A 56534-nucleotide genomic window follows, 5' to 3' on the forward strand; every position below is an offset into this window, starting at 1 on the left:
TGTTTGTGACCGGCTGCCCTGCGGCGGCGTGATAGCAATGAAAGTGATGCCTATTTTCTCCCCCTCCCGGTCCGTCCAATGAGTCAATTCCTCGCCAAAGTCCCACGCGGCTGGCTGATCCTCGCGTGCATTGGGCTCATTGCCCTGAACATGCGCGGGCCTTTCGTTGCCGTGGCGCCAGTGGTGGATTCGCTGCGGCGGGACCTCGGATTCTCGCCGGTGGAACTCGGGCTGCTGACCGGCATTCCCGTGCTCTGCTTCTCCTTGGCGTCCCCTTTGGCCTCGTTGGCCGGGCGGCGCCTCGGAGCCGAGTTCGCGGTGATGCTCACCCTGCTTGGGGTATTGGCTGGTGTGGTGATCCGCTCCAGCGGCGGTGGTGCCCTGGTCATGGCCGGCACGGTCATCATTGGCGTGGCCATCACCATCGGCAACATCGCGGTGCCGCTCATCATCCGACGCGACTTCGCGCCCCGGCGCCAAGCCACCGCCATGGGCGTCTACACGGCAGCTTTGAATGTGGGCTCGTTCCTGACCTCCGTGGCCACAGCACCTCTGGCGGAGTTGATGGGTTGGCGGCTTGCCCTGGCCGCCAGTGCACTGCTGGCGTTGGCCGCGATTGTGTTCTGGGTGCCCACAGTTGGTGCACGGCGAGCTTTTGTTCCCGCAGCTGTTCCCATCCCTGCCGCAACGGGGGCCGGCCAGGTGGCCGGCGTCGGCTGGCTGACGGTCGGCCTGACAGTGGGCTTCGCTGGCCAGGCCTTCTCCTACTACGGCGTCACCGCCTGGCTGCCCAGTTTCCTCGCTGATGAGCTCGCCATGGGCACAGCCGAAGCCGGTGCCGGTTCCTCGCTCTTCCAGATCTTCGCGATTGTTGGCGGCCTGGGCGTACCGCTCCTGGCCCGCTTGGCCAGTACGACGACGGTGGCGGTCACCTTGAGTGCGTTGTGGCTGACCGTTCCCGTGGGCCTGTTGCTGGCTCCCGGGTTCTGGTGGCTGTGGTCCTCCATGGGAGGCATTGCGCAAGGCGGCGGCATCACGGTGATCTTCATTGCCATCATCAAGTTCGCGCACTCCCAGGCAGCCGCCGGGAAGATGTCCGCCGTCGTGCAGGGTGTTGGCTACTGCTTCGCGGCATTGGCGCCCACCATCGTTGGTTTCGTGCACAGTGTTTCCGGCGGCTGGACCGTCCCGCTTTTCGTGATCCTCGGCTCCGTGCTCGCGTTCTGTATATGCACCACCTTGTCCGTGCGCTGGGTGGCCCGGCAACGCTAGCTCTGGCGTGCCCGTTTCGATGGGTTGCTGCGGATTAGACGGTAGGAAGCGTCTTGCGTGCAGCGAGTCGTCGAATTGGGGTGCGCTCCGGACATGGAGAAGCCCCGTTGCTGGGCTGCCTCCCCGACCATCGGGGTCACTTGTTGCGAAGAGTGCAGGCAGCCCAGCGTCGGGGCGTGGTGTCCGCGGCGTGTGTCGCGGGGCTTGTGGTGCCTCCTTAGGCGGCGACGAGCTCCTCTTCCGTGGCCTCTTCCTTGGCCTCGGTGAGGAATCGGGCGTAGGCGGGGATGGTCAGGAAGGTGGGGAACTCCTCTGCCAGGGTGACTTCCTCGAAGATGGCGCGGGCGTCAGCGAAGCGGTCTCCGTCGAAGCGTTCCAGGCGGGCGAATTCCTCGTCCAGCATGTCCTCGACCCATTCGCGGGTGATGATGTCGCCGTGGTCGGTGATCGCGTGGGAGTGGATCCACTGCCACAGCTGGGAGCGCGAGATCTCCGCGGTGGCGGCGTCCTCCATGAGGTTGTGGATAGCCACGGCCCCGTTACCGCGCAGCCAGGACTCGATGTAGCGGATACCTACCTCGATGTTCAGGCGCACGCCGCCCTCGGTGATGGTGCCTTCCGTGCTGGCGATGTCGATCAGTGCACGGTCATCGGGGGTGACGTCCTCGCGGGAACGGTCCAGCTGGTTTGGACGATCACCGAGAACTGAGTCGAACACTTCGCGGCAGACCGGCACCAGGTCCGGGTGGGCAACCCAGGATCCGTCGAAACCGTCGTTGGCCTCGCGGGTCTTGTCGGCACGAACCTTTTCAAACGATGCCTGGTTGGCTGCCTCGTCCTTGCGGTTAGGGACAGCGGCTGCCATGCCCCCAATTGCCATGGCACCTCGCCGGTGGCAAGCGCGGACCAGTTGCTCGGTGTAGGCCCGCATGAACGGCTGGGTCATGGTGACCTGGCCGCGGTCCGGGAGCACGAAGCGCGGCCCGCGGGTACGGAAGTTCTTGATCAGCGAGAAAATGTAGTCCCACCGGCCGGCGTTCAAACCACTCGCGTGGTCGCGCAGTTCGTACAGGATCTCCTCCATTTCGAACGCGGCCGTGATGGTTTCGATCAGCACCGTGGCGCGGATGGTGCCCTGCGGGATGCCGAGAAGGTCCTGTGCCAGCACAAAGATGTCGTTCCAGAGCCGGGCTTCGAGGTGGTTCTCGATCTTCGGCAGGTAGAAGTACGGTCCCTTGCCCTGGGCCAGGAGCCGCCGGGCGTTGTGGAAGAAATACAGGCCGAAGTCAACGATCCCGCCGGCAATCGGCTTGCCGTCGATCAGCATGTGCTTCTCCGGCAGGTGCCAGCCGCGGGGACGGACCACAATGGTGGGCAGGTCCTCGGCAGACTTGAGCTTGTATTCCTTGCCCTCGGGGGACGTGAAATCGATCCGGCGCTCCAGCGCGTCGGTCAGGTTCAGCTGGCCCTGGATGACGTTGCGCCACGTCGGCGTCGACGAGTCTTCCATGTCCGCCAGCCACACCTTTGCCCCCGAGTTCAGGGCGTTGATGGTCATCTTCTTATCCACCGGACCGGTGATCTCCACGCGGCGGTCCTCCAAACCAGGTGCAGGGGGAGCCACCCGCCACGACGGGTCATTGCGGATGCCCTCGGTCTCCGGCAGGAAACGCGGATCCTGGCCACTCGAGATCTGGTTACGACGTGCGTGCCGAGCCTGCATCAGCTCTTGACGACGATCAGCCGTAGCCCGGTGCAGCTTGCCGACGAACTCAAGCGCATCCGGCGTCAAAACCTCGTTCTGCCGGCAAATGGGCTGCGCGGTCAACGTAATGCCATTAATAGTGAAGTTGTCGGTGAAGCTGTTCATTTCAATCTCTCCTATGAGAAGCAAATGTTCGACGGCGGTACTCGCCTGAGTCGGTTGTGCATGGAGGGGAAACCCTCCGCGTGCTATTCCCCATCCCGGCCGCTTGGCCTCGCAGGGCTCGGCCGGCGTCCGGGACAGGGCCCCTTTTACGCACGCTTCCGGGTTCCCCCTCCAAGCTGCTGCGTCACCCGGGGGAGTGCCGCCGTCGTGCCTTCCGGTGAGCGGAAACTCACCTTGGGCGAAGTGGTTAGTGGAACTGGCCCTCTTCGGTGGATCCCACCAAGGCCAAAGTGGATGCGTTCGGGTTGAGCGCAGTGGCGATGTCGTCGAAGTAGCCGGTTCCGACTTCGCGCTGGTGCTTGGTGGCGGTGTAGCCGCGGGATTCAGAGGCGAATTCCTTTTCCTGGAGTTCGACGTAGGCGCTCATGCCTTCACGGGCGTAGCCGTGGGCGAGGTCGAACATCGAGTAGTTCAGGGCGTGGAAGCCGGCCAGAGTGATGAACTGGAACGTGAAGCCCATGGCACCAAGTTCGCGCTGGAACTTGGCGATGGTGGTGTCGTCCAGGTGCTTGCGCCAGTTGAAGGACGGGGAGCAGTTGTAGGAGAGCATCTGGTCCGGGAACTCAGCCTTGACCGACTCGGCGAACTTGCGTGCCAGTTCCAGGTCCGGGGTGCCCGTCTCCATCCAGATAAGGTCGGAGTACGGTGCGTAGGCCTTGGCACGGGCGATGCAGGGTTCGATGCCGTTGCGGACCTTGTAGAAGCCCTCGGCGGTGCGTTCGCCCGTGATGAATTCCTGGTCGCGCTCGTCAACGTCTGAGGTGATCAGGGTTGCTGCTTCGGCGTCGGTGCGGGCGATGACCACCGTCGGGGTTCCGGCGACGTCGGCTGCCAGTCGGGCTGCGTTCAGGGTCCGGATGTGCTGCTGCGTGGGGATCAGGACCTTGCCGCCGAGGTGGCCACACTTCTTCTCCGATGCCAGCTGGTCTTCCCAGTGAACGCCCGAGGCGCCGGCGGTGATCATGGATTTCATGAGTTCGTAGGCGTTGAGCGGGCCACCGAAGCCGGCTTCGGCGTCGGCGACGATCGGGACGAGCCAGTCCTCGACGGTCTTGACGCCCTCGGCGTATTCGATCTGGTCTGCGCGGAGCAGGGCGTTGTTGATGCGGCGGACAACCTGGGGCACCGAGTTGGCCGGGTACAGGGACTGGTCCGGGTAGGTCTGGCCGGAGAGGTTGGCGTCCGCGGCCACCTGCCAACCGGAGAGGTAGATGGCCCGGAGGCCGGCCTTGACCTGCTGGACAGCCTGGTTGCCGGTCAGTGCGCCCAAAGCGTTGGTGTATCCGCCCGTGGGAGCTTCCTCGGTGAGCTGCTTCCAGAGCTTCTCCGAGCCGCGGCGGGCCAGGGTGTGCTCTTCGGAGACCCGGCCGCGGAGGCGAACGACATCTGATGCCGAGTAATCACGGGTGACGCCTTCCCACCGCGGGTTGGCGGACCATTCAAGTTCCAGCGCTGCGGCCTGCTGCTCTGCACTCTGCTCTGCTGGTTCAAATGAAGCGGTCATTATCTGTCTCCTAGGTGGTGCCCGGCCCGGCCTCTGCTGCTTCGTTGCGGCATCGGCCGGGTAGCCCGGGGTCTGTATTTCCTTTTCGTAGGACCTACTTTTCTGCACTTTCAAGAGGCTTTCTAGAGGAAAACTATGGAAAGAAATGCACTTCTTCGCGTATTCTCAAAAAATGTCGCCTGTGAGCTGGAATCGCGAAGTAGTGTCGCCGTCGTCGTCCCCTGCGTCCCCGGAACTGGACGTCATCAGCCTTGGCCGCCGCGTGCGGCACCTGCGCAAGCAGGCCGGGCTGACGCTGGACGGCTTGAGTGCCGCCGTCGGGACCGCTCCAAGCCAGTTGAGCCTCATCGAAAACGGCAAGCGCGAGCCCAAACTGGGGCTGCTGCAGCAGCTGGCCGCCGCACTCAACGTCAGCATCGATCAGCTGCTCGGGGCCGAGCCGCCCAACCGCCGCGCCGCCCTCGAAATCGAGCTCGAAAGGTATCAGCGCGGACCCCTGTACGAGTCGCTCAACCTGCCCAAAATCCGCATCAGTTCGCGGCTTCCACTGGAAGTCCTGGAGTCCCAGGTGGGGCTGCTTCAGGAGCTTGAACGCAAGCTCAATGAGCAAGCCGCGACGCCGGAGGAAGCTCGCCGCGCAAATGGCGAGTTGCGTGCCATGATGCGCGAGCGCGGCAACTATTTCCCTGAGTATGAGGCCGAAGCGCAGAAGGTCCTCAAAGGGGTCGGCTACACCACCGGTCCGCTGAGCCAGCACGTCATTGCGGACATCGCCGAGAACCTCGGTTTCACGCTGCACCACGTAGGGGATTTGCCGCATTCCACCCGTTCGGTGACGGATTTGAAGAACCGCAGAATTTATCTCACGCAGAACCAGCGGCAGGATCACGATCCCAGGTCTGTTTTGCTGCAGGCCTTGGGCCACTACGTACTGGGCCATGAAACTCCGCGGAACTACGGCGATTTCCTGGCTCAGCGGGTGGCTACCAACTATTTCGCCGCTGCGCTCCTGCTGCCGGAGCATGCCACCGTGGAGTTCCTGCAGAAGGCCAAAGCCGCCAAGGAAATTGCCGTGGAAGACATCCGCGATGCCTTCGCCGTGTCCTATGAAACGGCCGCCCACCGCTTCACCAACCTGGCCACCCAACACCTGGGCATCACTACGCATTTCCAGAAGACCCACCAGTCCGGCATCATCTACAAGGCGTACGAAAACGACGGCGTGAACTTCCCGCAGGACCACACGGGGGCCATCGAAGGGCAGCCGTCGTGCAAGGCATGGACCTCCCGGGCGGTGTTCGACGTGCCGGACAAGTTCAGTGCCTACAGCCAGTACACGGACACTCCATCGGGCACTTACTGGTGCACTGCACGGACTGAACGGTCCGCGGCCGGCGAGTTTTCATTGAGCATCGGGGTCCCGTACCAGCACGTCAAGTGGTTCCGGGGCCGGGAGACGACTGCCCGTGCCACGTCCAACTGCCCGGACCCAAACTGCTGCAAGAGGCCACCTGCCTCGCTGGCGAACGAGTGGGCCGGCAACGCGTGGCCCTCCGCCCGTGCACACTCCCACCTGCTCGCGGCCATGCCTCCCGGAGCGTTCCCCGGCGTGGACGAGACCGAGGTCTACTCCTTCCTGGCGGCGCACTCCGAACGCTGACCCCCAACGCCAACCCCCAACGTTCCTTCACATCCCACCCGCTTGGGGTGGACGCTCGCTCACGTTCCGCCCGCTTGGGGTGGACGCTCGCTCACGTCCCGTCGGTTTGGATCGGACGCTCGCTCACGTTCCCCCTCGTGAAGCAATGTCCCAAACTTAAGGGGATCCAGTATCCCCGGAACGGCGGGGACTTCCTTACACGGTAGATTCGGCTCTGCGCGGGACCAGTTAGTCTGCGCGACCGGTTTCGGTCCACGGCACACTGCGTGAAGGAAGCTCTACGAACGCGTCGGCTTGAGCGCGCTGGGTGCGTGACGCTTGAGGATTCAGGTCGGAGCACCATGCGGGATAGACGCGGAAGCCGCGCTTGCCTGGATGGAATTCGGAAGTGACGTATCCAAGCGAGATCAGGTGCGAGGGGGAGAATCGGAAGACCCCGAACCGGCCCCGCTCTTCTACAAAGACCATCAGTCCCGACATCAACTCGTCAGCCATAAACGGTCTGGTCGATCCGCCTCCGTCACGCTTCCAGACCGCGACAAAGGCGCCCGGCTTCGTCGGCGTGATCCGGGCCGTGCGGATTCGCCACCACTCTTTCCCAAATAGTACGACTCCAGATTCATAGTCGCCGTTCTGCTCTTCTGCCTTGATGATGGGCTGCGGATCATCCGAAGCCTGGACGCAGTCGGCGAAGTATTTGAGTGCACTGAAACTCACTCCCGAATTTTACTCGTTGAAGAATAGAGACTGCTCCGAGCTATTGCCATTGATTACTGTGCCAGGGTCGACCGCTGGTCACTGCTTGCTACCGGAATTTACCCTCGGGATCCGGCGCGCATCGAGTGTTGCCGCCGAGGGTGGTTCCGAAGCTGCTCGTTCCAAGCTGCATGGAGAACTTGCCATCTCCAAAGCCTGTGGTCGTCTGGTCTCGGTTCGCCCCCGAAGGCTGTGTTTGTACAACGCTCAGGCCGTTGCTTTCAAAAACTTCCTTTACCGACTTATGTATCGCTTCAGCCTGATCTTCTGAGATCGCTCCCTGCGTACTGTCGTAATTGAACCGAGTACCCCCGGTCCCGTCCGGCAGGGGGCAGGCCATGCCGGGTTTATCTGGTGTAATTTTCGTCCAGTCGCCAGGGGCGAGCCCCTGAATTTGTGTGAAGATGTCGAGGTATTCCGTGCGGGCTTGTTCTGGTCCCATAGTCTGCTCCGCGGTGTTGGTGGGTGGGGTGGTGCTCGGCGTTGCTCCACACCCCGTGAGGGCAGCGAGGATGGCAACGGCAAGGCCTTGGATGAGAAATCTTCGCGAAGACATGGTGGTCATCGTTTCACGATCGTAAGTTGGTCAGCCATCAATCAGTGAAGTCCTTGAGTTAGCGGGCGCTCGGAGAGTACCCGCTTGTACGCCAGAAAGTCCTCGTCACCGACGACGAGCCCAAGCAGAAAGCCTTTTACGAAGCGCTCGGCTACACCCAGGCCGACGAATTCCAAGGAGGGTCGGTCAGGGCCTTCGTCAGATTCGACTAACGGCCTGCCTCCGCTCAAGGGTCCCTTGCTGGACGCCACGCCCGGGTAAGTATCCGCGCAGTAGGTGTCGAGCTCGTTTAGCTTGGATGGGTACTCGGATCGGATCGTCCCTTAGAAAAGGAGAGCTAAGCCTGTCGCCGACACTTGGAAAAAGCTCCGAACGACCACGGCCTACACGGGGTTCGTGACGATCAACCGTGCAACCTATGAAGAGCCAAGTGGGGCCATAACCAACTGGGATGTAATTGCAGGCCGTGACTCTGCAGCAACCCATTGATGCAGCTCTTCGAGAGTTACGGGAAGAAACCGGCTACTGCTCAGAATCAGCCTTCTATGCTGGCTCGGAGTGGTGGGCTGCGAACTCGTCACGACGTAAGCATCTTGTCATCGCAGCCAACGCGTCGGAGAGATTTGAAGCAGCCTGGGACGACTCGGAATCCGGTCATGTCCGACTTCTTCCCATCTCGGAACTCATGGATTTTCTCGTCAGCGGAGAACTCACCGACGCTGGCCTTGCCTGCCGCGGCTTGGCAGCTCTTGCACGCAGCGATCCCGAGACCGAGGTTCTTGAAGGCCTGCGAGATTCCGTCCGCAAAATCTTTATGAGCCGTTAGCAACGGCGCTCACAGTCGTCCTAGCCGACCAGTCGCTGGACCAGCACTGCCGCAGCTTCAACCACGGCGTCGGCCTCACGCTTGGTGGCGCTCAGGGCAACCTCCTGCCCCGACACCGTCACGATGTCCGTGATCACCGCGACTGTGAGCCTGCCGAGCGTGTCATCGCTGGTGCCGAGGAGCACCGAGTTCTGCCGGACCCATTCCCGTCCACGTTCCCGCCGGAGCACTTCGAAGCCCGGGGGAGTGTCGCCCTCGATGAACACACGTTCCAGTTCCCGGTGCTTCCACGTGTAGTCGAAGTAGCTGCGGCTTCCCACGTTGAACAGTGTCAGGGGATCGTCCTCGCCGGCCTTCCTTGCTTTCGCTACGGCGGCTGCGACGAGTCTTTCGTGTTCGTTCTGGTAGTCGTTCCAGAGGGCGAGGAATAGCTCGGTCTTTCCGCCGAAGTGGTGGTACAGGCTGCCCACACTTGATCCGGCGCGGGCCACGATGTCAGTAATGCCAGCGTCGGTGAAGCCGTGTTCGATGAAGACCCCGGCCGCCGCATCCAACAAGTTGCGCTGGGTGGCCGCCGTGCGGGTCCATTGCCACGAGCCCGCGTTACTGGCAACGTCGGACGTCTTGCGAACCATACAGGGCTCCTTCCGGGCAGGACGGACACCGGAGTGTCGAGCAGCTTTTTTTTGGAATCCTATCGCCGAAAGAATCTACATAGCCAGCAGCCAGCCTTGACTGGCCCTAAAACACGGGAAATAATTCTGGAAGTCTGTTCTAGAAATACACGTTGCGGCATGTATCCGAATGCTGCGATTTTTGACGTCGGACGCCCCGAAACCCGGGTGCCGTTTTCACCGTCGGGCTGCAACTGGTTGAATCGCTATATAGCGCCAACTGGTCGCAGCCAAACAAGCCAGAGAGGAACGCGGCCTGATGTCCGTTTCAAGCAAGTCGTCCGGGATCACGTCGAACAGGTGGTTCAAACCCGTCGCCGTCACCGCAGGAGCTTTGGTGGTGGCACTGATCCTGGTCCTGGTGGCACAGTGGCTCCGGACCCTTCAGCCGGTCCAGCAATTCCTGACGGACTACCCCGGGCATTCAGCGATCCCTGAAGGTACTCCTACTGGATTCCCTGCCTGGCTTAACTGGACGCACTTCCTGAACATGTTCTTCATTGTCCTGATCATCCGTTCGGGGTGGCAGGTGCGCACCACCACGCGGCCGGCAGCCAACTGGACCAGGAACAACAAGGGCTTCATCAAGACCAAGAACCCGCCTACCAAGATCAGCCTGGACCTCTGGTTCCACCTGACGCTGGATGCGCTCTGGGTCTTGAACGGCATTATTTTCATCGTGTTGCTCTTCGCCACCGGCCAATGGTTGCGGATCGTCCCCACCAACTGGGACGTTTTCCCGAACGCCGTCTCCGCCGGCCTGCAGTACGCCTCGCTGAACTGGCCCGTTGAAAATGGCTGGAACAACTACAACAGCCTCCAGCTCCTGACCTACTTCGTCACGGTGTTCATTGCGGCGCCGCTCGCCATCATCACAGGCATCCGGATGTCAGGCGCATGGCCCAAGAAAGCTGCGATCAACAAGTTCTACCCGATTGAGCTGGCCCGCAAGATCCACTTCCCGGTGATGATCTACTTCGTGGCCTTCGTGATCGTCCACGTAACCCTGGTGCTGGCCACTGGCGCGCTGAACAACCTGAACCACATGTACGCGTCCAACAACGATTACAGCTGGTGGGGCTTCGGGATCTTCGCGGCTTCCATCGTCTTCACGGCGGCGGCATGGTTCCTGGCCCGCCCACTGTTCCTGCGTCCCATCGCCTCGCTCATGGGCAAGGTCTCACGCTAAAGCTCACGCAAAGAAAAGCAGCCGTCTCGGAACACTCCGCGGCGGCTGCTTTCGTACGAATGCTAGGACAGTGCGCCACCCTGCCACAGGGCATCAAAAGGAGCGCCCGAGGATACTCGGTTCTTGATACCTTCGGTGACGAAGGCCTTGGCAGTGCGTGCGGCTTCCAGCGGTGTAGCACCCTTTGCCAGCTCGGCAGTCACGGCCGCGGCCAACGAGCAGCCCGCACCTGAGACAGCAACATCGCCAACCTTCGGAGCGCGCAGGACTTCCAGCGTCTCGCCGTCGTAATAGACGTCGACGGCGTCCGGGCCTTCCAGCCGCACCCCGCCTTTGGCGAGGACTGCTGCGCCGCTGATCTCGTGGATGCGGATCGCAGCGGCCTTGAGGGACTCTTCATCGGTAATCGTGAGCCCGGACAAGGACTCGGCTTCGAAGTGGTTCGGCGTGACGAAAGTAGCCAGCGGCAGGATCTGGGCCTTCAGCGCCTGGTCGGTGTCCAGGGCGTGCCCCGGCTCCTGGCCTTTGCAGATCAAAACAGGATCCAAAACCACATTCGCGAAAGCGCCGTCCGTCAGCGCCTTTTCCACCGTGCTGATGGTCGCCGGGCTGCCGAGCATGCCGATCTTCACGGTGTCCAAAACGGAAGGCGCGCCGGAAGCGGCACCATAGGCCGCCGTCGTGGCTTCAAGTTGATCCGCGATGACCTGCTGGTCCACCGGCACAAAGCGGTGGTTCCAGTTGTCCTGCGGGTTGAAGGAAACGATGCACGTGAGGTTCGCGATGCCGAACACTCCGAGTTCCTGGAAGGTCTTGAGGTCCGCTTGCGCGCCGGCGCCACCGGTCGCTTCGGAACCGGCGATGGTCAGGGCAATGGCAGGGGCAACGGCTGAAGTCATGGTTTCCATTTTGGCAGTTGCTCCGGTCCCGCTCCTAAACGGCCTAGCCGTGCAGCGTCCGGTACGCCGCCTCCGCGGCAGGGTGCAAGGGCACGCCTGCGGTGTTGATCAGGGTTTCCGGGCTGAGGAATTGCACACCGGTGCTCGACTTCGGAACCAAATCCTGGGCTTGTTCCACCAGCAGTTCCACGGTCTGACGAACTACGTGGTCGGCAAGGTCCCTACGGCAGAGGAGGAGGTTGGCGACGCCGACCGTCCACACAGCGGGCGCGTCACCGTAACTGTTGGCGGGAATGAGGACGCGGTCGTAGAACGGTCCAAACTGCGAGCGCGTTGCGTTGATGAGGTCCGATAGGTCCACCAAGCGGAGGCCAACGTCCTTGGCAGTGGACGCGATGGCTGCGGTGGGGACGCCTCCGGACCAGAACAGAGCGTCGATGGTCCGGTTCTGCAGCGCCGCGAGCCCTTGGTTCAGCCCCAGGTTCACTTGGGTGAGCGCGGGACTGGTTTTTGCGGATGACAGGCTGGAGGCCTCGATGATCCTGGGAGCAGTGAGGGATGTCCCCGACCCCACTTCGCCCACGCCCGCGGTCTTGCCCGCGAGGTCGGCAAAGTTCCGGATGCCACTGTCCTTCCGTACGATGCAGTGGACGTAGTTCTGGTAGACCTTGCCGAGAGCCACGAGGTCTGCAGGCTGGGCCGGCCGATCGCCGGGGCTTGACTGCTGGGCTGCCGCATCTGCAAGCGCGACGGCGAACGTCGCCTCGCCGTCCACCACCCGCCTGATGTTCTCCAAGCTTCCGCCGGTAACCAAAGGTTCAGCCGTTTCGGCTACGCCTTCTCTCTGCAGCAAGGCTGCGAGCAACGTGGCGAATTCCAGGTAGAAGCCGCCAGGTTCGCCACCGGCCACCGTAAGTTTCCGCGGGCGTTCGCCCGGGGTGCAAGCTGCTGTTGCGGGAAGGAAAAGACCAGCCACACCCACGGCCAGCACGGCCCTAAGTGCAGACCGCCGGGGCATCACCTTCGACTCAGGCATCCTGCGCGTCCTCTGGTTTCGCAAACTCGAGCCGTGCCGTCAGCCCATGAGGCTCGCGCGGCTCAATGACGAGCCGGCCGCCGTTTGCTTGGGCCAGCCGATCCACGATGGTCATGCCCAGACCGTTGCCAGGGATTTTGCTGTGCTGCGGGGCCCGCCAGAACCTGGTGGTGGAAGCGGCACGCTGCTCGGCTGGGAGGCCGGGACCGTCGTCGGAAATTACGACGGCGGTCCCGCCTGCCGTCTGCTGCGTGGCCACGGTGATGGTAGCTCCGGGGGCGTACTTGATGGCGTTGGCAATGAGTTCTCCCACCATGTGGGCAAGTTCGTCGGGGTCGCAGTTGATCTGGTTTTCGTGTGCGGGGCCCTCTAGCGTCAGCCGGGATCCCGCCCGTTGAGCGGCAGGTACGGCCCGTTCTACTTCGCCCTGCAGGATGGGGAGGGGGTCGATGACGGCTTGCCGCTGGTGCTCTGCGGCTTGGTCCGGGCGGGTAGACCCCTCGAAGGCGCGGTGTTCCGCCGTCGCCAGCTTCAGCACGCCGTCGAGCATTTCCTCAACCCGCTCAAGTTCCGCCACGACGCCGGCTGCCGCAGCCTTTTCTGGTTGCCCTTTGAGTTCCAGCTGCAGCAAATCGATCCGCAGCCGAAGCGCCCCAACAGGGTTTCTAAGTTGATGCGATGTGTCAGCGATCAGCCGGCGCTGGGACTCCATGCTCGCCGTGACGGTGTCCGCCATGGCGGTGAAGGAGCGGCTGAGTTCGCGCAGTTCGGGCGGTCCGGCGTCGGGTAGTTGGCTTGTTTTACCCGTGGTTTCGAGCTCGTGAACTGCCCTGCTGAGCCGGTTGACCGGGCGCAGGACCCACCCGGTGATTCGCGCTGCGGCGAGCAGGAGCAAAGCCGCCAACGCCAGCGCCGCGAATCCGACCACCAGCCATCGCTCCCGCAGCTTTTGCCGGGCGGCATCGAGGTTGACTTCCACAACAGCCTCGCCGAGGACTTGGCTGGCCGTGCCGAAGGACCTGGAAATGATGTCGTTGCCGGTCCCGAAAGCACTGATGGGGTTCAGGGTGGTGTCGCTGAGGTTGAGGCTCGCCCGATTCAGTGCATCCTGGACGTCGGGCCGCTCTTCGCTGAGTCCGCCGGAACGGACGGTTCCCTCCTGTGTGCGGATCAGGATTCCCTCGCCGTAAAGCTCGGAGTAGCGGTCCATTTCGCGCTGCAACTGACTGGTGTCTTTGTCTTGGGCGGCGTCGCTGGCCAGTTGCGCGAAGCGGTTGAGGGCGGCGACGCGGTTGATCTGAAGTTCCTGGGTGAGCTCCCGGCTGGCCGAGGTCAGGATCACGCTGGAGACCGTCACCACGATGATCACCACCAGCAAGCTCAGGATGCTGAGAACACGGACTTTCACGGCTGCTCTACCCGGTAGCCAACGCCCCGGACGTTGATGATGAACCCGGGCAGCTGCAGCTTGGACCGCAGGCCTGTGAGGTGCACGTCCAAGGACCTGGAATGCGTCACGAACGCGTCGCCCCAGAGTGCGTCCAGGATCTGCTCGCGGGTCACCACCGAGCCCGCGTTCCTGACGAGGAGGCTGAGGAGGTCGAACTCGGTTGCTGTCAGGGCGAGTTTCCGTTGGCCGACGGCGACCAGGCGGCGGTCGAGGTCGACCTCGAGTTCGCCCAGGACGATGGCGTGCGGAGCTTCCTGGCCGCCGCGGTTGGTGCGCCGGGTGACGGCTTCGATCCTGGCAAGCAATTCCACGAGCTTCACGGGCTTGACCAGGTAGTCGTCTGCTCCGGACCTGAGACCCAGGACCACGCTCCGCTCGTCATCCCTGGCCGTCAGGATGAGGATGGGGATGTTGGTTACTTGGCGCAGCTTGCGCAGCACATCCAAGCCATCCAAATCCGGAAGGCCAAGGTCCAGCAGGATCACCTGGTGCTCCCGGTGGGCCAGCAGCGCATCCTCGCCACGGGACACGCGGGTGTGTGTATGTCCAGCCGAAGCGACGGCAGCGCTCAAGGCCGACGCCATGGCGTCGTCATCCTCGACGATGAGCACGTGCACTGTCATGGTCCTTTGGATTGGGGCTGGTTCGCTACTAGAGCTTAACGTTGTGAGGCCCGCTCTGCGCCCTTCGGAGTACCCAAAGTGCGCAGAGCGGGCCTAACAAGGCAGGAAGGTCAGGCGTCGACGCGATCCTTCGTGCCGTCGTCGTCCTTCGTTGTTGCCGTCGCAGCGCCCTTCGCCACGAACGCGTGGCCTTGCTCCGCATCCAAGTGCGTGGACGTCTTGTTCTTCAGCGCGAAGATGTACACCAGAAGCGAGATGAAAATCGCAGCCGTGACGTACGTGAAGAACAGATCCACCTGATTGGATTTCTGCAACGCAGCGCCGATCAGTGGGACGGTGCCGCCGAATAGCGAGTTGGCGATTGCGTAACCGAGTCCTACTCCCAAGGCGCGGATCGAGGCCGGGAACAGTTCGGCCTTCACCAGTGCGTTGATGGACGTGTAGCCGCCAACCATGAGCAGGCCGCCCAGCATCAGCAGGAATGCGATGAACGGATCCTTGGTGCCGGAAAGAGTGGAGAGCAGCGGCCAGGTGAACAGGACGCCGGTCACGCCGAACCAGATCAGCAGCGGCTTGCGGCCCACCTTGTCCGAAATCAGGCCGTAGACAGGCTGCAGCAGCATGAAGATGAACAGCGCCCAGAAGTTGATCACGGAGGTATCCGTCTTGGCGATGCCGGACGTATCGTTCATGAACTTCAGGATGAAGTTGGTGTACGTATAGAACGCAACCGTACCGCCGAGGGTGATGCCGATGCAGATGAGCAGCGGCGTCCAGTGCTTAGTGAGCAGGAGCTTCATAGTGCCAGGCTGGGCCTCGCCCTCCACTTTCACATGTGCGGCACGGAGCTGATCGGACGAGAGGGTCTCCTCCATCGAACGGCGGAGCCAGAGAACAACCAGCGCAGCCACGCCACCTACGGCGAACGGGATACGCCATCCCCACGCCGTCAGGTCTTCCTTGCTCATGGTGTTCTGCAGAATCACGAGCACCAAAAGTGCCAGCATCTGGCCGCCGATCAGCGTGACGTACTGGAAGCTGGAGAAGAAGCCGCGGCGCTTTGCCGTTGCCGCCTCGGACATGTACGTGGCGCTGGTGCCGTATTCACCGCCTACTGAGAAGCCCTGCACGACGCGGATAAAAACCAGCAGGATCAGGGCCCAAAGTCCGATCACATCCTGTGTCGGCAGGATCGCGATCGCGAAGGACCCGGCCGACATCATGGTCACACTGAGCGTCAGCGCGGCCTTGCGGCCCTTGCGGTCTGCGTAGCGGCCGAAGAACCAACTTCCGATCGGACGCATAAGGAACGACGTCGAAAAGACCGCCATCGCCTCAAGGCCAGCCTGAAGGTCGTCCGAGGAATTAAAGAAGTGCGACTGAAAATATGCCGCGAAAACCGTATAGACGTAGAGGTCGAACCACTCCACGAGGTTGCCCGCGGAGCCCTTGAGGATATTGCTCACGGCTTTGCGTGTCTGAGCGGCTTCGCTCAGAGGTGCAGCTTGCTGGGTGCTCATCAATGAACCTTCCTGGACGGCAGCGTTTTGCGGCGGCCGTGTCTTGCCTGAGTTCGTTCTGTCCATGAAGCTCGTGCTCATGGCGTCCTTGCGCATGGCTCTTCGTCGACTAAGAAAGGTCCTCCAAGGTGAAGAGGACGTATTCCAAACTATGGGTGATGCACGGCACAGCCATAGCCCGCGGGGCATTTCCTAACACTTCCTTAGGATTCGGGTTGCGAGGCTTGGTTGGGGACGACAGCCCGACGGCGGCTGCTCACCTATCGACGCTCCCTCACGTTCCTCCCGGTTGAGGCGGACGCTCTCTCACATCCCTCCCGGTAGGGGCGGACGCTCTCTCACAGCCCTCCCGGTTGTGGCGCCGGGGGTGGGGTGTGAGTGAGGGTTGGTGGGAAGGGGGTGGGGTGTGAGTGAGGGTTGGCGGGAAGGGGGTGGGGTGTGAGTGAGGGTTGACCGGAAGGGGGTGGGGTGTGAGTGAGGGGTGGTGGGAAGGGGGTGGGATGTGAGAGAGGATCGGTGGTGGGACAATGGAACCGGTGCCGGGCCAGATGCCCCACCACCACAGTGCTAATACAGCGGGGCAGCCAGCATGCGGCGGCCTGCGCGAACCACTACGAAATGGATGACCCATGCCCTCGCCCTCCGGCTCCAGCACGCTGAGCAAGCCTGCACCCCGCTTCGCCTCGATCGGTTCCCCGTACTTCGGCATCATGTTGGCCGTCATGGCCGTGGTGCTGATCCTGTCCAACATCGGCGCTTCCAAGGGTGTGGAGCTCGGGCCGATCATCACTGATGGAGGGTTCTTCCTCTTCCCGTTGGCCTACATCCTGGGCGACGTCATGAGCGAGGTCTACGGCTTCAAAGTGGCCCGCAAAGCCATCGTCACCTCGTTTGCCCTGAGTGTGTTCGCCTCTCTTTGCTACTGGGTGATCATCATCCTGCCCGGTTTCAACGATGACTACGGAACCGCCAAGCAGGCCGCCATCGAGGGCGCCCTGGGTCCGGTTCCGCAGATCGTCCTTGCCTCCCTGCTCGCCTTCCTGGCAGGACAGACCATCAACTCCTGGATCCTGGTGAAGATGAAGCAGCGCACGGGCGAGAAGTCCCTATGGGCACGCCTCATGGGTTCTTCCGTGGTGGGGGAATTCGTGGACACCCTGATCTTCTGCAGCATCGCGGCATCCGTCATCGGGATCTCGGACGCTGGCTCGTTCGTCAACTACGTCCTGGTGGGCTTCGTGTACAAGACCGCCGTCGAGTTCCTGTTCGTTCCGATCACGGTGCTGGTTGTCGGCTGGATCAAGAAGCGCGAGCCCAGCTACGGCGCAGTCGCAGCCTAGGACCAGGGCCTGGAACCAGGGCCTAGGAGTAGTACCGGCCCAGCGTCTCCGCCTTGAACTCAAAGAAGTCCCCGGATTCGATGGCCAAACGGGCATCGTCCACCATCTTCACCACGAAGCGTTCGTTGTGGATGGAGATCAGCGTTGCGGAGAGCATCTCCTTGGCCTTGAACAGGTGGTGGATGTACGCCCGCGAGTAGTTCTGGCACGTGTAGCAGTCGCAGCCGTCCTGCAAGGGCCCGAAATCGGCTTTGTATTTAGCCCCCGACAAGTTGAACCGGCCAAAGGGTGTGTAGAACGCTGAGTTCCTGGCAACGCGCGTGGGGGAGACACAGTCGAACGTGTCGGCTCCGTTCTCGATGGCCGTGAAGATGTCGTCGGGTTCGGAGATGCCGAGCAGGTGCCGGGGCTTGTCCTCGGGCAGTTCCTCGTTGCACCAGCGCACAATGGTGCCCAGGTTTTCCTTCTCCAACGCTCCGCCGATCCCGTATCCGTCAAAGGGCATGGCACCGAGATCCTGGCAGGCTTTGCGGCGCAGGTCCTCGTACTGGGCTCCCTGAATCACCCCGAACAAGGCCTGGTACGGTTTGCCCACGCGGGAAGAAGTCAACGAGGCGTGTTCCTCGAGGCACCGCAGCGCCCACAAACGGGTGCGCTCCAGGGACTCCTCCTGGTAGGCCCGGGAATTCTGCAGCGTCGTGAGCTCGTCGAAGGCGAACATGATGTCCGCGCCGATCTTGTGTTGGACCTGCATGGAGATCTCGGGGGAGAAGCGGTGCCGGTCACCGTTCAGGTGCGATTTGAACCAGACGCCGTCATCGTCGATGTGCGCCAGCCGTTCCTTGCCCGGTGCTACGGCGTCATCAGGGCCGGACGAATCGACGTTCTTCATGTCGATGACCTTCTTGAACCCCGAGCCCAGGCTCATTACCTGGAACCCTCCGGAGTCGGTGAAGGTGGGCCCTGACCAGTTCATGAACGTACCCAGCCCACCGGCGGCGTCGAGGATTTCGGGCCCTGGCTGCAGGTACAGGTGGTAGGCGTTGGCCAGGACCGCCTGCGCGCCAAACCCGGCGATCGACTCCGGCAGCACGGCCTTGACGGTCGCTTTGGTTCCGACGGCGATGAACGCGGGCGTCTGGATGGTTCCGTGCGGCGTGGTGATGGTTCCTGTCCGGCCAAGGAAAGCGCCGCCGTTGGCGTCCACTTGGGCGTCCGACGGCGAGCATGTTTCAGTCAGGCGGGTGCCCACCGTGAACGAGAACTCGGATTGTCTCGCGGACAACCCCGGCAGGTCAGGCAGGGAAGTAGCCGGGGAGGAAACTGACGCGGTAACGGGAACAGAAGCTGGCACCTACCTAGTGTGCCAGCTTTACCGGCGGTAACCAGCGGTAACCAGCGGAGGAAGCCTTACGACGCGTAGTTCTCCGCCTTCCAGTTGTCCCATGAGGACCGGATGTCAGCCAACGTGTGGGCCCCCAAATCGTAGGTGGAGGCAATTACCATGGACCCGCCGTCGGGCCTTTTCTCCGGGATCGGCAACTGCTCGGCGACGATCAGCAGCCCGTCCCCGTGTTCGGCGTAGCTGTGGACGGTGAGGCCAACCTGGTGCCGGCTCTTGAACCAGACTTTGCCGGAGATCTTCTCGCCGGTAGCAAGGGTGAGCGAGTACTCCTCCCCAACGGGCGGCAGATCCCCCAGCCCCAACTTCTCGATCGCCGGACCGCCCTTGCCGGGGAGGGAGACAAAATGTGTCCGCCGGTGTCCGTGCGGATGGCGCTCAAGGGCAAAACGCAGTTGGTGCAGGAAGGTGAGCCAGCCTTGGGTGATGTCTTCGTCCCAGTCGGCCCACTCGGAATCGTGGTCCAGGGCAACCCTGGTGATCCGCACTTCGGTGCCGCCGGAGACAGGGTGGAGTTCAAAGATGTCGCCGCCGTTGACGGTCAGGCTGGTGTGATCGGGCCCTTCCACGACATCGGTATTGAAGTAGATCTGTTTGATTTCATCGTTAAGGTCGTCGGCCTCCCAGCCGTGCCATTGGGCGACCAACGACGGTTCACGCAGCATGGTCCAAACCTGCTGCGCATCGGCATTAACCACAACGCTCAGATTGTTCGTCATGGCCCCGAATCTACCGCCGTTCGCCCCGGCATAACAGGCCCCGGGACCTGTTAGGCCCGCACCGATTCCAGTTCGTTGCCGATCCGCCGGGCCAGTTCGTCCTCGCCAATGGTCTTGGAACCGCCGTGGGCACGCAGGAACATGAGGGCTTCCAAGCGCAGGAAACGCCATTCGCGCTCGGCCTCGTGGTTGCCGTTGTCGATCGCGCGGAAGATTTCCTTGTCGTAGAGGTTGGGTTCGTTGAGCGAACGCTGGCGGACCCTGGCATTGATCCGGGCCTTGAAGGGGTCTTCCTCCTGGGATTCGGGCGCGCGGAGCAGTTTTTCGTAGACGGCTGCCCGTTCGGACTGGCCGGCCTCGCGGCAGATGAAACTGGACAGCGCCAAAGCACGTTCGATCGACGCCCACCGGTCCAGGTTCCCGTCGAAAGGCAGGACGTTCAGCAGGTCCGCGACCGCCAGCGCATGGTCCGGATCGCGGAGCACGATGCACAGATCGAAGGCGAGGTCGCTCAGGTCCCGGAGGCAGCTTCCGGACTTGGTGTTGATGCCCTTCGCCAGCCGCTCCGCCAGCACCTGGACACCGTTCTTGCCCTTGTGCTGGGCGGCCGCGGCCCGCACCACCGCTTCGGGAGTGCCGTCCGGTTCGGGGATCAGTGCGAGTTCTTCGGCGCTGGGCCCGGTGTACGCGGGCGGGGTTTCGGGGCGGGGAGGAACGACGACGGCGGGCCCAGCGGGCGCGTCGGCCTCGGCTTCGGCGGGGCTGCTGATGTCCGGTTCGGCTTCGGCGGGTGCGTCCACTGGCGCTTCGGCACCGGGGCCGGCAGGAACTCCGTCACCCACAGGGACACTGGACCCGAAAGCGATCCTGATGGTGCCGCCGTCGACCGCTGTTACCAGCAGCAGCGCGGGCACGCCGTAATCGTCTTTCTGCACCTCGATGGCGCGGATTTCCTCGGCCGGCCCGTCGCCGGGCGGGAACACAAAATCTCCGGGCTGCAGGTCCCCAGCCTGCTTTTCTTTGTACTGCTGTGTGGCTGGGCTGTGAGTCATCGGAAGTCCTTTGGTTCTCTTGGGGTCCGCCGTCCAGTCTACAAAGACCGGCCGCCGCAGGGGCCGGGACCCGCTAGAGGACGATGCCCGAGAAAGCCAGCGCCTGCCGGACGAGGTTGCCTCGACCGCCGTCGAATTCCTGCTGGACGTTCTCGCTCAGCACCTCTTGCGGCGTCATCCACGTCAGCTCCAGTGCGTCCTGGCGCGGTTCGCATTCGCCGGTCACCGGGATGACGTAGGCCAGGGATACAGCGTGCTGGCGGTCGTCCGTGAAACCCGTTTGCGAGGGGGCGGGGAAGTATTCAGCCACGGTGAAGGGGACGGGGCTGATGGGGAGTTGCGGGAATGCCAGGGGACCGAGGTCCTTTTCCATGTGCCGCAGGAGGGCTGCCCGGATGGTCTCGCGGTAGAGGACGCGGCCCGAAACGAGGTACCGGACCATGTTGCCATCGGCGTCGCCTTGGAGGAGCGTGCCGACTTCGTTCACATACCCGAGCGGATCCAACCTGACCGGAACGGCCTCCACGTAAACCATGGGGAGGCGGCCGCGGGCTTCGAAGAGGTCTTCATCTGAAAGCCAGCCTGGATACGGGTCGGGTGTACGTACGCTCATGGTTAAGTTCTACCCCATCACCGGTGCAAGTTCCGTGGAGGCCCTGCCGGGCACGGGGCCGTTACGCTCTCGGCTGTATTCGGGACGGGGGATTGACTCCTGCATTTGCTGGCCCGATTCGCTGTGGATTGCCGTTTTCGAAAAATTGTTTGTCCCCTGTGTAACCGGCAGACCAGACCCGGAAACAACATGTTCGAGCAAGCAAATCTGCTCATGACTCCGTGGGGGAAGGAACCCAGAAATGAACTACCGACGAACCGGACACGCCAAGTACGCCACCCTTGTATCGCTGGCTTTGGCGTTGACGCTTACTGCCTGCACCCCGTCGTCGCCCGAACCGGACGGCGCGCCAACGGAGCGTCCTGCCGCGTCCGCGCAGGAAGTGCTCGCGTCCCCGCAGCAGGTGCTCGCTGCGCCGGTGGCCGAGATCGATGCCCCGGTGGCGGACCCCGACCCCGTCGCTCCCATCCCAGTCGTCGAGCCTGCCCCGTTGGTGGTTCCAGCGCCCGTGGAGGTTCCTGTTGTCGCCCAGCCTGTGACAGAGGCACCCGCCCCGGCGCCCACGGAAATCGTTAAGCCCGCACCCGCGGTGACGGTTCCGGCCCCGGAACCTGTGGTGACCCCGATTACCCCTCCTGAGCCCTCAACGCCGCACGTATCTCCGAACTACCCGGAAATCGGGACCTACACCTTCCCTGACGGGCACATCTCCTTCGAGGTACCGTCCGGTTGGGGAATGCAAGCCGAAGTTCCGGTTGTTGCGCCCGGGGACGACTACCCTTACGACGACCACTTCGCCATTGCCCACATCTTCGATGAAAACGGGCACAACGTGGTGGACATAACCAGCGGAGGTGTCGGGGGAGTGGTGGCCGGGCCCGTCAAGCGCACCATTCTGGACTCGCAGAAGCTCACCTCTTTTGACGATCGGGACGGGGCATCCTACTTTGCGGTCTTCCGGGACGTTTATCCCTTCGACACCGCGGAAACCAGGTTCTTCGTGGGCATCGTCCCGGAAATGCTGATGACCGAAGGTCCCGACCGCACCTCTGCTGCAAGCTTCCTGATCATGGGCAACGGCGCTGCCACCGCCCAGGTGAATATCGACCCGAACATGACGCAGGAGGCCGCGGAGGCCTGGATGCAGTCAGGGCAGTACGGCAAGCTCAAGGCACTGCTGACCAGCCTCCGGTACGCACAGTAAGCCCCATGCGGGTGCCCGTTCCCTTCAGGCGGGCACCCGTTCCACCACTATCGACGCCGGTGCCGCCCCGCCAGCGGCATCGGGGTTGGCGACGTACAGGATGCCCTCGCTGATCCGGGCCTCAACCCCCGCTTGGGTGAGCTGTGCAAGCAAAGGGTCCAGCCCGGCGTCGTACTCGAACGCGAGCACACCGCTGGTTCCGTCCGCCCCGTGGATGATCTGGAGGATGCCGCCGTTCTTCGTGGTGAAGATGGCTGATTCGTCATCCGCGCTGCGGGGCTTTGCCCCGATGCCGCGGAGTACGTTGGCGGACATTTCCACCAAGGGGCTAACCCAGGTGGCCACCACGGCCAGGGCGGGGTCGGCGTCGGGGGACGTCGCCCAACTGCCATCGGCCGCCCGTGTCGCGGGGAATGCGAAGAACTCGAAACCGTCGTCTGCGCTAATGCGGGCGGTGGTGGCTTCCGGGGTTTCGTGAACCTCGGCCTGGGTGCCGGCTTCCTCGGTGCGGCGCACGAACTCGTCCACGTCCCCCACTTCGACGCTGAAGAGCGTGGAGCCATCCAAGGGGTGGCCATGCTCCACATGCCCCAGCGCCAGGCGACCCGAACCGGCGTCGAACTCCTGCCACTCGCCGTCGTCGACGGTCTTTACCAAACCCAGCGCTTCCAGGATGGTGGTCCAGTCTTTCGGGCGGGAGGTGTAGTGGATGGGGCGGGCTCGCAACATGGGGTCTCCTGGTGGGTTTCGGGATCCTTCTCCAAGCCTATGCTGGGGCCATGCCCATTGAATTGGAAGAACTACTGGTCAAAGACGCCGACGCGTGGCGTGCGTGGTTAACCGACCACGCCGAGGAAAGCCCCGGCGTGTGGCTGATTCTGCATAAGAAGGGCGGCAACGTCACCGAACTGGACTACGACGCGGCGCTGGACGAAGCCTTGTGCTTTGGCTGGATCGATGGCCAGTCCAGGAGCCGCGACGCCGAAAGCTACTTCCAGCGCATGACGCCCCGGGGTCGCCGCAGCATCTGGTCCGCGCGGAACGTGGGGCACATTGCCCGGCTCGAATCGGAAGGCAAGATGACCGACGCCGGCCGTTCCGCCGTCGAGGCCGCAAAGGCGGACGGCCGTTGGGCGGCAGCGTACGCGGGCCCCGCCGATTCGGTGGTGCCCGCTGATTTGGCGGCGGCGATCGCAGCCGTGCCGGAGGCGCAGGCCATGTTCGACGTCCTGACATCGCAGAACCGGTTCGCCCTCATCCACCGCACCAACCTGGTCAAAAGGGCGGACACACGGGAGCGGAAGATCGCCGGCTTCGTGGAGATGCTGGCCCGCCACGAGGCGCCGTACCCGCAGAAGAAACGGCCCTCTTAAGTTCCGGAGCGGGTCAGGATTCGAAGGGGAAAGCCACACCCTCGCCAACCACGCGCAGGCACAGTTCGGTGCCTGGCTTGGTGATGGAGGCGTTCCAGTGGCGGATGGTAATGATTTCGCCACCCCCGGGGTAACGGTAGCTGTTGCCCGAAGCGCTGCCGTCCGGTGCCCTGTATTCGCCGAGCTTGATACGGACAGTGGTCTCCGGGCCGAAATAGTCCGTGTCCACCACTACGCCGCGGATCGGGCCGTCGGACGCGATCCGGATCTGCTCCGGGCGCAGCATGAGCTGGACTTTGCCTTGTGCCGGTGGCCGCCGGACGGGGATCCCGCCCAGCGAACAGGTCGCCAACGAGCCTTCCATCCATGCATCCAGGATGACGGCGTCGCCCAGGAACTCGGCGGTGGCACGGTCAGCCGGGCGGGTGTAGACGACGAACGGGTTACCGATCTGGGCCAGTTTCCCGCCGCGCATGATGGCCACCTGGTCGGCGAAGGACAACGCCTCCGCTTGGTCGTGGGTCACCAGGATGGTGGTTACTCCCGCAGCATTGAGCACCTTGGCCACGGCCCTTCGGGTGGCGACGCGCAGGCCGGCGTCCAGGGCTGAGAACGGCTCGTCCAGCAGCATCAGCTCAGGTTCCCGCGCCAACGCACGGGCAAGGGCGACGCGTTGTTGCTGCCCGCCGGACAGCTGATGCGGACGCCGCTTGGCCATGGACGCGTCAAGGGACACCATCTCCAGCAACTCCTGGACACGCGCGCGCACTCCGCGGCGGCCGCCGTCGAGCTTTCCCGCATCCAGTCCGAAGGCCACGTTCTGCCCCACCGTCAGGTGCGGAAAAAGAGCTCCGTCCTGGGCCACGTAGCCCACCTGCCGCTTGTGTGCCGGCACCCAGAGGCCCTGGCCCGCCACTGGTGAGCCGTTGAGGCTGATGGTCCCGGTATCGGGATGTTCGAAACCGGCTATCAGGCGCAGCAGGGTGGTCTTGCCCGACCCTGAAGGTCCCACGATAGCGGTGGTGCCGCCCTTGGCCACCGACAAGTTGACGCCCTTCAGGACAGCCTGGGAACCAAAGTTCTTGGTCACTTCGGCGATGTCCAGGTGGGCGTTCGTGGTGGGGGCCACGGACGGTGCTACCCGGGGTGCAGGAAGCCTGGAGGGGGATTGTTCGGTCACTGTCCGGCTACTTTCTTGGACTGTTGGAAAAGCAAGTACGTCATGGGGGCCGAGAGCAGGATCATCAGGAGGGCGTAGGGGGCGGCGCCTGCGTAGTCGATCTCGCTGCTCTTGCTCCAGAACTCCGTGGCCAGCGTCCGGGTGCCGTTCGGCGAGAGCAGCAGCGTGGCGGTAAGTTCGTTGACGATGGCAAGGAATACCAGCGCCGCACCACCTGCCGCGGCCGGAGCTGTCAGCCGCAACGTGACCCGGAAGAAGGAGGTCAATGGGGCCTTGCCGAGCGATTGGGCGGCCTCGTCGAGTTCCTTGGGCGCCTGGGCCAGGCCAGAGCGGATGTTGACCAACGCCCGCGGGAGGAAGAGCAGGACATAGGCTGCGATCAGCACACCGGCCGTCTGGTAAACACCGGGGACCACCCGAATGCTGACGGTAACGAAGGCCAGCCCCACCACGATGCCGGGGAGCGAACTGGTGACGTAGTTGGAGAGTTCCAACATCTTGCTGAACCAGCTGGGTCGCCGCACCGCGAGGTATGCCATGGGGAACGCCACCACAGTGGTGACCACAGCGCCTGCCGCCCCGTACAGGAGGGTCTGGACCAGTGCCGGCATGAACTCCTCAGCTGCCCACACCTGCGTGCCGCCGGCAAACAGCCACTTCAGCACGAACCACAGGGGCAGTCCGAACGCCAAGGCTGTCAGGGCCAGGAGTGCCAGCTGGGCAGGGAGCTGGGAAACGCCAAGGGGCAGCCTGGTGGCTTTGGCTTGTGCACCGGATCCGATGCGCGCGTAACGGGCGGTGCCGCGGCTCCTGACTTCGGCCAGCAACAGGATCAGGCAAAGGAATACGAGGACACTGGCCAGCATGTTTCCCGCAGTCCCGTTGAACGTTGACTGGAACTGGACCATGATGGCGGTGGTAAAGGTGTCGAAGCGGATCATGGCAAAGGCGCCGTATTCAGCCAGCAAATGCAAGGAAACCAGCAAAGCGCCGCCGGTCATGGCGATACGCAGTTGCGGCAGCACCACCCGGAAAAAGACTGCCCACGAGCCCAGCCCCAACGAGGCCGCGGATTGTTCAATGGCCGGATCCAAGCGGCCCAATGTGGCTGCTGCGGGGATGTAGACCAACGGGAAATAGGAGAGCGTGGCAATCAGGACACCCGACCCGAGGCCCCCCATCGACGGAACAGCGGACACCCAGGAGTAGCTGTTCACGAACGCCGGAATGGCCAAGGGTGCCGCCAATGCAACCGCCCACCAACGGTGTCCGCGCAGCTGGGTCCGTTCCACCAACCAGGCCCCGCCCACGCCAAGCACCAAGCACAGCGGCACCGTGAACACCGTCAGCAGGACAGTGTTCAGCAGCAGCTCACCCACCCTCGGACGCACGATGAGGCTGACCGCCGTCTCCCATCCGGTGGTGGCCGTCATGTACACCACATAGCCCAGCGGAATCAGGGAAAACAGGGCGATGAGCACGGCCAACAGGGACACTGTTGAAACGCCGAAAGGCGGGCGGGGGCGCTTGCCCCTGCCCGCCGTCGTCGTGCTTCCCTGGGAACGTGGAACGTCGGGAGCCGATAGATCAGTGGTCACAGAACTAGAGGAGTCCTGCCTTGGTCATCAGGTCGGTGACCTTGGTGGAGTTCAGCTTGGCCGGGTCCACGGTCGGAGCCTGCAGTTCCTTGATGGGAACCAGCTTGGCGTTGGAATCAACCTGCGAAGCAACGGCGTATTCGAAGGACGTGCCATCCTTGAGGATTTCCTGGCCCTTCTTGCCGGTGATGAACTTCAGGAATGCCTGTGCGTCGGCGGCCTTCTTGGAGGACTTGAGGACGCCGCCGCCGGACACGGAAACGAACGCGCCCGGGTCCTGGTTCTTGAAGTAGAACGGCGTGACATTCTTGGAGTTCTCGCCGGTCTTGGCCTGGTCACCGTAGTAGTAGTAGTGGTAGATCAGCGCAGCATCCACTTCGCCGGCGTTGACGGCCTTCATGGCGGTGCTGTTGCCCTTGTAAGCCTTGAAGTTCTCCTTCATGCCCTTGAGCCATTCCTCAGTGGCGGCCTCGCCCTTGAGTTCCAGCAGTGCGGAGACGATCGCCTGGAAGTCGGCACCGGAAGGCGATGCGGCCCACTTGCCCTTCCACTCAGGCTTGGCCAGGTCCAGCATGGACTTGGGCAGCTTGTCTTCGCTGATCTTGTTCTTGTCGTACACCAGCACGGTGGAACGGGCGGCGATGCCTGTCCACTTGCCCGTGGAGGGGCGGAATTCTGCGGGAACCTGGTCCAGGGTGGCCTTGTCTACGTCGGCGAACAGGCCCGCGTTCTCAACCTGCGCCATTGCAGGGGAGTTTTCGGTGAGGAACACGTCGGCCGGTGAGGCTGCGCCTTCCTGGACAATCTGGTTGGACATTTCGGTGTCGTCGCCCTGGCGGACGGTGACCTTGATGCCGGTTTCCTTGGTGAAAGCGTCAATCCATTCCTTGGTGAGGCTTTCGTGCTGGGCGTTGTAGACCGTGATCCCGTCGCCAGCAGCGGCTGGTTCGGAGGAGTTCGGAGCTGTGCTGGCGTTGGAGCCGCAGGCGCTGAGGCCAAGTGCGGCCGATGCGAGGAGCGCGATTCCCGCCAGGGCTTTCTTGGGAAAGTTCATGAGGGCTTCTTTCTGGGAACACGTCACGGAGTCAATGGAGTTGGGTTTGGCCCGTGCTGGCAGGACGGTTGGGGTTCCTGCTCTAAAAAGGGTAGGTTAGCCAACCCTTCTTAACACCATCCAGAGCAGTAAATGTGACAGGGGTCACCACAATTACGGAAGTATTGCGTGCCGTAATTGTTGGGGAAGCGTGGCGGCGGCCTCAAAAGCCTTCCACGCCTGCAGCTGCGTGGAAAGCTCGACGGCGGTACCTGGGGGATATGTCTCACCTGCCGGCCGCAGGGGATCGAAGGAGAAGAGCGGGGATGGAGGGTGTTCCCGCCCCTCGGTCCGGCCTGTCCAGAACGCCTCTGCCGTATCCCGGACCAGGGAGGCCGCGGCCATCCTGGTAGGTTCCGGCAGCCGTTCATCGCGGGCAGCCAAGGCGAGATAACGCAGCAGGATGCCGGTGAACAAACCGCCGTCGCCGGTTCCGTCGCCGCGGACCACGCTGGTGCCTGGCAGGGTCAGTTCGCGGGCGACGGCGGCCACCAGTGCGGTGGCCCTGCCGAGATTGTGCTCGCCGCCGAGCTCCAGCAAAGCGCCCAGCACCGGGCCCTGGTTGTAGGTGTACACGGCGTCATCGATCTGAATCCCGCCGTTCGCAGGCCGCAGGCCATCCAGGAAGATGCCGCGTTCGGGATGGAGCAGTTTGCCGTCAAGCCAGTCCACCAGGGATTGCGCTTTGCTGCGGTGGCCGGTCCGGGAGTAGTAAAGGGCAACCGGCGCCGTGGCAGGGGTGTTCTTGAAGTCCCGTTTGGTGCTCCAGAAGGTGCCGCCCCCAAAGTCGTCGGTTGATGCGGAATCGAACTGCGGGGTGAGCCGCTTGCGGACTACGGCGTTGCGGCGCCGCCCCGAATTTGCTGACTCTTCCGCGAGCTTGTCGAGTCGGAGGGTGGCAAGTGCCAGCCACGCCATGTCGTCGTAGTAGTGGTTCTCGAAACGCAGCAGGTTCCTCAAGCGGATGGTGGTGACCAGCCGCGAAGCCAACCTTCCGGCGCTCGGGCGTGACGCGCCGTCGAACTTCACCTTGGTGGCCAACTCGCGGCGACCGGCATCCACCAGGCAGTCGACATAGTGTGCCTGCCACCAGTAATGCCATGGTCCCAGGCGGCTCTTGAGGCCAGTGATGGGGAGGCTCACCGCAGCGATGTGGGTGCCGGGCAGGAAGAGCAGCCGACGGCCGAAACCGTGAGTGACCGATCGTGCCGCCTGGTCTGCGCGAGCAGCCCATTCCGTTGCATCCGCGGTGGAAGCGGCAGGGCTGTCCGGGGTGTGGTGCGTTGGCATGCCACCAGCCTAGCGGGACGGCCCAAGGTGCGCTGGATCACAATTCCAGTTAACATGCATTAACGGATTCAGGTTCTGCATCAAGGAGGATGGATGGACATCAAGGGCACGGTCGCGCTGGTCACCGGCGGCGCATCAGGGCTGGGGGCCGCCACTGCGAAGCGCTTGTTCGACGCCGGAGCGTCGGTAGTGCTGGTGGACCTGCCACAGTCGGCCGGCGAGGACTATGCGGCGCAACTCAATGCCGGTGGAACAGGGGCCAGGGCCGGCTTCGCTCCCGCTGACGTCACCAACGAATCCCAGGTTCAAGCCGCCGTCGATGCTGCGATGTCCCTGGGACCACTGCGCATCGTCGTCAATTGCGCGGGCATAGCCACGCCCGGGAAAGTCCTCGGCCGCGATGGCGTGCTGCCCCTGGAGACCTTCAACAAAGTCATCCAGATCAACCTGATCGGCACCTTCAACGTGATCCGGCTGGCAGCCGCAGCCATGGTGGAAACCGAGCCAGTTTCCACCGAACTCGGAGGACCGGAACGCGGGGTCATCATCAACACCGCCTCCGTTGCCGCCTTCGAAGGCCAGATCGGACAGCCGGCCTACGCAGCCTCCAAAGGCGCCGTAGCAGCCATGACCTTGCCACTGGCCCGCGAGTTCGCCCGCTCCCTGATCAGGGTAGCGACCATCGCGCCCGGCATTTTTGAAACACCCATGATGGCCGGACTGCCCCAGTCGGCGCAGGACTCCCTGGGACAGCAGGTTCCGCACCCGGCCCGCCTGGGCCGCGCAGCAGAATACGCCAACCTGGCCGCCCACATCGTGGAGAATGCGATGCTCAACGGCGAAACCATCCGGTTGGACGGCGCCATCCGCATGGGACTCAAGTGATGGGCGACTACAGTGCTGCCCCTGCGACCTCCGCGGGCAGCCTTCCTGCGTCCGTAGCCGACCTGCCCACCGCCGACTTTTTCGACTTCGAATCGCTGTTGAGCGTCCAGGAACAGCGGAAACTCAACGAACTGCGGGCCTTCCTCGAGTCCGAAATAGCGCCCTACGCCGGGCAATGGTGGGAAAGAGCCGAATTCCCGGAACAGATCCTGCCCAAACTCGCTGCACTACGCCTGAGCGCACCCGCGCAGCGCGGCTACACGCACCTCTTCGCGGGCCTGGTGATCGCCGAGATGACACGGGTGGACACGTCCATCGCGACCTTCTTCATGGTCCACCACGATCTGTTCGTCGAATCGCTGTACGACTTCGGCAGCGACGCACAACAAGACCGCTACCTTGACGATGCGTCCAACCTCCGGACCACAGGCGCCTTCGCCCTCACCGAACCAGACCACGGCTCCGACGTCGCCGGCGGCATGCAGACAACTGCGCGGAAAGTCCAGCGTCCAGAGTCCGACGGCGGCACCTACTGGGTGATCAACGGCGCCAAGCGCTGGATCGGGAACGGGACGTTCTGCGATTACATGCTGGTGTGGGCCAAAGACGAAGCCGACGGCTCTGTGCTCGCCTTCATTGTGGATGCCTCATTGCCGGGTATCACCCGCAGTCGCATCGAAAACAAGATCGCCCTGCGAACAGTCCAGAACGCGGACATCGTGCTCCGGGACGTCCACGTGGCGGAGGCGGACAGGTTTGCCGGGATCAGCAGTTTCGCGGACACCAACCACTTGCTCCGTGGCTCCCGCATCATGGTCGCCTGGCAGGCAGTAGGCCAGCAACTGGCGGCGTTCGACGTCGCCCGGCAGTACGCCGTCGAGCGCCTCCAGTTCGGCAAGCCCCTGGCAAAGTTCCAGCTGATCCAACAGCACCTGGTGGACATGCTCGGAAACGCGGTGGCCAGCATGGGAATGATGGTCCGCATAGCCCAGCTGCAGGAGGGCATCTCCACGGATGCGCACGGAATTCGCCACGGAGGCGCGGACATGGCCCAGGTAGCACTCGCGAAGGCCTACTGCAGTGCCCGAATGCGCGAAACGGTAGCCTTGGGGCGGTCCATCCTTGGCGGGAACGGCATCGTCACTGACTATCGGATGGCAAAGATCTTTGCGGATGCCGAAGCCATCTACACCTACGAGGGATCGTACGAAATCAACTCCCTCATCGTGGGCCGTGCTGTGACGGGGGTGTCCGCTATCGCCTAGGCGCCACACCTGGTCATTGCTGCTGCGTGTTCATTCCTGGGGAAGTTTTTCGCCTGCCTCCACGCGGACATCGATCGAATTACCGCGGACGGGCATGGGGCAAGTGCCATAGGGCGAAAAGGCGCTGGGGTAGTTGATGGTGCGGTTGAAATCGATGACAACCGACCCGTCCGGGCGGGGACGCGGAATGAAGACCTTCCGCCACTCATCCGTGGAGTCCCCGTTGGTCTCATCATGGAAGGTCACGTTCAGGGCGCCAAGCTTCTCTTCCTCGGCATGAAGGCGGATCTCGTGGGGGACGCCCGGCACCCGGAAGACCACCTCGCCCACGGAGCGGTGGACACCGTCAACCAACGGGTTGGCAGTGCCGATGGGGACATCCACGGGCTCCGGGTAGGCCTCGAACCTGCCCTCAATAACCCAATCCGGGTTGTAGCTGAAAGTAGGAACACCCCTGAACTCCGTCAGCACCGGCGAACTGTTGTCCCGTGTTCGGATCGCGTACTTGTCCGCACGCATGGCAAGTTCCACCACCACCTGGCGGCCATCCACCCCGCCCCATTGAACCCACATCAGTGATTCTTCATCCTGCAATACCGCGCTGACAGTGCCATCAACAGGATCACCGGTTTCGACGAACGTGAGGCCGTCGGCCGCGCTCGCCGTAAGGAATGCTGTGGTGCCGTCCGTGGACCAAAGACCTGGAACCAGTTCGAGTTCGGACGGCTCTGGCTGGAGCCATTGGAATGACGTCAGCGTCAGCCAGCCATGGTCTGTTGCCAGCGCCGCATTTCGGCCCGAACGAAACCGCTCCCAACGGGCAAGTTGGGCATCGGTGGCGGTGGTGGGCGAGCTCATTGTTCTCCTCGGCTGGATTCGCATCGGTTGCACTTCCATCAACTATGCGCTGAGCGTCGGCATTCCCGGAATGGACCGCCACTGGAACGGCTCGCGCTGGCCCCCAACCCATGCCAGCGCGAGCCGCGAATAAAGGACCACGCAGGCGGGCCGCACCGTGTGCCAGCCCACCGACGTGGTCTCGCCCCGAAGGGCATTGCGAACCGTCAATTAGTTGGTCCGCCGCCCCTTCCATCGGGCACTGGCGAAGGCCAGCAAGGATCCCACGGCCAGCAAGGCTGCGGCGACGAAGACGAACGCTGATCCCTGGGCGCCCGTGCTGGCCAGCTGCTCCGAACCATCACTCGCGGCGGTCTTCGATGGCTGCTCCGTTGGCACTACGAGTACTGGACTGGACGTAGTGACAGCGGGTTCCGAAGTCACCGTGGGCGTTGCGGTTGGCGTGGCTGTGGTCGCCGTGGGTGTGGGCGTGGCGCTCGGTGTTGCCGTTGCGCTTGGGGTTGCGCTCGGCGTGGCCGTCGGCGTAGCGCTCGGTGTCGGCGTTGCGCTGGGGGTGGGTGTTGCCGTTGTCGCGGTGGGAGTAGGCGTCGGTACCTCGGTTCCGTCGCCCGTCCCGCTGGCCTCTGTCCGCCGAAGCTGTGCGACCACCGGGCTTTCCGTGCCGGCAATGGTCACTGTGCCCGTGTTCTCGTAGACAGCCAGGGACGGATCAGTCACCCGGGTCACAACGAAGAGCTCAACGTGCTCGCCCTTGGGAAGTCCGTTCCACGTAACTGTGACTTTCCCGGGGGTGCAGTCGATGGTTGCCGGGTACTGGTCGTCATCGTAGGGTTCCACGATGGAGCCGTTGCTTCCCACCACTTGACCGATGCGGGGCGTGACCCGGGCGCAGTCGATATCCATTCCGGCCACGGGGGTATCGGTGACAACAACATCATTGCTGTCAGCAGCCATGGCAGGCATCGTGAAAACAGACCTGAGTTCAGTTTGGGCTGGATCGACCCAGCTCATGGATTTACCTGCGGCTGTAGGCGCTTGCGGACCACAGTCTTTCTGGCACGGTTCAACGGCTATCGGCACCCGGACGACGCTGGATCCAACAGTGAACGTCAGTTCTTTCGTTTCGCCACCCGTGGGTACCAAGGCATACTGCGTGCTGAACGAACAGGTTCCGCCCACGTTGAGGGGATGGGCCTTTACAAAATCGCTGAGTGTGAAGACCACCAATCCGGCATCATTTGCGACCGCCGTGGCCACGGTGTCCCCGTTTGCGTTATTCAGGTCAAAAGAGGCCTTGCCAAACCAACGGAGCTGGGATGGCAGTTGGACACTGAAGGTATCGCCGGGCTGAGAGTGGTCCGGGACGGACCACTCACAGCTCAGGTCCACCTGGTCCCATTGGCTGGACACAACTGATTTGGTTGTGAGGTTGATGTGCGCGTCCGGCAGGCTTGCGGCGTTGGCTGGCAATGCCGTCAACCCCAGTCCCAGGACAGTCGTGGCGATGGCCAGCAAAGCGGCCACCATCGACACGGTTCTTAGATGGAGCTGGTTATTCATGTGCTGGATGGTCCTTAAATCCGTGGTGAAAATGTTCCGTCAGACAATGAGTGTTGGTGTCAGGTGGTTCGTGACGCCTTCGGTCCGGTGCCCGGCATGCCGTGTTTGTCTGACGGCTTGTAAGGGGTCATTAGTGTGGATGCGGCGGTTGCTGCCAGCGCTGAGGACAGCGGGTACAACTTCATGCGTGCTGGGCTCAGGGCGCCGTCTTCCAGGGCTTCAATCGCCGTTTTGCATTCAGCCAGCCTGGATAAGTTGCCCTCGCTGAGTGGAAAAAGCACATGGACGGCGCAGTCCTGGTACATGGCCACAGCCCCTGTTCCACGGAGCTGCCCTTTGACGGCTTCACCCAGCCTGGCCAGGAGGGTCCAGCAATGTGTCCGGCTTTGGCTGGGTCCGGGCAGCAAAATTCTTGCGACGGCGTTCTGCCGCGAGCTCTCGTCTCCGAATGTTGATACCTCATGCAAACGGCGCTGGAAGTGCGCCTGAGTGGCCAAGCCGGTATAGACATCCGTGCACGAGAGGGCCGGGGCCAGCTCCGCGACCTCGGCCCACCCTTCCGCCAATGACTGAAGCGCGTCGACGTCGAGGGATTGTTCCGCAGCTTCAAAAAGGGCGCGGAAATCGGTCATGGTCTCGCTGATGCCGACACCGTTCATGGCGCGCGCCGCACCCAACGACTTGGCTGCCGGTGCCGGGACGATGGAGCTTGTGGCGAGGCATCTGACAACTGTTCGGACTTCGGGCAGGAACCAGTCTGCGTGGAAGCGCCAACCTGTCCGGTAACTGGTCGTCTGCCATCTACGCAGCAAAAGGTGGCGCGAAAACGCGCATTCTGCGAATGATTTTGTCCGAAACGATGTCATAACCGGATAGTGCGGCGGGACGGTCGTTCATGACGAAGCGATAGCCGATTCTCTTAAGCTAAAGACTTTGGACAAATTGCGTCATGAGTCGGACGGTGCCAGCACTTCTTAAATATGGGCACGATTTATGACATTGTCAGGGGGCAGTAAGTGGCCGCCAAGACAAGCATGGACAGTATTTCGCAGGATGGGATCGATAGCGACGGTCACCTGATCGAATTGGTTCGCAGTGGAGACATGGCTGCGTTTGACGCTTTGTACGAGCGGCATATTTCCATCGCATCGACCGTTGCCAAGCGCAACGTGGACAACCCGAGCGATGTCGAGGATGTCGTGGCGGAGGCCTTCCAATCGGTCCTGCAGAGCTTGGTGGCGGGGAAGGGACCGGATACCTTCTTTCGGGCATATCTCCTTTCCACTGTGACGCGGCTGTCCCACCAGCGGAATCGGAAGAACGGCAAGGTCCTCCCCAGCGGAGACGACGCCGTTCTGGACCAGACGATGGGTGACGCCGACTCCGCCATCAGTGCTTTCGAATCCCACACAGTGTCCAAAGCCTTCCGCGCCCTTCCGGAGCGTTGGCAGGCTGTGCTCTGGTATTTGGACGTGGAACGAATGAAACCGGCAGCTGTCGCGCCAATCCTCGGGCTGTCTCCCAATGCTGTTTCCGCGCTCGCCCTGCGTGCGCGTGAGGGACTGAGGCGGCACTACCTCCAGTTCCATATAGCCGAAGAGCCTGACAGCAGGTGTGCAGAGTTTGCCTCCAAACTCGGCAGTTACGTCCGGGGTGGACTTTCCACCGCGGCCGAAAGGAAGGTCCGGGAGCACTTGCGTGGTTGCGCCAAATGCACCGCTGCCTTGGCAGAACTGAAGGACGTCCAAGGGAGCATGAGGGCCGTTCTCCTGCCCTTGGTGACCGGAGTTCCCCTGGCGATGTGGGCCGGAAAGGGGGCCGGACTGGGAGTTTTGGGTGGCATGCTGCCGGCAAAAGCGGCTCTCGCCGTCCCTACACTTGCCCAGCCGGCTGTGATGGCCGTTATCGCAGCGGCCGGGGTGGGACTCGTCCTGGGCGCGGTGGGCATTGTCGACCACCTGACCCCGGACGCCTACATGGAGCAGCGGGCCGTTGAAACCAGGGGCCTTCCATCGGAAGCGCAACCCCTCGTGACCACCCCCGCGGCATCGGCTCCAAGTTCCCCGGCAGCCGCCATCCCGCCGGCCGTTGTTGCAGCACCGCCGGCGTCGGCTCCCGTTGCACCCGAGCCGGCAGCCTCACCGGAACCTACGCAAGAGCCCACGGAGCCCGTCGTTCCGGTACCCCCACCGGTTGTCACGCCTGCGCCTTCACCCGCGCCGGTTCCTTCCGACGCACCGCCCGTGAAGGTCAAAGGGTCCGCGGACCGCAGCAGGGACCGTGGGCCCAACAGCACAGCGTTGCAGGTCGACTTCGAGGCTTCCGGGTCCGACCCCTTGGGCAGCGGAAAGGCAGTCTTTTCCGTGGGGCAGAATGCCTGGATAGAGGCAGGTACGGTCCGTGCGCCGGAAGGGTGGACGTGCGCCCTGGAGAGCAGGAGCGTCGTTACTTGCTCCACTCAGTCAATACGGCGCGATCGGCTCCAATTTGATCTTCAGGCCGTCTCCAAGCGGGGATGGGCAGACCATGTCCTGACGTACTCGCTCAGTGGGACCGGGATCGCCCCTAACCAGTTTTCCTACAGCTACTGAGGCCGTTTCTTTAGGGGACGTCCGGACGTCGCCGCATGTAAAACCATAATCTGAGACACATTCCGTCAGGGAAGTTTGGTGCGGGTAAGATCCCTAGGAAACACCAGTAATCCGGCTCACAGTATCCAGCGCAGTGTACGGGCCTCAATAGATCCCGAAGGTATGTATCTATGGTTCACACTGCCCATCTAGACACTGATCTCGCCGCTGAACTGCGGGCCGACGTTCGCCGGGTTTCCACCCTGCTGGGCGAGTCCTTGGTCCGGCAACACGGTCCCGAACTGCTCCAGCTCGTGGAGCAGGTGCGCCTGTTGACCAAGGAATCCAAGGAAGCCGCCCGCGGCGGCGCTGATGCCACCGGTCCGTGGAGCGCGCACGACGTCGTTGTCCAGGTCCGTGAACTGCTCGCCTCCCTGCCACTTGAGCAGGCCACCGACCTTGTCCGCGCCTTTGCGTTCTACTTCCACCTCAGCAACGCGGCCGAGCAGGTCCATCGTGTCCGGGGTCTCCGAACCCGGCAGGAGAAGGACGGCTGGCTCGCCAAGGCCGTTTCCGAGATCGCCGGCCAGGCCGGCCCTCAGGTCCTGCAGGACGTAATCAATGAACTCGACGTAAGGCCCATCTTCACGGCCCACCCGACTGAAGCGTCGCGGCGTTCCGTGCTGGACAAGGTCCGTAAGCTCTCGGATGTCCTCGCGGAACCGACCCAGGAGGGGACCTCTGCCCGCCGACGCCAGGACCGCCAACTGGCAGAGATCATCGACCAGATGTGGCAAACGGACGAGCTTCGACAGGTCCGCCCCACCCCGGTGGACGAGGCCCGGAACGCTATCTACTACCTGAACAGCATCCTGACCGATGCCATGCCTGAAATGCTGACGGATCTCTCGGAGCTCCTGGCCGAGCACGGCGTGACACTGCCGACGGGGTCGGCACCCATCCGCTTTGGTTCCTGGATCGGTGGGGACAGGGACGGCAATCCCAATGTGACCGCCGCTGTCACCCGGGAAATCCTGCAGCTCCAGAACCAGAACGCCGTTCGAATCGGCATCGTATTGATCGACGAACTGATCTCGGTCCTCTCGAACTCCACCGCCCTGTTTGGTGCGGACCAGGAGTTGTTGGATTCCATCGACGTGGACTTGAAGAATCTTCCGGGACTTGACAAGCGCATCCTGGAATTGAACGCGCAGGAGCCATACAGGCTCAAGCTCACCTGTATCAAGGCCAAACTCATCAACACCGGACGTCGTATTGCTGCTTCGACGTACCACGAGCCCGGCCGCGACTACGCGACGACGCCTGAACTGCTGGCAGAGTTCGGCCTGCTGGAGAATTCGCTGCGCAACCATTCAGCAGCCTTGGTGGCTGATGGTGCCTTGGCCCGCGTTCGGCGGGCTCTTGCCGCGTTCGGCCTGCACCTTGCCACCTTGGATATCCGCGAACACGCCGACTACCACCATGATGCTGTCGGGCAGCTTGTGGACAGGCTGGGTGCCGCGAAGCCTTACGGAGAGTTGACCCGGGAGGAGCGTTTCGCCTTCCTTGGCGCCGAACTTGCTTCGCGCCGTCCGTTGTCCGGCCACCCCATCAAGCTCGAAGGTACCGCCGATGGAACCTACGATGTCTTCCGGAGCATCCGACAGGCCCTCCACACCTATGGTCCTGATGTGGTGGAGACGTACATCATCTCCATGACCCGTGGCGCCGATGACGTGTTGGCGGCGGCGGTCCTTGCCCGCGAAGCCGGGTTGATCGATCTTTTTGGCAGCAAACCCCATGCCAAGATCGGTTTCGCTCCCCTCCTGGAGACCGTTGAGGAGCTCCGGGCATCTGCCGAGATCGTGGATCAGCTCCTCTCCGATCCCTCCTACCGTGAACTCGTCCGACTCCGTGGCGACATCCAGGAGATCATGCTGGGCTACTCCGATTCCAACAAGGAATCCGGCGTGATGACCAGCCAATGGGAAATCCACAAGACCCAACGCAAACTGCGGGATATTGCGGCGAAGCACGGCGTCCGGGTGCGTCTTTTCCACGGCCGTGGCGGTTCTGTTGGCCGCGGTGGTGGACCGACGTACGACGCCATCATGGCCCAGCCGAATGGCGTGCTCGAAGGCGAAATCAAGTTCACGGAGCAGGGCGAAGTCATTTCGGACAAGTACTCCCTGCCCGAACTTGCCCGGGAAAACCTTGAGTTGTCGCTGGCCGCTGTGATGCAGGGTTCGGCCCTGCACCGGACTCCGCGCACGTCGGAGGACGAACGCGAGCGTTACGGGAACGTCATGGAGACCATTTCCGACGCCGCTTTCGCCCGGTACCGCACGTTGATCGACGACCCCCAACTGCCGGCGTATTTCCTGGCCTCCACCCCGGTGGAGCAGCTGGGATCGTTGAACATCGGATCGCGTCCCTCCAAGCGTCCGGATTCCGGTGCCGGCCTTGGTGGACTTCGTGCCATCCCGTGGGTTTTCGGATGGACCCAGTCGCGCCAGATCGTTCCCGGTTGGTTCGGGGTCGGATCAGGCCTGAAGGCCGCCCGCGAGGCCGGAAACACGGAACAGCTCGTGGAGATGATGGACCGTTGGCACTTCTTCCGCTCGGTGATCTCCAACGTGGAAATGACGCTGGCCAAGACGGACATGGAGATCGCAGGCCACTATGTTTCATCGCTGGTCCCCGCCGAATTGCACCGGTTGTTCCACATGATCCGTGATGAGTACGAGCTCACGGTGGCTGAAATTGAAAGGCTCACAGGTGAGACCGAGCTGCTGGATGCCCAGCCTACGCTGAAGCGGTCACTGGAAATCCGTGATCAGTACCTGGATCCCATCAGCTACCTCCAGGTGGAACTCCTGCGCCGTGTGCGTGAAGAGTCCGTGTCCGGCGCCGAGATTGACGAGCGGCTCCAGCGGGCCATGCTCATTACCGTCAATGGTGTGGCTGCCGGACTCCGCAACACCGGCTAGCAGACCCTCATCCACATCCCTACCGATTCAACGGATCCCTCCTGCACCCGCTGCCGGAGGGATTCGTTCAAGGGGGTGGGATGTGGGAGAGCGTTAGGGTTATGGGATGCCTTCGTTCCAGACCAAGCTGAAGATTACAGGCCTCAAACCGGGAAACGCGCCCGAGTCCGTCATGGCTGCGGCAGTCGAGGCCCTGGAAACCCGCCACCACGTGGAATCCAACCAGCTGGACATTGTGGGCGGAGTGCCCCAACTCAGCCTCCGCTTTACCGTTGGCGACCGCGATTACGCAGGCGAGAACGACGAAGCCCGGACGTCGGCTGCCATGATGCGTGACGCCGTCGAACGCGTTGCCCTGACCGGAAGCCTGTACGTATTGCGTCGCAGCCGCGGGCGCTGGTCGCCCATCTAACAGGCAAGCGCTACTCGGGTTGGGGCGTCTCACCGTCGAACGGATCGCCGTCGAATGGTTCCTCGACGGGGGAGCGGTTGCCGCGGCGACGCGTGACGATCAGCCCCACCACCACTCCGATGACCAACCCAACACCGACCCCGATCAACGAGCTGGCCCAGAACGGCAGCTTGGTGGTGGAACCGGTGAAGTAGCCCAGGCCCACCTGCCAGACGGCCCAGAGCATGGCGCCCAAGGCGGCACAGAGGCTGAACCCGCGGACGGAAACGTTGGCGATGCCCGATGCGGCGGAAGTCGCGAGCCGACCGCCCGGGACGAATCGCCCGCCGATGATTGCCCCGTATGTGGACGAGCGGCCCGCTTTGGCGATCGCTGCGTGAATTCCGCGGTGGACGTGGCGGCCCCATGACCAACGGTCGAGAACGTGGCTGATGCGCCGCTTGAACAGCAAATACACCGCCATGTCGCCCAGCCACGACGCGAAGGCGGCCAGAAGCAGGATCAGCCAAACGTTGGTGTGGCCGTCGGCCGCGAGCGCCCCGCCGGTGATGACCACCATTTCGGACGGGATCGGTGGAAAAATGGCGTCGCCCACCACGATCGGAACGATCCACAGGTAGATCGCGGATCCCCACGTCTCAGGGGCGGTGATGTCCATGGCCACAAGGTACCGCACTTGCTGCCGCTGCCGCTCTGGGCGAAACTGGCGCCATGCGAATCGACATCCTGCATGGCGACATCACGACGCGTCCCGTGGACGTTATTGTCAACGCCGCCAACTCGTCCCTGTTTGGTGGAGGGGGAGTGGACGGTGCCATCCACAGGGCTGCCGGGCCGGAACTTCTTGAGGCGTGCCGGAGGCTTAGGCGTTCGGAATTGCCCGATGGTTTGCCAGTGGGCGCGGCTGTCGCAACTGCGGGTTTCCGCCTTCCGGCCCGTTGGGTGGTCCACACTGTGGGGCCTAACCGGCATGCCGGGCAGACGGATCCGGCGCTGCTCGCATCGTGCTTTAGCGAAAGCCTGAAGGTGGCGACGGGACTGGGTGCCCGGTCGGTTGCCTTCCCTGCGATCAGCGCCGGAATTTATGGTTGGGATGCCCGTCAGGTCGCCGAGGTTGCGTTCGACGCCGTCAGGTCCTTCTGGTCGTCGCTGTCAGCGGGTGCCGCGTCAGGCAGCCCGCTGGAGTTGGTGGAGTTCGTGCTGTTCTCCGAAGAGACGACGGCGGTCTTCCGGGCGGCATTTGAAGCCTCGCCGGATTCCGTGGCCTGACGTTTGCGTCGCTGCACCATGAAGTACAGAACCGTCACGAGGGCCAGGGACGGCAGGCCAAAGACCAGGGTCATGTTGAATGCTTCAGTTCCCAAGGTGCTGACGGCTATGGCGAACATGAGGATCGCCCCCAGGATGGTTCCCGCCGGGTAGAAGCGTGTCTTGTAGGAGAGTGTTGTGCCCGTGCGTTTCATGCTCCTGCGGAAGAACCAGTGGGTCACGAAGATCATGAACCAGGTGAACATTGCGCCGAACATGGAGATCGCCATCATGAACGTGAAGGCAGTCTCGGGGAACATCGCGTAGACCACGGTGGCGATCGCAATACCAGTGGTTGAGAGGATCAGGGCATTCACTGGGGCACCGTTACCGCGCAGCCTGCCGAAGATGGCGGGTGCGTCGCCGCTGCGGGAGAGGCTGAAGATCATCCGGGTGGAGATGTAGAGCTGGCTGTTCATGGCTGAGAGTGCAGCGATGATCACCACAAACGTGAGCAAGCTGTCAGCGAAAGGGACGCCAAGGTTCTGCATCACGGTCACGAAGGGGCTGCCGCCCGACAGGATCTGGCTGACCGGCGCGATGGCCAGGATCAGTGCCAGGGTGACGATGTAGAACAGGAGGAGCCGGACGATAGTGGTGCGGAATGCCTTCTTCACTGCTGTGGCGGGATCCTTGGCTTCCCCGGCGGCGATGGCGATCATTTCGATGCTGAGGTAGCTGAAGATGGAGACGATCACAGCGAACCAGGTACCGGACAAACCGTTGGGGAAGAATCCGCCGTCGGCCGAGTAGTTCTGGAAGCCGGTGCCGTCGGTTCGGGCTCCGAAGACAATGTATGCGCCGAGCACAATGAAGGCGATGATTGCAAAGACCTTGATGCTGGAGAACCAGTATTCCAAGGCGCCGAACACCTTCACGTTCATGGTGTTCACGCCGATGAGTACGGCCGAGAAGAAGACCACCCACAGCAGGGACGGGACGTCCGGGAACCAGAGCTTCATGTATTCACCCACCGCAGTGACCTCGGTCCCCACAGCCAGCACGATGCAGGACCAGTACATGTACTTGACCAGGAACCCGGCCAGTGGACTGACGTAATGCTCGGCGAAGGCACCGAACGAACCGGACGTGGGGTGTGCCACCGTCATCTCGGAGAGGCTGCCCATCAGGAGCAGGGCGATCAGCCCGCCGATGGCGTAGCTGATGATCACGCTGGGACCTGCCAAACCTATGGCGAATTTGCTTCCCAGGAACAACCCGGTGCCGATTGCGCCGCCCAAGGCGATCATGGTCATTTGCCGTGAGGTGAGCTGCTTTTTGAGCCCGCCTTCACGTTCTTGGATCTTGTCGAAACTGCCCATCACGACCTCCTTGTCGATTCTGCAAATCGATTCAAGATAGAATCCAGTCCAATGTCCTGCCAAGGATTCTGAAGAATCACAAAAAGAACAGGGGCTATTTCGTGTCGGATTCAACCGTGAACCGAACGGCGGGCGCCGTTCCGAATCCCGTTCGGCTGGACGACACAGACCGTCTGATCCTTCGGGAACTCATGGCCGACGCCAGGATTCCCAACAACGTGCTCGCGTCCAAGGCGGGGATTGCGCCCTCAACGTGTCTTGGCAGGGTCCGGGCGCTCAAGGATGCCGGAGTCATCCGGGGTTTCCATGCATCCGTGGATCTTGAGGCGTTGGGCTTGCTGGTCTATGCGCTGATCTCCATCAGGGTGAACCCGCAGGCCCGCAACAAGATGCTGGCCATCGCGCAGCGGCTCAAGTCGCTGCCGAATGTCCAGAGTGTGTTCCTTCTGGCCGGCGACCAGGATTTTTTGGTGCATGTGGCCTGCGGGACGCCGACGGAGCTGCGGGACTTCATTGCTGTCCACCTCGCATCGGATCCGGCCATCGCCAACACGCAAACCAACCTGGTGTTCGACCATCTGACGCCGGGGGAGCAGTGACCCGTTCAGGCGTGGGCTTCGCTGAGCTCCAACCGGCTTCGGTATTCCACGGGCTTCTTGCTGATGGGGTCCACGAAAGTGATGCCGCGGGCCAGTAGTTGAAGTGGCTTCGCGTAGTCGTCCGGGGCTTTGTCCAGCAGGTCCGGGTAGAAGGCGTCGTTGACGATTCCGAGTCCGAGCGAGGCCATGTGCACGCGCAGTTGGTGGGTCTTCCCGGTGTGGGGTTCCAGCCGGTACAGCGCGCGCTGGTGGGTGCCGGCGTCGAACGTCCTTGTTTTTTCGATTCGCGTTTCGGCGTTTGGTTCGCCGTCGATGACTTCGGCGAGGAGGTAGCTGCGGGACTTGGTCATGCGGTTGCGGACTACTGCGGGGAACTCGACGGCGGGAAAGCCGGGGGCGGGTGTCGCGGCGGACACGCACTCGTATTCCTTCTGGACCTGGCGCTTCTCGAAGAGGACCTGGTATTTTCCCCGTGTCTCCGGGTTGGTGGAGAGCAGCAGGAGCCCGGCGGTCATGCGGTCCAGGCGGTGCATGGGGATGAGGTCCGGGAGGTCCAGCTGGTTGCGGAGGCGGACCAGTGCCGATTCCTGGATGTAGGTACCGCCCGGGGTGGTGGGCAGGAAGTGCGGTTTGTCGACCACGAGGATGTGTTCGTCCTGGTGGAGGATGGTGATTTCCACTGGGATCCGGGTCTCCGGGGGGAGCGTGCGGTAGTACCAGATGAACGTGTGGTCCTCGAGCCTGGTGCTGCGATCGAGGGGGACGCCGCCTTCGCCCACGATTTCGCCGGCGTCGAATCGGTCCTCGATGCCTTGGGGGTCGATGTGTCCCCAGCGATGCATCATGTAGTCCATCGCAGTCTCCCAGGGCCCGTCGTCCGGGAGGCGGAGGCGGGTTGCGTTGACGCCGTCGCGCACGGGGAGGGGGGATTGCATCACTGGACAATTCTACCGGGATCGCGTTGTGGGGCCTGTTCTGCGGGGTAATTCCTGCCGGAAGTGCGCAGAGTGGGCCTCACAACACCGAACATAAAAAAGTTCTTGACAATAAAAGTTGTCGGTAAGCATACTTGAAGCATGTTGGACATCGAAGTGATCGAAGACCCGGCCGCGGCGGAAGCGTCACTGGACCCAATCCGTACGCGCATCCTCCAGGAGCTCGCCGAGCCGGCGTCGGCCACGCAGCTTGCCGGCAGGGTTGGATTACCGAGGCAGAAGATCAACTACCACCTCAAAGCCCTCGAGCGGCACGGGTTGGTGGAGTTGGTGGAGGAGCGCCGCAAAGGCAATGTCACCGAGCGCGTGTTGTGCGCCACCGCCGCCTCCTACGTCATTTCGCCGGCGGCACTGGCCTCCGTGGCGCCGGATCCACGGCGTTTCGCTGACAGGTTCTCGGCCTTCTGGCTGCTCTCGCTTGCCGCGCGCACCGTTCAGGAAATGGGAAAGCTCATCTCCGGCGCTGCCGTGGCCAGGAAGAAGCTGGCCAGCTTCGCCATCGACGGCGAGATTACTTTCCGCTCGGCCGCCGATCGCGCGGCATTCGCGGAGGAGCTCGGCGTGGCGGTGACGCGGCTCGTCGATAAATACCACGACGGCGGTTCTGCCACCCCGGCGGGTGGCGGACGCAAGCACCGGCTCGTCGTTGTCCTCCATCCAGCACTCAAGACCCCTTCAACGGAACAAGCAGCCTCCGGGCACACAGCAGAAAAGGACCAAGGCAATGACTGAGAACCGGGAATTCGAAATCGTGGCGGACACCGAGCTGCCCGGCACACCTGAACGCGTGTGGAACGCCGTTACTGCAGACACCGCTGCCTGGATGTTCCCCACCGATCAGTGGCCCGCCGTGAAAACGGTGGAGGAATACCCCACGCATCTCGTGTCGCGGATGGACGGCCCGGACGGCTGGTTCAACCAGTTGGAGCACGTCCTCGAACCCCTCGAGGGTGGGCGCGCCAAGCTGCACTACGTCCACAGTGGCATTTTTGCGGACAACTGGGATGAGCAGTACGACGGCGCCAGCAAGCACACCGAGTTCTACCTGCACACCCTGGGCCAGTACCTCCAGCACTTCGACGGGCGGCCGGTGGTGTTCACGGACATCCAGGGCCCCGCGACATCGCAGGCTCCCGACGGCTTTGTGCAGCTGAAGAAGGCGCTCGGGGTGGAAAGTGCTGCCGCCGGTTCGCGCTTTGATGTTGAGGTCGACGGCGTTGGCCGGTTGAGCGGCGAGGTGGACTTCGCCAACCAGAACTTCCTGGGCCTGCGGACCGCGGATGCCATGTATCGCTTCTTCGGCCGGAACGCCTTTGGTGCTCCCGTCGGCATGACCGTGCACGACTTCAGCGGTTCCGGGGATTCCGAACTGACGGCCAAGGCATGGGGCGGCTTCCTGGAAAAGGTATACGCCTAAGGATTGGCTAGGGGGCCCAGGCGCGGGCTACGGACGCGAGGGCGGCTTCGTAAATTCCGGGCCAGTCGGTGGCGGGGTCGTTCATCTGGGCCAGCTCCAGGCTGACCAGCCCATGGACCTGTCCCCAGATCCCCATCGCTACCACTATGGGGTCTTCCGCACGGAGCCTCCCTGCGGCCTGCGCCTCGGCGACCGCCTCTACCAGGGGCAGCATCGAATCCGAGGCGACATCCGGCGTCGGCTTGCACTCCACATAGGCGGCCAGCGCGCCACCGAACATGAGCCGGTAAAGGGCCGGGTGCTCAAGGGCCCAAACGCGGTAGGCCCTGCCGAGCGCCAAAAGACCGCCGTGGGCGGCTTCGCGTTGGGACTCCCCGAAGGTGCGGAAACCGTCGTCGACGGCGGCCGTCAGCAGTTGGGCTTTTCCGCCGAAGAGCGAGTAGATCGCGGTGGTTGACGTGTCTGCTGCGGCGGCGACGTCCCGGAGGGTCACGCGGGCCGGGCCTTCGCGGTCCACGAGTTCTGCGGTGACCGCCAATAGTCGTTGCCGGACCTGGAGATCATGAACGATAGGTCTTGCCATGCCCTTAAGTGTTTCATAACATTGTTTCATAACGACGTTATTAAACGATGTTGTGAGAACAGGAATCTGACAGTGGGTTCCCCAAGCGAAGGAATTCACATGGCACAGGAAATCTTCCCCGGCCGATTCACCGCTGACGTAGGGCGCGATACAGTCACGGTGTTCCTGATCGGGATGCGCGCCAACACGTGGTGGAAGGTGGGCCGTGTTGCCAGGGTGGCGTCAGCCATGACCGCCATGCTGCAGCACCTGGCCGCGAATCCCGAGGCGGGCTTGCTCAGCACGGAACAGTGGCTCGGGAGGACCACCATGCTGCTCAGCTATTGGGAAAGCCCCGAGCACCTGCGGCGTTTTGCTGCCGACCGGGAGTCTCCGCACCTTGCTCCGTGGCGGAAGTTCATGAAGGAAATGTCCGGCAGCGGCGACGTGGGGGTGTGGCATGAGACCTACCAGGTTCCGGCGTCAGGCATTGAAGTGGTCTACAACGGCATGCCACGGTTCGGCCTGGCCAAAGCTACCTCGCACATCCCTGTAGGCCCCGGCAGCAACACAGCCAAGCAGCGCATGGGCGCGGGGGCTGCCCAAGCGGGGGCCGCCCGACCAGAAGGCTAGGCCACTGCCGCCGCCGCTGATCGCTCAGACTTGAGGGACCGGCGGAGGTGGGGCGAGGAGTCCAGTTTGTCCTGGGCTCCGCGCAGGGCCAGGACGGCGACCTCCAACTGCTCGGGCGGCAACGTGTACGGCACGCGAAGGAAGTGTTCAAAGGCTCCGCCCACCCCGAACCTGGGACCCGCTGCCAAGCGAACCCCAAAGTCCGGCGCGAGGATCGTCAGCGCCGTGCTGCAGGGGCTGGGGAGGCGGCACCAAGCGGTGAGTCCGCCCCGCGGCCGCTCCACTTCCCAGGCCGGCAGGTGTTCAGCCAGCAACCCGAGGAGTGATTCCCGGTTGTGCCGCAGTTCCTCCAACCTGGCATCCAGGGGCTCGGCGAAGGACCGCACCAGCCGGGCCGCCGCCAATTGCTCCACAACAGGACCGCCCAGATCCATGACGGTCCTCGTTGCCACGAAACGGGAAATCAGGCCCTCGTCGGCGCGGATCCACCCGGTCCTGAGGCCCGCCCAATGGGACTTGCTCAGCGACCCAATGGACACCACGGCGGGACCGAAAGCGGACATCGGTGCGGTGCGGACGCCGTCGAGGTTTAATCCCCGGAGCGTTTCGTCCACCACCAGGACTGTCCCCGACGCCGCTGCAGCCCGCACCAGGCGCCGACGCTGCAGATGGGACATGATGCGGCCCGTCGGATTGTGGAAATCCGGGACGAGGTATGCCATCGCGGGCCGTTGCTGGTTCATGGTGGACACCATGGCATCGATGTCCCAGGCGGGTGAGGTCCCCGAGGGCAATGCGACGGGAAGCGGTTTGCAGCCGGCGGCCCGGATAGCGTCCAGGGCGTTGGGGTAGGTGGGGTGTTCCACCAACACCCGGTCCTGCCTGCTGGCCAGTGTGCGCAGCACGATGTTGAGGGCGTGCTGGGCGCCGGACGTGACGAGGATCTGGCCCGGCGTGGTGGGCACTCCGTCGGCGGTGTACTTGTCGGCAATGGCTTCGCGGAGTGCCGGGACCCCCACGGCGTCGTACCCAAAGCCGGGCAGGAGGGCGGGCAGTTCGGTCAAGGCGTCCGCGAACGCCCGATGCACCACTTCCCCGGCAGCCGGCAGGGACGCGTAGGCGAGGTCCAGGAGGCCATCCGGCACGGCGAGGCCGGGCGCACTCGCGGGTACGGTCCGGTGGGGGATGCACGTCCGGGCCCGGCTGCCCTGGCCCGAGGTGAGGAAGCCCTGTTCGCGGAGGTTGGAGTACGCGGCCGTGACGGTGGTCCGGCTCAGGTCAAGGGTCTGGGCCAGGGCCCGCTCGCTGGGCAGCGCGACGTCCAGCGGTATGCGCCCGTCCATCACCAGCAAGCGCACGACGTCGGCCAGCTCGCGGTAGGCGGGCAGGGAACCGGAGTTCCAGGAGCCGAGGAGCCGAACGAGTGCGGTGGGGTTCAAAGAGCCGGACATAAGACCAGTATTGCAAACTGGCTATGGAATACAAGGCCAGTTTTCGGCGACGATGGATTCCATGATGACCCGAAGACTCACTCAACTCCTGATCGGCCTCGCGATGTACGGCATCTCCCTGGCCGTTTTCATCCGTGCCGGCCTTGGCTTGGACCCCTGGGATGTTTTCCACCAGGGCGTGGCCACCAAGACCGGTTTCAGCATTGGCGTGGTGGTCATCGCGGTCAGCTTTATTGTCCTCCTCCTCTGGATCCCGCTGCGGCAGATGCCCGGGATTGGTACCGTTGCCAACGCCGTTTTGGTGGGCCTGTTCGCTGACCTGGGGCTCTGGCTCATCCCGGCGGTCTCACACCTGGGCGGGCAAATTGCCATGCTGGCCGGAGCCGTGATCCTGAACGGCATCGCCTCTGCCTGCTACATCGGTGCACGATTGGGTCCCGGTGCCCGTGATGGCCTGATGACCGGGCTGGTTCGCCGTACCGGCTGGTCGGTGCGCCTGGTCCGCACCGGCATCGAAGTTACTGTCCTGGCTGTAGGCCTCCTGCTGGGCGGGTCCGTGGGCGTGGGTACCGTGGTCTACGCCCTGACTATCGGGCCGATCGTCCAAGTGTTGCTTCCCAGGTTCATGGTGCCCGAGCCCGTCCCGGCGCCGGGTTCGGATCCTGGCAGGGAAACAGCCACCACGGAAGCAGCGCCCGCAGCTTAGCGGCACGCCGGCACGTCCTCGCCGTACCGCAACCAGTCCGGCAGGTCCTGGGTCAGTGCGTCGCGGATGGCGGGCGATCCGGCGCTCCGCCAGTCGACGTCGTCGTTAATCTCGATCTCGTACTTCTTCCACTCGAACCAATTGATCATCTTCAACTGCGGATACTTTTGGTGCGTTTCGGCGGAGAAGACCTGGCGCCACCAAGCACGTTTGACCTCCAGCTCCGATGCCCCACCGCGCGCAGGGGTAAAGATCGCAGCGGTCTCCGGGACAGCCACAGGCCGGTCATGGTCCACGCCGTACACCTGGTAGAAATCCGGCACGGAACTGTCGTCGCCCGCCGTGCCGCTGTAGGTTCCGGTGAGCATGGCCAGGAACTTGCCCGGTTCAGCAATGTCGTTGTTTCCCCACGGGCGCTGGTTGCCCCAGTGGTACAGCGAGACTCCCACCCAGTCCACCGCGTCGTCCCCCGGATAGTAGGGGGCATACGTGTCGTCTGCCATGGTGAGTACGCCGTCATGGTTGGTATCAAGCGCTGCGAAGTCCGGGGTGCCCGGACGGGCCGCGTACTGGCCACCCGTGAACGGATAGCCGCCCCCATAATTTGGCGCCCACATCATGGACGTGCCCGGCGCCTGCGCGTGCACCGCGGCCGCCACCTTGCGGAAAACCTCCACGTAGCGGGTGGGCTGCTGGCCCCACGAATACCAGGAGCCGTTCATCTCATGGGCAAAACGTACGACGACGGGCGTCCCCTGATCGTTGATGGCGCGTAAGTCGGTGGCCAACTTGGCGATCACCTCGTCACTCATCGTCGCCAGGCCGCCGTGCGGCTCCAAGGTCAGGAGCAGCACCCCACCCGCCGCCCGGACCTGCGTCACGGCGTTGGTGGTGTGCGCCCACGTTTGGTCGTCGTAGGGAATGTCGGAGAACTGCACCACAACTGCGGGATCATGTCCTAGATTGGCCCGGTGTTCGGCAAGGGTTTCGGTGTTCCAATCCAGGTTGACCCCCAGTAGAACGCCATCTTTGGGGATAATCGATGCCGCATCTGCGGCCTTGCACAGAGACAACGCCTGGACAATGGGGACCACCTCCTTGGAAGCGAAACCCAGGCCGGTAGCCACCAGTGAGGTCACCAGCAGGGGAACAACCAGGCTGGCTCTCCTGCGTTTGCGGTCCGGGTGGCCGGTGAAGGCAGGGGGAGTGGGCTTCAGCCGTGGTGGCCTGGGCGCTAGCGCGGTGGCGCGGGCCATGTCAGCTCCACCCCAGGGTGCGACGCCGTCTTGGGAAGAGCCTGTGCCATCGGAACCCGGGCGCCAGGTGGCGTGCGCGCCCTGGTCCCAGGCCGCCGTCGACGGCTTCCTCCCGGGTTCCATAGATGCGGGTGACTTGCCCCAGATGAGCCTGGAGCCGGGTAGTTTCCAAGGCTGCGGAGCTGCCGAAAAGACGCAGGTCTCCACCGCGGGCGCGCAGGAGGTGCAACACCTCCAGGAGGCCAACGACGCCGGAAGCGCCGACGGTCGTCACCGCCGCCACATCCAGCAGGACCAGGATGGGCCCGTCAGTTGCGGCCTTTGCGGATTCCTGGCGAATGCCCAGGACGGTTGCTGCGTCCAAGGCGCCGGTGACGGTCAGGTCAATGCAGGAAAGGGACGTGGGCATGGTGTTTGAAACACGGGAAAGTGTGGACATGATGGTCGCTCCTGGCTGGGGGTTGGAACGGCGTTATGGGGATGTGTGGATCAGCGCCTGGCAGGCGGAGGGGTGAGCGTCGTTGGATTGATGACGCTGGGGAGTTCATCGGGTGTGGGCATGGGATCCACCTGTTCCTCTCCGGGGCCCCGGTACCTGGCGGCGCCGATGACCACGCTGAGCAAGGCAAGGTCCAATGCCACCCAAGCGAGGGTGATGAGCGTGGGGTACAGGGGCGCCTCGCCGGTAGCTGCGCGCGCTATGCCGATGCCCGACGAGACCACCAGGACAGCCATCGCCACCAGTTGAAGCCGGACGTGATGGTAGCAGCGTCCTGCCGCCTGCTTGCTTTTGGCCGTCACGGAGAACGTCAGGTGCTTGCCCAGGAAGACCGCGGCAGCACCGGAACAGGTCGCCGCGATCCATGTTGGAAAGAGCGCGAACGACCACTGCTGGCCGCGCCACAATCCCTTGGACCCGTTGCCTGCCACCTGGAAGAGGAGCTGGCAGGAAAGGAAGAACGGCAGGAACAGGCAGAAGAACACCACTGGACTCGCTGTGAGCGGGTACGTGCCGGCCACCAGGAACACTACCGGCGCCGCGATGTAGCTCAGTGCGGCAAAACCGTTCAGGTAACTGGTCATGGTCCCCAAATACATGAGGCGCTGGGCCAGGGTGAGCCCCCGCAGGAACAGCGGATTGTCGTTGAAAAACACCTGCATGGTCCCGGCTGCCCAGCGGTGGCGCTGGGACAGCATGGTGGACACATCCTCCGGGGCCAACCCGTGCACCAGGAGCTCGTGGTGGTAAACGCTGCCCCAGCCCATGGCGTGAAGGTGCATGGCCGTAGCCATGTCCTCCGTGATGGTGGTGGTGTCCATCGGGTGGATGGCCAACGCCTGGTCGGTATGGGCAACATCCACCGACTCCAGGACTGCGTCGAGTTCCGGCATGACGTCCTCCATGGCTTCCGGAACAGCCAACGCTGCGGCGTGGAAGGAAACCCGGAGCTCGAACGTGATCTCAGCCAAGACGTCGCCGCGGCGAAGCTGCTGTTCGGCACGGGTAACCGCTGCCATGGCCTGCTCCACCACCGGCATGGCGGCTGGATGGCGACGGCCGAGTTCCCCGTGCAGGTCCTGCAGCCGGGACCGGCCCCTGCGCAAAGCGCTCCAGGTGTGCTCGGTGGCGGTCCGGGTGTAGCGCGTCAGGCCCAGGGCCATGAGGGCTTCCCTGCGCAGGACAGCATTCGAACCGCAGAAAAACGCTGCGTCCCAACCGTCCTTGCCCTGCTGGATGGGGCCGTAGAACAGTTCGGCCTGGCTGCCCAGGGGGTCCCGGTCCGGAACATTCCAGAAATGTTGCGGCGTCTGGACGAACGCCACTTCCTCAGCATCGAAGTAGCCCATGACCCGGTCCAGGAACCGTGCTTCGGGGACCTGGTCCGCGTCCAGGATGGCCACGAACTCGCCCGTGGTCATGGACAATGCGTTGTTGACATTGCCGGCCTTGGCAAACCGCTGCCGACCGTCCCACTCGGGACCACGGGTAATGTATCCGACGCCGATCTGCCGGGCTGCGCTCGCAAACCCGCTGCGGTTCCCGTCGTCCAGGATCCACGTTTCGTGCGGATACTCAATGTCCCTGGCCGCAATCGCCGTCTTGAGGACAAGCTCAAGCGGCTCGTTGTAGGTGGCGATGAAAACGTCCACCGTCCGGCCCGGCAGGGCAGGCGGGGGCGGTGGCCGCCGTCGTGCATTCCACATGGTGACGGCGTACAGCGTTGACTCGCCCAGGCTGTACGTTTCCGCGGCCACGAGCGGCAGGGAGATCCACCACGCGTCCCACGCAACGGTTCCTGACCAGCGCCAACTGATGTAGATCAATCCAAAGGAAACCACGAGGACCGCAAGGATCCTTACCAATATCTGCTTGTGAATGCCCATGTTTAGCCTCCGGGTAACTGCTGGGGAAAAGGCAAAGGCACGGCAGGCTGTCCCTACGCCCTGAAGGCGAAGTTGGGAGGACACGGCTGACGCGCCTGGAGCATGCATCGTCGATGCTCAGAGGAAGGAATTCAGGTGCGAACGGAATTTCCCTAAGCCACGGACTTGTTGGGCCAAGCCGATGGTTCCTCTTTCCACTTTCTCCCGGCTGCATTTCGTCGCCGTTACGGGATTGATAAGTACTTTCGCGTTGATTATTTCCTGGGGGTGACATTTGGCGTGTCCCCACACCAAGGCCTTGCGCGCCGAATGGCAAGGCAGTCAGAGTTGCTGTCATGAAGCGACGACTCACACCCATGGTGATGGTCATCGTCGGATTTACGCTCATGGCGACACTCATCGCTCCTGAGCCTCCGGCGCTGGCGGCCGCCGGCATGCCGGCCCCTGGTGCGCTGGTGTGGAGCGACGAGTTCAACGGTCCCGCCGGCACCGCCCCGGACAACAGCAAATGGCTCCACGACACGGGAGGGTCCGGATGGGGCAACAGCGAACTGCAGTACTACACGGACAGCGCCCGCAACGCCGCCATGGACGGGAACGGAAACATGGCCATCACTGCTCGCCGCGAAAACCCGGACAATTACACCTGCCACTACGGACCGTGCCAGTACACCTCGGCCCGGCTATTGACCGCTGGTAAGTTCAGCCGCAACCAAGGACGCTTTGAAGCCCGTCTGAAGCTGCCTAAAGGACAAGGAATGTGGCCCGCGTTTTGGATGCTGGGCGACAACGTCTTCACAGATGGCTGGCCCAACAGCGGCGAGCTCGACGTCATGGAAAACGTCGGCAAGGAACCCGGAACCACTTGGGGCAGCATCCACGGTCCAGGCTATTCGGGCGCAAACTCGGTCAACGCCAGCTACACCCTGCCCCACGGCCAAGCTTTGGGAGACGCGTTCCACACCTTCACCGTGGACTGGGGGCCGGATTCCATCACCTGGTACATCGACGGCATTGCCTACTCACATAAGACCAAGGCCAGCGTTCCGGGGCCCTGGGCTTTCGACCACAATTTCTTCCTTCTGCTCAACCTCGCCGTCGGCGGCACGTGGCCCGGAGCGCCGGATCCGGAGACGGCGCTCCCGCAAACCATGCTGGTGGACTACGTCCGCGTTTACGACCTCGCACCCGCTTCGGCGCCACCGTCCGCCGCGCCCAGTGTCCGGATCCAGGGTTATGCGGGCAAATGCATCGACGTCGCCGGACGCCAGGCCATCGACGGTTCCCCACTCCAGTTGTGGGACTGCGACACTGCCGCGTCAGAACAATGGACTTTTGCGGGCAACGGGACCGTTCGGACGTTGGGCAAGTGCATGGACGTGGCGTGGGGCTCCACGGCCAACGGCGCCCAGATCCAGCTGACTGCCTGCAACGGAAGCGCGGCGCAGCAGTTCGTCCTCAACTCCGCGGGGGATTTGGTGAACCCACAGGCCAACAAATGCGTTGACGTCGCGGACTGGTCTGCTACGAATGGTTCACGCTTGCAATTATGGGATTGCGCCGGTTCGGCCAACCAGAAATGGTGGCGGACGGTGTAGAAAAACGTCCGACGGCGGCGCGCAGGCAGCGCGGGTCCGGCGACTATTGCTGGGGCGGCTGGGGAGCTTCCTGGAGTAGTCGGCGGGGCCCTGCGCGTAGTGCGTCGTCGTCGCGGCGGTTACCGATGCGCCCGGCCGGGACGGAGATACGGTGTCCGGCCGGGCCGCGGTCTCAGGGGCTGGGCTGGCAACGGCGGCCTGGCTACGGCGCGGGCTGGCAGCGTGGACAGAAGTAGATGTCCCGTTCCTCTGTTCCGTCGGGGCCTGCCAGGAGGCCGCGTCGAACCGTGGTGCCGCAACGCCTGCAAGGCTGGCGTTCCCTGCCGTAAACCCAGTAGCCGGGCCGCATGGCGCGCGGTCCCAAGGTCGTCCGGCGGCCAGGTCCAAGGTTTTCACCCAAAAGACGTTTGGCGTCGTTCACCGTTTTGGCGAGGTCGGGCACTTCACCCACCGGCAGTGCGGGGTGGATGCCGGAGAGGAAGCACGCTTCGCAGCGGTAAATGTTGCCGATGCCTGCAAGCTTCCTCTGGTCCAACAAAGCAAAACCTACTGTGACCTCCGGTTCGGCGCGGAGCCTGCGGAGTGCTTCTTCTTCGTCCCAATCGGGACCAAGGAGATCCGGGCCGAGGTGTCCGACGATCTTTTCTTCCTCCGCCGTCGGCACAACTTCCAGGATGCCCAGCGAGAACCCCACCGCGTCAGCCTCGGCCGTGCGCAGGACGCACCGTGCCGTGTGGCCGGGCTTGGTCCAACGACCACCCGGTGGGTAGATCATCCAGTTGCCCTCCATCTTGAGGTGGGAATGGATGGTCAGTTCCCGGGGCTTCCTGCTGGCACCGGGCGCCTCGTCAGCGGGCCCAACGAGACGCATGAGCAGGTGCTTGCCCCGGGGGACCACTTCCTTCATGGTCCAACCCGACAGGTTGAGGGTGGCGAAGCGCGGCACACGGAAGTCCGACGCCGTGATGACATGCCCGGCCAAAGCTTCGTTCAACCGTGACGCGGCCCGCCAAATGGAATCGCCTTCAGGCACGGATCCGCAGTCCCTTCGGAGTTGAGTATGCGCCTGCCGCCGCCAGGGCAACTGCGATGGGTGTTTCCAGGAGATCGTGGCCATTGACCTTCTCCATGAAGAGTTTGTCCACTGCTCCCCGCCGCACCACGTCCACCAACGCCTGGGCGGCAACCGTCAGCACTCCCTCGTCCTGGCTGAAAGTGAGCAGCGTCTTACCGCCGCGTTCCACGTAAAGGACCAGCGCGCCGTCGACCATGACCACCAGCGCCCCGGCTTTTCGCCCCGGGCGGTGGCCGGACCCGGCGTCGACGGACAGCGCCGGCCAGGGGAGCGCGGCACCGTAGGGGTTGGCTGGATCCGTGGCGGCAAGTGCCAGCGCGGACGGTTCCGCCTTGGAAATGCGGGCATCTTCTGTGAACGAGCGCAGGCGGTCCACGGTGGCGGGGACCGCGAACTGGGCAGCCCCCAAATGCTCGATGAAGTAGCCTCGGCGGCATCGCCCGGCTTCCTCAAGCCGTGCAAGGACTTTGTACATGAGCCCAAAGCTGCCCAGGATGTTCTCAGCCATCACCGAACCGCGGGTTACGACGCCGTACCTGTCCAGCAGCAGCTCAGCCGTGCCCCGGGCATGGATGGTGGGGTCCAGCTCCGGCGCAGGCAACGCGGACCAGCGGCCGACCGCGGAAGGCGGCGCGGGCGCAATGCCGCCCGTCACCGAACCGTAGCGGCCCCCGGTGAGGCCTGGAGATCCCAGCAGTCCCGTCCCGTGGGAACGGCCGAGCCTGCTCATGCGTGGTGCCCGCGCCCTCGGCGCCTTGGCGACCTGGCGGTGGGCTGTTTTCCCGCCGGCAATCATGGCACGGACGGGGGCGAATGTATCTCCAGTTACCCGCCCGGCCCAGACAAGGTCCCACAGCGCGGTCACCACGGCGTCATCGCTGAGCACCGTATCCATGCCACCAGCGACGTCCGTGAGTTGCCGGAAGAAGTAGCCGCCGCCCGCGCTGAAGTGCTCAAGGAGGCGCTGTTGGGCATCCCCCGGTTCGAAATCGGGAGAAGGATTGAGGGTCAGCTCCGCGGAGTCGGCAACGTGGAGGCTGATCCAGCCGTCGTTACCGGGCAGGGACCCGGCCCCGGACCAGAGGAGCTCCCCGGCGGCCATCAGTTCGTCAAGCATGGCGGGCTTGTAATCCGCCACCCGGCTCGCGAGTACCAACGGTTCCCATGCTGACGCCGGGATGGGCACGCCGGACAGCTGGTCCACGGCCGTGATGATTCCGTCCAGCCCGCGCAATGCCTGGCTCCGGGACTTGCCCGGTGTAGTCACGTTTTGCCACTCGGGAAGGAACCGACCATACGCGGCCGTGTCCACTGGTTCCACTTCGGCGCGCAGCGCAGCCAGTGACCGCCGGCGCAGTTTCCGCAGGACCTCGGCATCACACCATTCGCTCGCGGGAGGTGCATCGACGGACATGAGCTCGGGATCCGTTGCTTCGACGGCCTGCGGTTCGGCCACCGCATGCGGACGGAACTCGCCTTCCACAACGCGGCCATCGCCGGCCAATCGCTTCAGCGCGCCATTGACGACCGCAACCCCCAGCCCCAGCCGTGTGGCAGCCTCGGCCGCAGTAAACGGTACGTGGGTGCGGGCATACCGTGAAACGAGATCGCCCAGAGGATCGTGGACCGGCTCGATGAACGCCAGGGGTACACCCATGGGCAACGGGACGCCAATAGCGTCACGCAGCCGGGCAGCGTCCTCCACCGCAGCAAAGCGCTCGACGCCGCCAATGGTCACCTTGAGCGCGCGATTAGCTTTCTGGAGTGCAGCGAGGTGATGGCCGGCATCAGTAACAGTGCCATGTGGTGCTGCCGCGGGGGCTTCCTCGATGTGGTCAGGATCCTCGGGGTCCGTTGCCTGGTCCAGAGCCGCCTGCAGGGAAGGTTCGGGCTGTTCCTGTCCTTGAAGCCGTTCCGCCACTTCCTCG

General features: G+C 63.4%; 51 protein-coding genes and 1 pseudogene (1 of these 52 only partly in view). 19 read left to right on the forward strand and 33 right to left on the reverse strand.

Features of this window, described 5'->3' with window-relative positions; all coding sequences use genetic code 11:
* Nucleotides 1-78 precede the first annotated feature (78 nt).
* On the forward strand, nucleotides 79-1272 hold the full coding sequence (locus tag QRM57_RS01930) for an MFS transporter (protein ID WP_284985355.1): 1194 nt from the start codon (nucleotides 79-81) through the stop codon (nucleotides 1270-1272).
* 217 nt (nucleotides 1273-1489) lie between these two features.
* Here the strand turns inward: QRM57_RS01930 and aceB are convergent, their stop codons facing one another.
* A complete protein-coding gene (gene aceB / locus QRM57_RS01935; RefSeq protein ID WP_284985356.1) occupies nucleotides 1490-3142 on the reverse strand; it encodes a malate synthase A in 1653 nt (550 codons plus the stop codon).
* A gap of 247 nt (nucleotides 3143-3389) precedes the next feature.
* Nucleotides 3390-4706, reverse strand: a complete 1317-nt coding sequence (gene aceA / locus QRM57_RS01940; RefSeq protein ID WP_018778036.1) for an isocitrate lyase — start codon at nucleotides 4704-4706, stop codon at nucleotides 3390-3392.
* Nucleotides 4707-4851: 145 nt separating this feature from the next.
* Between aceA and QRM57_RS01945 the strand changes: the two genes are divergently transcribed.
* Nucleotides 4852-6366 carry an XRE family transcriptional regulator gene (locus QRM57_RS01945; protein WP_284985357.1) on the forward strand — a complete coding sequence of 505 codons (1515 nt, stop codon included), beginning with the start codon at nucleotides 4852-4854 and terminating at the stop codon, nucleotides 6364-6366.
* 228 nt (nucleotides 6367-6594) lie between these two features.
* Here the strand turns inward: QRM57_RS01945 and QRM57_RS01950 are convergent, their stop codons facing one another.
* Nucleotides 6595-7083, reverse strand: coding sequence for a MepB family protein (locus QRM57_RS01950; RefSeq protein ID WP_284985358.1), 489 nt, complete (start codon nucleotides 7081-7083; stop codon nucleotides 6595-6597).
* 88 nt (nucleotides 7084-7171) lie between these two features.
* Entirely contained in the window at nucleotides 7172-7687 is a 516-nt protein-coding gene (locus tag QRM57_RS01955; RefSeq protein ID WP_284985359.1) for a hypothetical protein, read from the reverse strand.
* Nucleotides 7688-8144: 457 nt separating this feature from the next.
* Here QRM57_RS01955 and QRM57_RS01960 point away from each other — a divergent pair, with 457 nt between their 5' ends.
* Nucleotides 8145-8504 carry an NUDIX hydrolase gene (locus QRM57_RS01960; RefSeq protein ID WP_284985360.1) on the forward strand — a complete coding sequence of 120 codons (360 nt, stop codon included), beginning with the start codon at nucleotides 8145-8147 and terminating at the stop codon, nucleotides 8502-8504.
* A gap of 20 nt (nucleotides 8505-8524) precedes the next feature.
* Here the strand turns inward: QRM57_RS01960 and QRM57_RS01965 are convergent, their stop codons facing one another.
* Complete coding sequence (locus tag QRM57_RS01965; protein ID WP_284985362.1) at nucleotides 8525-9139, reverse strand: TetR/AcrR family transcriptional regulator; 615 nt, start codon at nucleotides 9137-9139, stop codon at nucleotides 8525-8527.
* A 298-nt stretch (nucleotides 9140-9437) separates the two neighbouring features.
* Between QRM57_RS01965 and QRM57_RS01970 the strand changes: the two genes are divergently transcribed.
* A complete protein-coding gene (locus QRM57_RS01970; protein WP_257370455.1) occupies nucleotides 9438-10367 on the forward strand; it encodes a cytochrome b/b6 domain-containing protein in 930 nt (309 codons plus the stop codon).
* A gap of 62 nt (nucleotides 10368-10429) precedes the next feature.
* On the opposite strand, the gene QRM57_RS01975 is transcribed toward QRM57_RS01970, so the two are convergent.
* The 5 genes from QRM57_RS01975 to QRM57_RS01995 all read right to left on the reverse strand — a co-directional run bounded on the left by QRM57_RS01975 (nucleotide 10430) and on the right by QRM57_RS01995 (nucleotide 15895).
* A complete protein-coding gene (locus tag QRM57_RS01975) occupies nucleotides 10430-11266 on the reverse strand; it encodes a hydroxymethylpyrimidine/phosphomethylpyrimidine kinase (RefSeq protein ID WP_374111535.1) in 837 nt (278 codons plus the stop codon).
* A gap of 43 nt (nucleotides 11267-11309) precedes the next feature.
* Nucleotides 11310-12302 carry a TAXI family TRAP transporter solute-binding subunit gene (locus QRM57_RS01980; RefSeq protein ID WP_257370453.1) on the reverse strand — a complete coding sequence of 331 codons (993 nt, stop codon included), beginning with the start codon at nucleotides 12300-12302 and terminating at the stop codon, nucleotides 11310-11312.
* Nucleotides 12295-13710: a sensor histidine kinase gene (locus tag QRM57_RS01985; protein WP_257370452.1), complete on the reverse strand. Its 1416-nt coding sequence runs from the start codon at nucleotides 13708-13710 to the stop codon at nucleotides 12295-12297. Before QRM57_RS01985 ends, QRM57_RS01980 begins: the two co-directional genes overlap by 8 nt.
* Complete coding sequence (locus tag QRM57_RS01990; RefSeq protein ID WP_284985532.1) at nucleotides 13707-14369, reverse strand: response regulator transcription factor; 663 nt, start codon at nucleotides 14367-14369, stop codon at nucleotides 13707-13709. Before QRM57_RS01990 ends, QRM57_RS01985 begins: the two co-directional genes overlap by 4 nt.
* Before the next feature lie 116 nt (nucleotides 14370-14485).
* Nucleotides 14486-15895, reverse strand: a complete 1410-nt coding sequence (locus QRM57_RS01995; protein ID WP_284985364.1) for an MFS transporter — start codon at nucleotides 15893-15895, stop codon at nucleotides 14486-14488.
* A 629-nt stretch (nucleotides 15896-16524) separates the two neighbouring features.
* Here QRM57_RS01995 and QRM57_RS02000 point away from each other — a divergent pair.
* A complete protein-coding gene (locus QRM57_RS02000) occupies nucleotides 16525-17235 on the forward strand; it encodes a queuosine precursor transporter (protein WP_235519902.1) in 711 nt (236 codons plus the stop codon).
* A gap of 22 nt (nucleotides 17236-17257) precedes the next feature.
* Here QRM57_RS02000 and tgt read toward each other — a convergent pair whose 3' ends face one another.
* The 4 genes from tgt to QRM57_RS02020 form a co-directional block, all read right to left on the reverse strand.
* On the reverse strand, nucleotides 17258-18529 hold the full coding sequence (gene tgt / locus QRM57_RS02005) for a tRNA guanosine(34) transglycosylase Tgt (protein ID WP_284985533.1): 1272 nt from the start codon (nucleotides 18527-18529) through the stop codon (nucleotides 17258-17260).
* A gap of 116 nt (nucleotides 18530-18645) precedes the next feature.
* On the reverse strand, nucleotides 18646-19356 hold the full coding sequence (locus tag QRM57_RS02010) for an SRPBCC family protein (protein WP_284985365.1): 711 nt from the start codon (nucleotides 19354-19356) through the stop codon (nucleotides 18646-18648).
* Between the two features lie 50 nt (nucleotides 19357-19406).
* Nucleotides 19407-20408, reverse strand: coding sequence for a DUF6707 family protein (locus QRM57_RS02015; RefSeq protein ID WP_284985366.1), 1002 nt, complete (start codon nucleotides 20406-20408; stop codon nucleotides 19407-19409).
* A gap of 73 nt (nucleotides 20409-20481) precedes the next feature.
* Nucleotides 20482-21021, reverse strand: a complete 540-nt coding sequence (locus QRM57_RS02020; protein WP_024819523.1) for an NUDIX hydrolase family protein — start codon at nucleotides 21019-21021, stop codon at nucleotides 20482-20484.
* A gap of 241 nt (nucleotides 21022-21262) precedes the next feature.
* Between QRM57_RS02020 and QRM57_RS02025 the strand changes: the two genes are divergently transcribed.
* On the forward strand, nucleotides 21263-22225 hold the full coding sequence (locus QRM57_RS02025) for a hypothetical protein (protein ID WP_284985367.1): 963 nt from the start codon (nucleotides 21263-21265) through the stop codon (nucleotides 22223-22225).
* 24 nt (nucleotides 22226-22249) lie between these two features.
* Here the strand turns inward: QRM57_RS02025 and QRM57_RS02030 are convergent, their stop codons facing one another.
* Complete coding sequence (locus QRM57_RS02030; protein WP_284985368.1) at nucleotides 22250-22954, reverse strand: hypothetical protein; 705 nt, start codon at nucleotides 22952-22954, stop codon at nucleotides 22250-22252.
* A 50-nt stretch (nucleotides 22955-23004) separates the two neighbouring features.
* On the opposite strand from QRM57_RS02030, the gene QRM57_RS02035 reads away from it, so the two are divergent.
* A complete protein-coding gene (locus QRM57_RS02035) occupies nucleotides 23005-23598 on the forward strand; it encodes a YdeI/OmpD-associated family protein (protein WP_284985369.1) in 594 nt (197 codons plus the stop codon).
* Between the two features lie 13 nt (nucleotides 23599-23611).
* Here QRM57_RS02035 and QRM57_RS02040 read toward each other — a convergent pair whose 3' ends face one another.
* From QRM57_RS02040 to QRM57_RS02055, 4 genes are all read right to left on the reverse strand, one after another.
* Nucleotides 23612-24778 carry an ABC transporter ATP-binding protein gene (locus QRM57_RS02040; protein ID WP_284985370.1) on the reverse strand — a complete coding sequence of 389 codons (1167 nt, stop codon included), beginning with the start codon at nucleotides 24776-24778 and terminating at the stop codon, nucleotides 23612-23614.
* On the reverse strand, nucleotides 24775-26376 hold the full coding sequence (locus QRM57_RS02045) for an ABC transporter permease (RefSeq protein ID WP_284985371.1): 1602 nt from the start codon (nucleotides 26374-26376) through the stop codon (nucleotides 24775-24777). The genes QRM57_RS02040 and QRM57_RS02045 overlap by 4 nt, the downstream gene beginning before the upstream one ends.
* Before the next feature lie 4 nt (nucleotides 26377-26380).
* Nucleotides 26381-27430, reverse strand: coding sequence for an iron ABC transporter substrate-binding protein (locus QRM57_RS02050; protein WP_235519915.1), 1050 nt, complete (start codon nucleotides 27428-27430; stop codon nucleotides 26381-26383).
* 153 nt (nucleotides 27431-27583) lie between these two features.
* Nucleotides 27584-28759: a glycoside hydrolase family 76 protein gene (locus tag QRM57_RS02055; RefSeq protein ID WP_284985372.1), complete on the reverse strand. Its 1176-nt coding sequence runs from the start codon at nucleotides 28757-28759 to the stop codon at nucleotides 27584-27586.
* A 93-nt stretch (nucleotides 28760-28852) separates the two neighbouring features.
* Between QRM57_RS02055 and QRM57_RS02060 the strand changes: the two genes are divergently transcribed.
* Nucleotides 28853-29644, forward strand: a complete 792-nt coding sequence (locus QRM57_RS02060; RefSeq protein ID WP_284985373.1) for an SDR family NAD(P)-dependent oxidoreductase — start codon at nucleotides 28853-28855, stop codon at nucleotides 29642-29644.
* Complete coding sequence (locus QRM57_RS02065) at nucleotides 29644-30909, forward strand: acyl-CoA dehydrogenase family protein (RefSeq protein ID WP_284985374.1); 1266 nt, start codon at nucleotides 29644-29646, stop codon at nucleotides 30907-30909. The genes QRM57_RS02060 and QRM57_RS02065 overlap by 1 nt, the downstream gene beginning before the upstream one ends.
* 30 nt (nucleotides 30910-30939) lie before the next feature.
* Here QRM57_RS02065 and QRM57_RS02070 read toward each other — a convergent pair whose 3' ends face one another.
* The 4 genes from QRM57_RS02070 to QRM57_RS02085 are packed head-to-tail and all read right to left on the reverse strand — an operon-like array spanning nucleotide 30940 to nucleotide 34193.
* Entirely contained in the window at nucleotides 30940-31767 is an 828-nt protein-coding gene (locus tag QRM57_RS02070) for a DUF1684 domain-containing protein (RefSeq protein ID WP_284985375.1), read from the reverse strand.
* 42 nt (nucleotides 31768-31809) lie between these two features.
* Nucleotides 31810-31977 carry a hypothetical protein gene (locus tag QRM57_RS02075; protein WP_284985376.1) on the reverse strand — a complete coding sequence of 56 codons (168 nt, stop codon included), beginning with the start codon at nucleotides 31975-31977 and terminating at the stop codon, nucleotides 31810-31812.
* Complete coding sequence (locus QRM57_RS02080) at nucleotides 31978-33327, reverse strand: Ig-like domain-containing protein (RefSeq protein WP_284985377.1); 1350 nt, start codon at nucleotides 33325-33327, stop codon at nucleotides 31978-31980.
* A 59-nt stretch (nucleotides 33328-33386) separates the two neighbouring features.
* Nucleotides 33387-34193 (reverse strand): hypothetical protein, encoded by an 807-nt coding sequence (locus QRM57_RS02085; protein WP_284985378.1) that lies wholly within the window; start codon nucleotides 34191-34193, stop codon nucleotides 33387-33389.
* Nucleotides 34194-34343: 150 nt separating this feature from the next.
* On the opposite strand from QRM57_RS02085, the gene QRM57_RS02090 reads away from it, so the two are divergent.
* The 3 genes from QRM57_RS02090 (at nucleotide 34344) to QRM57_RS02100 (ending at nucleotide 39299) form a co-directional block, all read left to right on the forward strand.
* Nucleotides 34344-35918 (forward strand): sigma-70 family RNA polymerase sigma factor, encoded by a 1575-nt coding sequence (locus tag QRM57_RS02090; RefSeq protein ID WP_284985379.1) that lies wholly within the window; start codon nucleotides 34344-34346, stop codon nucleotides 35916-35918.
* A 170-nt stretch (nucleotides 35919-36088) separates the two neighbouring features.
* The gene (gene ppc / locus QRM57_RS02095; protein ID WP_284985380.1) at nucleotides 36089-38887 is read left to right on the forward strand and encodes a phosphoenolpyruvate carboxylase; all 2799 of its coding nucleotides are present in this window, start codon (nucleotides 36089-36091) and stop codon (nucleotides 38885-38887) included.
* A gap of 106 nt (nucleotides 38888-38993) precedes the next feature.
* The gene (locus QRM57_RS02100; protein WP_211714153.1) at nucleotides 38994-39299 is read left to right on the forward strand and encodes a hypothetical protein; all 306 of its coding nucleotides are present in this window, start codon (nucleotides 38994-38996) and stop codon (nucleotides 39297-39299) included.
* A 10-nt stretch (nucleotides 39300-39309) separates the two neighbouring features.
* Here the strand turns inward: QRM57_RS02100 and QRM57_RS02105 are convergent, their stop codons facing one another.
* Nucleotides 39310-39957 (reverse strand): DedA family protein, encoded by a 648-nt coding sequence (locus QRM57_RS02105; protein ID WP_284985382.1) that lies wholly within the window; start codon nucleotides 39955-39957, stop codon nucleotides 39310-39312.
* A gap of 53 nt (nucleotides 39958-40010) precedes the next feature.
* Here QRM57_RS02105 and QRM57_RS02110 point away from each other — a divergent pair, with 53 nt between their 5' ends.
* On the forward strand, nucleotides 40011-40568 hold the full coding sequence (locus tag QRM57_RS02110) for an O-acetyl-ADP-ribose deacetylase (protein WP_284985384.1): 558 nt from the start codon (nucleotides 40011-40013) through the stop codon (nucleotides 40566-40568).
* A 98-nt stretch (nucleotides 40569-40666) separates the two neighbouring features.
* On the opposite strand, the pseudogene QRM57_RS02115 reads toward QRM57_RS02110, so the two are convergent.
* Nucleotides 40667-41929, reverse strand: a pseudogene (locus tag QRM57_RS02115) (amino acid permease); the annotation flags it as partial.
* Between the two features lie 101 nt (nucleotides 41930-42030).
* Between QRM57_RS02115 and QRM57_RS02120 the strand changes: the two are divergent.
* Nucleotides 42031-42528, forward strand: coding sequence for an Lrp/AsnC family transcriptional regulator (locus tag QRM57_RS02120; RefSeq protein ID WP_284985385.1), 498 nt, complete (start codon nucleotides 42031-42033; stop codon nucleotides 42526-42528).
* A gap of 5 nt (nucleotides 42529-42533) precedes the next feature.
* On the opposite strand, the gene QRM57_RS02125 is transcribed toward QRM57_RS02120, so the two are convergent.
* Nucleotides 42534-43463: an RluA family pseudouridine synthase gene (locus tag QRM57_RS02125; RefSeq protein ID WP_257370532.1), complete on the reverse strand. Its 930-nt coding sequence runs from the start codon at nucleotides 43461-43463 to the stop codon at nucleotides 42534-42536.
* Nucleotides 43464-43604: 141 nt separating this feature from the next.
* Here QRM57_RS02125 and QRM57_RS02130 point away from each other — a divergent pair, with 141 nt between their 5' ends.
* Nucleotides 43605-44255, forward strand: a complete 651-nt coding sequence (locus QRM57_RS02130) for an ArsR/SmtB family transcription factor (protein WP_235519929.1) — start codon at nucleotides 43605-43607, stop codon at nucleotides 44253-44255.
* Nucleotides 44248-44940 carry an SRPBCC family protein gene (locus QRM57_RS02135; RefSeq protein WP_257370433.1) on the forward strand — a complete coding sequence of 231 codons (693 nt, stop codon included), beginning with the start codon at nucleotides 44248-44250 and terminating at the stop codon, nucleotides 44938-44940. Before QRM57_RS02130 ends, QRM57_RS02135 begins: the two co-directional genes overlap by 8 nt.
* A 7-nt stretch (nucleotides 44941-44947) precedes the next feature.
* On the opposite strand, the gene QRM57_RS02140 is transcribed toward QRM57_RS02135, so the two are convergent.
* On the reverse strand, nucleotides 44948-45523 hold the full coding sequence (locus tag QRM57_RS02140; RefSeq protein ID WP_284985386.1) for a TetR-like C-terminal domain-containing protein: 576 nt from the start codon (nucleotides 45521-45523) through the stop codon (nucleotides 44948-44950).
* Nucleotides 45524-45622: 99 nt separating this feature from the next.
* Here QRM57_RS02140 and QRM57_RS02145 point away from each other — a divergent pair, with 99 nt between their 5' ends.
* Nucleotides 45623-46135 carry a DUF4188 domain-containing protein gene (locus QRM57_RS02145; RefSeq protein ID WP_284985388.1) on the forward strand — a complete coding sequence of 171 codons (513 nt, stop codon included), beginning with the start codon at nucleotides 45623-45625 and terminating at the stop codon, nucleotides 46133-46135.
* Here the strand turns inward: QRM57_RS02145 and yczR are convergent.
* A complete protein-coding gene (yczR, locus tag QRM57_RS02150; protein ID WP_284985389.1) occupies nucleotides 46132-47586 on the reverse strand; it encodes a MocR-like transcription factor YczR in 1455 nt (484 codons plus the stop codon). The genes QRM57_RS02145 and yczR overlap by 4 nt on opposite strands.
* Nucleotides 47587-47647: 61 nt before the next feature.
* On the opposite strand from yczR, the gene yczE reads away from it, so the two are divergent.
* The gene (gene yczE, locus QRM57_RS02155; protein ID WP_284985391.1) at nucleotides 47648-48292 is read left to right on the forward strand and encodes a membrane protein YczE; all 645 of its coding nucleotides are present in this window, start codon (nucleotides 47648-47650) and stop codon (nucleotides 48290-48292) included.
* On the opposite strand, the gene QRM57_RS02160 is transcribed toward yczE, so the two are convergent.
* Genes QRM57_RS02160 through QRM57_RS02170 form a run of 3 tightly spaced genes read right to left on the reverse strand, consistent with a single transcriptional unit; the run spans nucleotide 48289 to nucleotide 51933 of the window.
* Nucleotides 48289-49548 carry a glycoside hydrolase family 26 protein gene (locus QRM57_RS02160; protein WP_284985393.1) on the reverse strand — a complete coding sequence of 420 codons (1260 nt, stop codon included), beginning with the start codon at nucleotides 49546-49548 and terminating at the stop codon, nucleotides 48289-48291. The genes yczE and QRM57_RS02160 overlap by 4 nt on opposite strands.
* A 1-nt stretch (nucleotide 49549) precedes the next feature.
* A complete protein-coding gene (locus QRM57_RS02165; RefSeq protein ID WP_284985394.1) occupies nucleotides 49550-49987 on the reverse strand; it encodes an STAS domain-containing protein in 438 nt (145 codons plus the stop codon).
* Nucleotides 49988-50037: 50 nt separating this feature from the next.
* The gene (locus tag QRM57_RS02170) at nucleotides 50038-51933 is read right to left on the reverse strand and encodes a glycosyltransferase family 2 protein (protein WP_284985396.1); all 1896 of its coding nucleotides are present in this window, start codon (nucleotides 51931-51933) and stop codon (nucleotides 50038-50040) included.
* A gap of 335 nt (nucleotides 51934-52268) precedes the next feature.
* Here QRM57_RS02170 and QRM57_RS02175 point away from each other — a divergent pair, with 335 nt between their 5' ends.
* A complete protein-coding gene (locus tag QRM57_RS02175) occupies nucleotides 52269-53531 on the forward strand; it encodes a ricin-type beta-trefoil lectin domain protein (protein WP_284985398.1) in 1263 nt (420 codons plus the stop codon).
* Nucleotides 53532-53733: 202 nt separating this feature from the next.
* Here QRM57_RS02175 and QRM57_RS02180 read toward each other — a convergent pair whose 3' ends face one another.
* Both QRM57_RS02180 and QRM57_RS02185 read right to left on the reverse strand, forming a co-directional pair.
* Complete coding sequence (locus tag QRM57_RS02180) at nucleotides 53734-54564, reverse strand: DNA-formamidopyrimidine glycosylase family protein (protein ID WP_257370424.1); 831 nt, start codon at nucleotides 54562-54564, stop codon at nucleotides 53734-53736.
* Nucleotides 54557-56534, reverse strand: the final stretch of a protein-coding gene (locus tag QRM57_RS02185) for an Lhr family helicase (RefSeq protein ID WP_284985400.1). The gene runs 2996 nt beyond the window's last position; 1978 of the gene's 4974 nt are visible here — the last part of the coding sequence; its start codon lies off the right edge, out of view; the stop codon is at nucleotides 54557-54559. The genes QRM57_RS02180 and QRM57_RS02185 overlap by 8 nt, the downstream gene beginning before the upstream one ends.

The organism is Arthrobacter sp. fls2-241-R2A-172 (assembly GCF_030208885.1).
Classification (GTDB): domain Bacteria; phylum Actinomycetota; class Actinomycetes; order Actinomycetales; family Micrococcaceae; genus Arthrobacter.

Excerpts from the sequence above, each read along its gene's own strand:
- QRM57_RS02035 (WP_284985369.1), top strand. The coding sequence starts at position 23,005 with ATGCCCATTGAATTGGAAGAACTACTGGTCAAAGACGCCGACGCGTGG.
- QRM57_RS02145 (WP_284985388.1), top strand. The coding sequence starts at position 45,623 with ATGGCACAGGAAATCTTCCCCGGCCGATTCACCGCTGACGTAGGGCGC.
- QRM57_RS01955 (WP_284985359.1), bottom strand. The coding sequence starts at position 7,687 with ATGACCACCATGTCTTCGCGAAGATTTCTCATCCAAGGCCTTGCCGTT.
- QRM57_RS01970 (WP_257370455.1), top strand. The coding sequence starts at position 9,438 with ATGTCCGTTTCAAGCAAGTCGTCCGGGATCACGTCGAACAGGTGGTTC.
- QRM57_RS02130 (WP_235519929.1), top strand. The coding sequence starts at position 43,605 with ATGTTGGACATCGAAGTGATCGAAGACCCGGCCGCGGCGGAAGCGTCA.
- QRM57_RS02015 (WP_284985366.1), bottom strand. The coding sequence starts at position 20,408 with ATGACTCACAGCCCAGCCACACAGCAGTACAAAGAAAAGCAGGCTGGG.
- QRM57_RS02170 (WP_284985396.1), bottom strand. The coding sequence starts at position 51,933 with ATGGGCATTCACAAGCAGATATTGGTAAGGATCCTTGCGGTCCTCGTG.
- QRM57_RS02030 (WP_284985368.1), bottom strand. The coding sequence starts at position 22,954 with ATGTTGCGAGCCCGCCCCATCCACTACACCTCCCGCCCGAAAGACTGG.
- QRM57_RS02085 (WP_284985378.1), bottom strand. The coding sequence starts at position 34,193 with ATGACATCGTTTCGGACAAAATCATTCGCAGAATGCGCGTTTTCGCGC.
- QRM57_RS02175 (WP_284985398.1), top strand. The coding sequence starts at position 52,269 with ATGAAGCGACGACTCACACCCATGGTGATGGTCATCGTCGGATTTACG.
- QRM57_RS01965 (WP_284985362.1), bottom strand. The coding sequence starts at position 9,139 with ATGGTTCGCAAGACGTCCGACGTTGCCAGTAACGCGGGCTCGTGGCAA.
- QRM57_RS01945 (WP_284985357.1), top strand. The coding sequence starts at position 4,852 with ATGCACTTCTTCGCGTATTCTCAAAAAATGTCGCCTGTGAGCTGGAAT.
- QRM57_RS01975 (WP_374111535.1), bottom strand. The coding sequence starts at position 11,266 with ATGACTTCAGCCGTTGCCCCTGCCATTGCCCTGACCATCGCCGGTTCC.
- QRM57_RS01995 (WP_284985364.1), bottom strand. The coding sequence starts at position 15,895 with ATGAGCACCCAGCAAGCTGCACCTCTGAGCGAAGCCGCTCAGACACGC.
- QRM57_RS02010 (WP_284985365.1), bottom strand. The coding sequence starts at position 19,356 with ATGACGAACAATCTGAGCGTTGTGGTTAATGCCGATGCGCAGCAGGTT.
- aceA (WP_018778036.1), bottom strand. The coding sequence starts at position 4,706 with ATGACCGCTTCATTTGAACCAGCAGAGCAGAGTGCAGAGCAGCAGGCC.
- QRM57_RS02135 (WP_257370433.1), top strand. The coding sequence starts at position 44,248 with ATGACTGAGAACCGGGAATTCGAAATCGTGGCGGACACCGAGCTGCCC.
- QRM57_RS02105 (WP_284985382.1), bottom strand. The coding sequence starts at position 39,957 with ATGGACATCACCGCCCCTGAGACGTGGGGATCCGCGATCTACCTGTGG.
- QRM57_RS02125 (WP_257370532.1), bottom strand. The coding sequence starts at position 43,463 with ATGCAATCCCCCCTCCCCGTGCGCGACGGCGTCAACGCAACCCGCCTC.
- QRM57_RS02110 (WP_284985384.1), top strand. The coding sequence starts at position 40,011 with ATGCGAATCGACATCCTGCATGGCGACATCACGACGCGTCCCGTGGAC.
- QRM57_RS02140 (WP_284985386.1), bottom strand. The coding sequence starts at position 45,523 with ATGGCAAGACCTATCGTTCATGATCTCCAGGTCCGGCAACGACTATTG.
- aceB (WP_284985356.1), bottom strand. The coding sequence starts at position 3,142 with ATGAACAGCTTCACCGACAACTTCACTATTAATGGCATTACGTTGACC.
- yczE (WP_284985391.1), top strand. The coding sequence starts at position 47,648 with ATGATGACCCGAAGACTCACTCAACTCCTGATCGGCCTCGCGATGTAC.
- QRM57_RS02165 (WP_284985394.1), bottom strand. The coding sequence starts at position 49,987 with ATGTCCACACTTTCCCGTGTTTCAAACACCATGCCCACGTCCCTTTCC.
- QRM57_RS02025 (WP_284985367.1), top strand. The coding sequence starts at position 21,263 with ATGAACTACCGACGAACCGGACACGCCAAGTACGCCACCCTTGTATCG.
- QRM57_RS02160 (WP_284985393.1), bottom strand. The coding sequence starts at position 49,548 with ATGGCCCGCGCCACCGCGCTAGCGCCCAGGCCACCACGGCTGAAGCCC.
- QRM57_RS01930 (WP_284985355.1), top strand. The coding sequence starts at position 79 with ATGAGTCAATTCCTCGCCAAAGTCCCACGCGGCTGGCTGATCCTCGCG.
- yczR (WP_284985389.1), bottom strand. The coding sequence starts at position 47,586 with ATGTCCGGCTCTTTGAACCCCACCGCACTCGTTCGGCTCCTCGGCTCC.
- QRM57_RS02080 (WP_284985377.1), bottom strand. The coding sequence starts at position 33,327 with ATGAATAACCAGCTCCATCTAAGAACCGTGTCGATGGTGGCCGCTTTG.
- QRM57_RS02055 (WP_284985372.1), bottom strand. The coding sequence starts at position 28,759 with ATGCCAACGCACCACACCCCGGACAGCCCTGCCGCTTCCACCGCGGAT.
- ppc (WP_284985380.1), top strand. The coding sequence starts at position 36,089 with ATGGTTCACACTGCCCATCTAGACACTGATCTCGCCGCTGAACTGCGG.
- QRM57_RS02070 (WP_284985375.1), bottom strand. The coding sequence starts at position 31,767 with ATGAGCTCGCCCACCACCGCCACCGATGCCCAACTTGCCCGTTGGGAG.
- QRM57_RS02100 (WP_211714153.1), top strand. The coding sequence starts at position 38,994 with ATGCCTTCGTTCCAGACCAAGCTGAAGATTACAGGCCTCAAACCGGGA.
- QRM57_RS02065 (WP_284985374.1), top strand. The coding sequence starts at position 29,644 with ATGGGCGACTACAGTGCTGCCCCTGCGACCTCCGCGGGCAGCCTTCCT.
- QRM57_RS01980 (WP_257370453.1), bottom strand. The coding sequence starts at position 12,302 with ATGCCTGAGTCGAAGGTGATGCCCCGGCGGTCTGCACTTAGGGCCGTG.
- QRM57_RS02060 (WP_284985373.1), top strand. The coding sequence starts at position 28,853 with ATGGACATCAAGGGCACGGTCGCGCTGGTCACCGGCGGCGCATCAGGG.
- QRM57_RS02050 (WP_235519915.1), bottom strand. The coding sequence starts at position 27,430 with ATGAACTTTCCCAAGAAAGCCCTGGCGGGAATCGCGCTCCTCGCATCG.
- QRM57_RS02000 (WP_235519902.1), top strand. The coding sequence starts at position 16,525 with ATGCCCTCGCCCTCCGGCTCCAGCACGCTGAGCAAGCCTGCACCCCGC.
- QRM57_RS02020 (WP_024819523.1), bottom strand. The coding sequence starts at position 21,021 with ATGAGCGTACGTACACCCGACCCGTATCCAGGCTGGCTTTCAGATGAA.